This is a genomic window from Stenotrophomonas sp. TWI1183, from assembly GCF_039673115.1.
Classification (GTDB): Bacteria; Pseudomonadota; Gammaproteobacteria; order Xanthomonadales; family Xanthomonadaceae; genus Stenotrophomonas; species Stenotrophomonas maltophilia_AA.
Genome location: NZ_JBDJKZ010000005.1, coordinates 168,309 through 225,213, shown reverse-complemented (window position 1 = coordinate 225,213; position 56,905 = coordinate 168,309). Strand labels below are relative to the sequence as shown.

Sequence of the window (56,905 nt, the reverse complement as noted above, 5' to 3'; positions counted from 1 at the left end):
TCGCGGGTCGGGGTCAGCACCAGTGCACGCGGACGGCGCGGGCCATCGACGGCCTGCGGGTTGGTGCCCAGGTGCTGCAGCAGCGGCAGGCCGAACGCGGCGGTCTTGCCGGTACCGGTCTGTGCGCCGGCCAGCAGGTCGCGGCCTTCCAGGGCGAGCGGGATCGCCTGCTCCTGGATCGGGGTGGGGGTTTCGTAGCCCTGCTCGGCCAACGCGCGCAGCAGGAACGGGGCAAGGCCCAAGGATTCAAAAGACATCGGGTGGAAGCTCCAAAGACAAAGTAACGCCAGGCCGAATGGCCGGACGCGAGGCAGATCAATGTGATCGGCTGACTCGGAGCGTTCCCGTAAACCGCGCTGCGAGAATTGGGTGCAGTCGACGCGGTGCGCAGACTGGAATGCATGACGAATGGCGTCGGAGTGGGGGCGGGCGACGGATCGTTTGATCCATATCGCCGGCGATCCCGAAGGGAAACGGACGGCCGCTGCAGACCCGGATAGTCTAACGGATGTTTGAGACCCATACCAAATGCCCCTGTTCAGCTTGGGAGCAGGGGGACGGAACAGTAGAGCCACGCCATGCGTGGCTGCTCCTGCGCGTCGGCAATGCATTACGGTAAAGCGATGCGGCGGTGCAGCTGGTCGGCCCACCAACCATTTGATTACACTTGAAACCTATTTTCGCGATCCCGGATACCCACCCATGAAGCTTGGTTCTTTGAAGGAAGGCGGCCGCGACGGCACCCTGATCGTGGTCGCGCGCGATCTGCGCCAGGGCGTGCGCGCCACCGGCATCGCGGCGACCCTGCAGCAGGCCCTGGAAGACTGGAGCCACCTTGCGCCGCGCCTGAACGCTCTGTACGAGTCGCTGAACGACGGCGATGCCGACGGCGTGTTCGACATCGACCTGCAGGCGCTGGCCGCACCGCTGCCGCGCGCCTATGAGTTCGTCGACGGCAGCGCCTACCTGCCGCACGTGGCCCGCGTGCGCCGCGCCCGTGGCGCCGAGGTGCCGGAGAGCTTCTACACCGATCCGCTGATGTACCAGGCCACCAGCGCCGGCTTCTACGGCCCGCGCGATGCGGTCAAGGTGGTCAGCGAGGAGTACGGCATCGACCTGGAGGCCGAGCTGGTGGTGATCACCGACGACGTGCCGATGGCGGTGACGCCCGAGCAGGCCGCCGGCCATATCCAGCTGATCGGCCTGGTCAACGATGTCTCGCTGCGCAACCTGATCCCGGGCGAACTGGCCAAGGGCTTCGGCTTCCTGCAGTCCAAGCCGCGTTCGGCGCTGTCGCCGGTGTTCGTTACCCCGGATGAGCTGGGCGAGGCCTGGCAGGACAGCAAGGTCCACCTGCCGCTGGTCACGCATGTCAACGGCACCTGGTTCGGCGCGCCGGAAGCAGGCGTGGACATGCAGTTCAATTTCGCCCAGCTGGTCGCGCATGCGGCCAAGACCCGCCCGCTGGGCGCCGGTGCGATCGTCGGCTCGGGCACCATCGCCAACGAAGACACCAGCAAGGGCGCCTCCTGCTTCGCCGAACAGCGCACGGTGGAAACCCTGCGCGACGGCAAGCCGAGCACGCCCTTCATGTCCTTCGGCGACGTGGTGCGGATCGAAATGTTCGATGGCGCCGGCGAGAGCATCTTCGGTGCGATCGAGCAGCGCATCGAGCAGGCCTCCAGGCCCTGAGCGCCGCTGCGGAGACCGTCATGGACCCGATCGAACTGTTCAGTTACTGGCGGTCCAGCGCGGCGTACCGCGTGCGGATCGGGCTGAACCTCAAGGGCCTGCCGCACCGGATCACCCCGGTGCACCTGGTCCGCGAGGGCGGTGAACAGCACAGCGCGGCGTATGCCGCGCTCAACCCGCAGGAACTGGTGCCGACCCTGCGCCATGGCGAGCGCGTGCTGCAGCAGTCAATGGCGATCCTGGCGTACCTCGACGAGGTGTTTCCGGCCACGCCGTTGCTGCCCGGCGATGCCGGGGGCCGGGCGCGCGTGCGGGCACTGGCCCAGCTGGTGGCCTGTGACATCCACCCGCTCAACAACCTGCGGGTGATGCAGTACCTGGAGCGCACCCTGCAGGCCAGCGCCGAGACGCGCACGCAATGGACGCTGCACTGGATGGCGGAGGGGCTGGCGGCGATGGAAACCCTGTTGGCCGGCCATGCCGCGACGGGCACGTTCTGCCATGGCGACCAGCCCGGCCTGGCCGATGCCTGCCTGGTGCCGCAGCTGTACAACGCGCACCGGTTCGGCCTGGATCTGGCGCCGTACCCGACCCTGAAGCGAATCGAGGCGAAGTGCCTGGCGCTGCCGGCCTTCGACGCGGCGCGGCCCGAGCGTCAGATCGACGCAGGGTGACGGTGGGCATGGACCGATCGACGCAGGCAGACGGGTAGGCATCGACCGTTGGTCGATGCGCCGTGTCAATTGCCCCCACCAACGGTGAGACCTGTTAGAACCCGTGCGTGATCGCCGGTGCCGAGCTGGCCGAATAATCCGCGTACGGATCATGCTCGCCGCTGCCGCCTTCGGACAGCCGGAACTTCAACGCCAGGCCATCGCGCGAGTCGGCCGCGCGCAGCGCTTCCTCCTGCTCGATGATGCCGTTCTTGGCCATCCGGAACAGGCACTGGTCGAAGCTCTCCATGCCTTCCTCCAGCGACGCTTCCATTGCCGCCTTGATCTCGTGCACCTGACCGCGGCGCAGCAGGTCGCGGATCATCGGCGTGTTGATCAACACCTCGGTGGCCGGCAGGCGGCGCCCGTCCTTGCCCTTGACCAGGCGCTGGGACACCACTGCGCGCAGGTTCAGCGAAAGGTTCATCAGCACGTTGCGGTGCGCGCTCTCGGGGAAGAAGTTGAGGATGCGCTCGATGGTCTGGTCGGCGTTGTTGGAGTGCAGGGTGGCCAGGCACAGGTGCCCGGTTTCGGCGAACGCGATCGCCGCCTCCATCGTCTCCGCATCCAGGATCTCGCCGATCAGGATCACGTCGGGTGCTTCGCGCATCGCGTTCTTCAGCGCGTCGTGGAAGGTGTGCGTGTCCAGCCCGACCTCGCGCTGGTTCACGATCGACATCTTGTGCTTGTGCAGGTATTCGATCGGGTCCTCGATGGTGAGGATGTGCCCGGTCGTGGTGGTGTTGCGGTGGTCGATCATCGAGGCCAGCGAGGTCGACTTGCCCGAGCCGGTCGAGCCGACCACCAGCACCAGCCCGCGCGGGGTCATGATGACGTCCTTCAGGACCTGGGGCAGGTTGAGCTCTTCGATGCTGGGGATCTTGCTGCGGATCGCACGGATCACCATGCCGACCTCACCGCGCTGCTTGAACACGTTGACGCGGAAGCGCCCCGCATCGGGCAGGGCAATGGCCATGTTGAGCTCGAGCTCGCGCTCGAACTGCGGGGCCTGGCCTTCATCCATCAACGAGTAGGCGATCTTCTTGACCATCCCGGGCGGCAGCCCGGTATTGCCCAGCGGATAGAGTTTCCCCTCGATCTTGATGTATACCGGTGCTCCGGTCGTCAAGAACATGTCCGACGCGTTCTTTTCGGTCATCAGCTTCAGGAAATAGCCGATATCCATGCGAAATGTTTCCCCAACAATCAGCGGCTTGCCATTGCAAGCGCACCGCAGGCTTCCGACAATGGCCGCGCACACAACTCTGGCGACGGCACCCCCAATGAAACCTAGCTTCGCACAAATACGACGGGCCCTGTATGTGACGGTGTGCGCATTCGCGCTCTCTGGTGCTGCACAGGCGCAGGATGGCGCCCTGGAACTGATGCAGGCCCGGCAGGCGGTCGACAAGGCCACCCAGGCCGATGCCGACCAGTACGCCCCGGACCTGATCGCCGTGGCCCGCCAGGGCCTGGAGCAGGCCCAGCGCGCGGCCGGCGACCGCCGCGAGCGCAAGAACGCGCCGATGCTGGCCGTTCGCGCCACGGTCGATGCGGACCTGGCCCGCGCCCGCAGCGAGGAAGCCACCGCCACCGCCCAGCTGCAGCTGCGTCGCAATGAAGTCAGCCAGCTGCAGCGCCAGCTCGCCACCGGGGAAGACCGCTGATGATGTCCACCAAGATGCGCATGCCCTGTCTGCTGCTGGCCGTCAGCCTCAGCCTGCCGCTGCTGGTCGAGGCCGCCGATGACCCCGCCGTGGCCCAGCTGACCCAGCGCCTGATGGCAATCCAGGCCAACCCGGATGCGGCCCAGCTGGCCGCCTTCGAGCGCCTGCAGGCCCAGCAGGCCGTGGCCGATCTGGCCAAGGCCAAGCGCCGGGATCTGGACCAGGCCCGTTACCTGGCCGAGCGCCGGGTCGAGATCGCCGAGACCAGCGTCCGCGCCGCCCTGGCCCAGCGTGAGGTCGACCAGCTCGAACGCACCCGCAGCGAGCTGCTGATCGAAGCCAGCCGCCGCGATGCCCAGCGGGCCCGCCAGGAAGCCGAGCGCCTGCGCGTCCAGGCCCAGATCCAGGCCGAGGAAAGCGAACGCCTGCGCCAGGCGGCCGAACAGGAAGCCCTGGCCCGCCAGGACGCCGAAACCGCGCTCACCAGCGTGGCCGGCAAGCAGACCGCCCGCCTGAGCGCGGCCCAGCAGAACGCGGCCAAGCTGGCCCGTGAAGAAGCCGAGCTGGTGGCGGGCAGCAAGCTGCCGGGCTCCAGATTCGACAGCCGTGGCGAAGTGTTCACCTTCAACGGCGACGCCTTCGCGGCCGGCAAGGGCAGCCTGTCCGGCGGGGCCAAGGGCCAGGCCAAGGCGCTGGCCGAGTACCTGAACATCGGCAAGAAGGGCCGGGTCCGGATCGAGGCCTACGACGCCGCGGCCGGTGTCGGCCAGCAGCGCGCCGAGGCGCTGCGCGACGCGCTCGTGGCCGCCGGCGTGAGCGCCAGCCGGCTGCAGGTCAGCGGCAAGAAGGCGGCGGCGACCAAGGCGCGTTCGGCCGAGGTCATCATCGCGCCGTGATGCCCGGCCGGCAGCGCGTCATGCCCGTCGGGCATGACGCAACTGGTTGTTTTTGTTTAATTTCCGTTGTTCTGCGTGTTCAGCCTGAACCCCGCCTAGGCAGGCTCGACGATATCGTCTGAAAGGGTTGAACCGGCTTCGAAGCAAGCGTAGGGTCAGTTGTCCGGGTCGCCTTCCGCGGCCTGGACGATTGGAGGGCCGGCAATGCACCAGCGCCACGAATCACAGCAGTCCGAGGTCCAGGTTGAACTGGACGCCGCTGCGGGTTCGCAGGTCAGGGTTGCCGTGCACTCCGCCCCAAGCAGCGCCCCGTGCCGTCAGGCCGGGGCGTTCTTGTTTCTGCAGAAGCGATAGGAGGTTCATCATGTTTGAAGGTCAGCCCCAGAGCGACATCGACGCACGGCGCAAGCAGGATCCGGAATTCAAGGCGCTCTACGAACGGCACCAGAAGTTGAACAAGAAGTGCATGGATGCCGAGCTGGGCGTACTTCCGATAGACCGCCTCACCCTGGGACAGATGAAGCGTGAGAAGCTGCTGGCCAAGCAGAAGCTGGAACGGATGTACGCCTCCCCCGTGCACTGACGCCTTTACCCCCTACGTCTGTCAGCCCCTACGTCGCGGGCGGTTCCGGTCACCTCGTCGACCGGTGCCGTCCGCGCCGCTCCAGATCTCCCGCCGAAGCGGGAAAGCGGCCGCAAGGTCGATGAACGCGGCAACCTGACTTTCGCCGCCAACCGTCGGATAATCACCGGTCCGGCCGCATTGCGGCGCGAATCGATGTGAACCGATGGCAATCCACTCCTCCGTACTCGAACTCATTGGCCAGACCCCGATCGTCAAGGCCCAGCGCCTGGATACCGGCGTCTGCGAGCTTTACCTGAAGCTCGAGAGTGCCAATCCCGGAGGATCGATCAAGGACCGCATCGGCCTGTCGATGATCGAAGCCGCCGAGCAGCGGGGCGACCTCAAGCCGGGCGCGACCCTGGTCGAGGGCACCGCCGGCAACACCGGCCTGGGCCTGGCGCTGGTCGCCCAGCAGAAGGGCTACAAGCTGATCCTGGTCGTGCCGGACAAGATGAGCCGCGAGAAGATCTTCAATCTCAAGGCGATGGGTGCCGAAGTGCGCCTGACCCGGTCGGACGTGGCCAAGGGCCATCCCGAGTACTACCAGGACATGGCCAAGCGCGTGGCTGAGGAAACGCCGGGCGCGTACTTCATCAACCAGTTCGGCAACCCGGACAACCCGGCGGCGCACGAGTTCGGCACCGGCCCGGAAATCCTGGCGCAGATGGACGGCGACCTGGACGCGATCGTGTTTGGCTGCGGCAGCTCGGGCACCATGACTGGCCTCTCGCGCGCCTTCTCCACCCTCTCGCCGAAGACCGAGCTGGTCCTGGCCGATCCGGTCGGCTCGATCCTGGCCGAATACATCAATGACGGCGTGCTCAACGACAAGTCGGGCAGCTGGCTGGTGGAAGGCATCGGCGAGGACTTCCTGCCCTCGATCGCCGATTTCAGCCGCGTCACCAAGGCCTACGCGATCAGCGATGCCGAGAGCTTCCACACCGCGCGCGAGCTGCTGGGCAAGGAAGGCATCCTCGGCGGCTCCTCGACCGGCACCCTGCTGGCCGCGGCGCTGAAGTACTGCAAAGAGCAGACCACCCCGAAGAAGGTGCTGGTGCTGGTCTGCGATACCGGCAACAAATACCTCTCCAAGATGTACAACGACTACTGGATGCTGGACAACGGCTTCCTGGAGCGACCGCAGTCGGGTGACCTGCGCGATCTGATCCTGCGCCCGTACGGCCAGCGCGACACGGTGGTGATCGGCCCGAACGACCTGCTGACCACCGCCTACCAGCGCATGAAGCTGTATGACGTCTCGCAGCTGCCGGTGATGGACGGCGACCAGCTGGTCGGCATCGTGGATGAGAGCGACGTGCTGCTGCACGTCTACGGCGACGAAGCCCGTTTCCGCGACCCGGTCGCCACCGCGATGGTCAGCAAGCTGGACCGCCTGGACGTGAAATCCCCGATCGAGGCCCTGCTGCCGGTGTTCGACCGTGGCCAGGTCGCCATCGTCATGGATGGCGCCAACTTCCTCGGCCTGATCACCCGGATCGACCTGCTGAACTACCTGCGCCGGCGCGTACAGTAAGCCGTAATGTCGCAATGAACCCATGTTTATCCGCGTCAACGGCCGATTAAGCCGCCGCTGATAGACTTCCGCTCCTTTTGCGGGGGCCCCTGTCGGGGCTCCCCTTGCCGGGAAACAACATGTCCGATCACGCTTCCTCCGGGCACGGCGACCGCTCGCTCGCCCTGGCCACGCTGGCCATCCACGGCGGCCAATCGCCGGATCCGAGCACCGGCGCGGTGATGCCGCCGATCTACGCGACCTCCACCTACGCCCAGTCCAGCCCCGGCGAACACCAGGGCTTCGAGTACTCGCGCACCCACAATCCCACCCGCTTCGCCTACGAGCGCTGCGTGGCCTCCCTGGAAGGCGGCAGCCGCGGCTACGCGTTCGCCTCGGGCATGGCCGCCAGCTCCACGGTGATGGAACTGCTGGATGCCGGCAGCCACGTGGTGGCGATGGACGACATCTACGGCGGCACCTTCCGCCTGTTCGAGCGCGTGCGTAAGCGCACCGCCGGCCTGCAGTTCAGCTTCGTCGACCTGACCGACCTGGCCGCGTTCGAGGCCTCGATCACCCCGCAGACCAAGATGGTCTGGATCGAGACCCCGACCAACCCGATGCTGAAGATCGTGGACATCGCCGCGGTGGCCGCCATCGCCAAGCGCCACGGCCTGCTGGTGGTGGTCGACAACACCTTCGCCTCGCCGATGCTGCAGCGTCCGCTGGAGCAGGGCGCGGACCTGGTCCTGCACTCGGCCACCAAGTACCTCAACGGGCACTCGGACATGGTCGGTGGCATGGTCGTGGTCGGCGACAATGCCGAGCTGGCCGAACAGATGGCCTTCCTGCAGAACTCGATCGGTGCCGTCCAGGGCCCGTTCGACAGCTTCCTGGCCCTGCGCGGCCTGAAGACCCTGCCGCTGCGCATGAAGGCGCACTGCGCCAACGCGCTGGCCCTGGCCCAGTGGCTGGAAAAGCACCCGGCCGTCGAGAAGGTCATTTACCCCGGCCTGACCTCGCACCCGCAGCATGAGCTGGCGACGCGCCAGATGAACGGCTACGGCGGCATCGTCTCGATCGTCCTCAAGGGCGGTTTCGACGCGGCCAAGCGTTTCTGCGAAAAGACCGAACTGTTCACCCTGGCCGAATCGCTCGGCGGCGTGGAAAGCCTGGTCAACCATCCTGCGGTGATGACGCATGCCTCGATCCCGGTGGAGCGCCGCGAAACGCTGGGCATCAGCGACGCGCTGGTGCGGTTGAGTGTCGGGGTGGAGGAGCTGGGGGATCTGCAGGTGGATCTGGAAAGGGCACTGGGTACCGAGGCCGCTTGAGATGGGAATCCTGTCGGTATTCGGAAAGAACCGCTCGCTTGCCTACGAACTGACCCAGCGTGAAGTGCTGGGCCGGTACCGGGGGGCCAGCTTCGGCCTGTTGTGGTCGCTGATCAGCCCGTTCCTGATGTTGCTGGTGTACACGCTGGCGTTCGGCTTCGTGATGAAGGGCCGCTGGCCGGGGTCGAGTGGTTCGACCACGGATTTCGCCCTGATCCTGTTTGCCGGCCTGACCGTGCATGGCTTTTTCGCCGAGTGCTTCATCCGCGCCCCGCAGCTGATCGTGGGCAATACCGGCTACGTGAAACGCGTGGTGTTCCCGCTCGACATCCTGGTGTGGAGCATGACGTTCTCGGCGTTGTTCCACCTCGCCATGAACATGGTGGTCCTGCTGATCCTGTATCTCTGCCTGAAGGGCAACATCCACGCGACCGCGCTGCTGCTGCCGCTCGTCCTGGCGCCGCTGGTGATCCTGACCGTGGGCGTGGGCTGGGCCGTATCGGCGCTCGGTGTGTATCTGCGCGACATCGGGCAGATCGCCGGCGTCGTCGCCACCGCCATGCTGTTCCTGTCCTCGGCCATCATCCCGGTGGAATCGGTGCCGGAGAGCTATCGGATCGTGTTCGAGCTCAATCCGCTGACCTTCATCATCAACCAGGTGCGTGAAGTGGTGATCTGGGGTCGCCTGCCGGATTGGACGGGACTGGCGATCTACACCGTCATTGCCTGCGTGGTCGCGTTCATCGGCCATCGCATCTTCAGCAAGCTGCGCGTGGGGTTCGCCGATGTCCTCTGAAATCACTCCGGCGGAAACCGTCATCGAGGTCCAGGGCGTCGGCAAGGCGTACCACATGTACGAGCGGCCCTCGCATCGCCTGTGGCAGGCGCTGGCGGGCAAGCGCAAGTCGTTCTACAAGGATTTCTGGGCACTGCGCGGCGTCAGCTTCTCGATCCGTCGTGGCCAGACCGTGGGGATCGTCGGCCGCAATGGCTCGGGCAAGTCGACCCTGTTGCAGATGATCGCCGGTACCTTGAACCCCACCGAAGGCCATATCTCGGTGAAAGGGCGGGTTGCCGCGCTGCTGGAACTGGGCAGTGGCTTCAATCCGGAATTCACCGGGCGCGAGAACGTCCTGCTCAATGCCACCATCCTCGGGTTGCGGCGCGATCAGATCGAACAGCGGATGGACAGCATCCTGGCCTTCGCCGATATCGGTGAGTTCATCGATCAGCCCGTGCGCAGCTATTCCAGCGGCATGTCGGTGCGCCTGGCGTTCGCAGTGATCGCGCACGTCGATGCCGACATCCTGATCATCGATGAAGCACTTGCCGTCGGTGATGCGTTCTTCTCGCAGAAGTGCATGCGCTTCCTGCGTGAATTCCAGAAGCACGGCACGCTGCTGTTCGTCAGTCATGACGCCGCGGCCGTCACCAACCTCTGCGAGAACGCGGTGTGGCTGGAGAACGGCAAGATGCGCCTGGCCGGCACCTCGCAGGAGGTGGTCGAGGCGTACATGACCGAACAGCACGTGGTCGGCCGTCGCGAAGCGGCTGCCGAAGACATCGTCGTGGCCGCCAAGAAGAAGACGCGGGTGTCGCTGGCTGACAGCCCCGACTTCCGCCACGATGCACTGCATGAGGCCGGCGTACAGAATCGCATCGCGCTGTTCGAATTCGATCCGGACAATGTGGGCCAGGAGTTTGGTGCACAGGGCGCGCGTATCGTCGACGTCCGGCTTACCGACACAGAAGGCAACCGGCTGTCGATGCTTGAAGGCGGGGAGTTGGTCCGGCTGGAACTGCGCGTGGCACTGCAGGAGCCGCTGGAGAACCTGATCGTCGGCTTCTACGTCAAGGATCGGTTGGGCCAGCGTCTGTTTGGTGACAACAGCCACTTCGCCTGCAAGGATCAGCCGGTGTCAGGCGTGGCCGGTGAAACGGTGGTGGGAACCTTCCTGTTCCGCATGCCGATCATGCCGTCCGGGTCATACATGATCGATGCGGCGGTGGCGTCGGGCGATCAGCATGATCACACCCAGCAGCATTGGATTCACGACGCGCTCGAGTTCCGCGCGACAGATGAGACCATGCGGTTCGGCCTGGTTGGCCTGCCGATGCTCTCCATTACTTTGGAAAGTGAGGGCGTCGACTAGCGCTACTGCTACTGCTACTGCTACTGCACGGCGCGCTTCAGCGCACGATTCGATATACCTGCTACAGACGCGATTGAAATCCTCCTTGAGACCCCGGGTTGGATGATCAGATCAATCAGTGCGCGGCGTGAAAATACTAGAGGGAATGAATTGATGGTTTCGGTGAGCGACGAAAATACGGCCGTGGGGATCGATCCCACCATCCCGGTATTCCGGCATGGGGCGATGTTCATGGTGCCGGAGTTCCTGGAGACTTCCGGCTGGCTGGAACATGTACCGTTCGCCTTCTGGCTGATCGAGGCTCACCAGCCGCGTTCCGTCGTCGAGCTGGGGTCGCACCGCGGTATCTCTTACTTCGCCTTCTGCCAGGCAGTCAAAGCGCTCAAGCGACAGACACGTTGCTATGCCGTGGACACGTGGGAGGGGGATTCCCAAGCCGGTTTCTATGACGATTCCATCTACCAGAGTGTGGTGGAACGCAACGAACGCAGTTATGGAGACTTCTCCACGTTGCTGCGAATGACCTTCGACCAGGCGTTGGATGAAGTTCCCGACGGGTCGGTCGACCTGCTTCACATCGATGGTCTGCATACGTTCGAGGCGGTGAAGCACGATTTCACCACTTGGCTCCCGAAGATGTCGCGCCGAGGCGTGGTGATCTTCCACGATACCAATGTACACACGGAAGGTTTCGGTGTGCAGGCGTTCTTCGCACCGCTGCGCGAGCGCTACCCGAGCTTCGAGTTCCTCCATGGCAACGGACTGGGCGTGATCGCTGTGGGTGAGGACATCGGTGACTCCATGTCGGCGTTGTTCGCGTGCGCCCGCATGTCCGACGCTGAAGAGCGGGTGCAAGGAGCTTTCTCACGGTTGGGAGCGTGTTGCACGGCAACGGTCGTGGCCGACGAAGCTCTGGCAGCAGAACGTGAGCTGACCACCGCGAAGCAGGATATGTATCGTTGGGCGTTGTCGCTGGAGGAAGACCTGACGCGGGCCAGGGCCGATTACGCGAGATTGGAGAGTGAGTTCAACGAGCGGACGCGCTGGGCTCTCGAACTGGATGAGATCGTTCGCAGCGCGGCAGATTCGACTGCGCTGGCGGCGGAACAAGAGTACCAGGGTCAGCAGCAGCATCTGCAGCGCACTCGAGAGCTTGACGAGGAGGTCTCAAAGGTCCGAGCTGCTTTGACTACAGAGCATGCGCGCGCCCGTCGTCTCGAGGCCGCGATTGCCATGCTCTGGGAGACCAAGCTGCAGCTCGAGGCGGAGCTGTCCGAGCTGCTGGGCCACGCCCAGAATGACCTGCAGCAGCGCCATCTGGACATCGAACAACTGATGGCGAGAGCCGGGGGGAGCGCGCTTGTCGCCCACGTGCCCGACGGCACACCGAAGCGGCGTGAGCAGGAACTGGCCGATGTCGTTCAACGCTATCGCGGCGAACTCTCGTCGCTGCAGGCCTTCACCAACAGCCTGCTGCAGTCCAAATCCTGGAAGATGACCCGGCCACTGCGTTTCTTCTCGCGGGTGGTCCGGGGGGACACCGCTGCCGTCTTCAGTTCGCTGCGTGCCAGCGGCCTTGCCAGGCATCGCCTGCTCGCTCCCCTGGTCCCGACGGTCAAGCGGTTCCTGATGCGCCGCCGTGATGCGGTGGTCGTGCCGGTGGAAGGCCTGGCGCTTGAGCAGGTGCGCAACGACCCCGATACGATTCTTTCGCAGCTCCGCTTCGCGGCGGTGGACAACCCGGTGGTCAGCATCGTCATTCCCACCTATGGGAATTACGAACAGAGCCTGGCCTGCGTGGCATCCATCGCCCGCGCCGGCGCACGTGTTTCCTTCGAAGTGCTGGTGCTGGAGGATACCTCCGGTGACCCCGACATCAAGAAGCTGGCCGGGATTCCGGGCCTGCGGTTCCACGACAACCCGAAGAATCTTGGTTTCCTGCTGTCGTGCAATCAGTCCTTGACGCTGGCCAAGGGCGAGTTCATCTATCTTCTCAACAACGATACCGAAGTCACCCCGGGCTGGCTGGATGCATTGGTGCAGGTCTTCAGGACGCATCCGGACGCTGGCATGGTCGGCTCGAAGCTCGTCTATCCGGACGGGCGGCTGCAGGAGGCCGGTGGCATCGTGTGGGCGGATGGCAGCGCCTGGAACTTCGGTCGTCTGGATGTTCCCGGCAAGTCGGCGTACTCCTATCTGAAGGAAGTCGACTACATCTCGGGTGCATCGATCATGGTGCCGGCGACGTTGTTCCGGACCATGGGCGGCTTCGATGAGCGCTACGTTCCGGCCTATTACGAAGACACCGATCTGGCCTTCCGTATCCGCGAGCAGGGCTTGAAGGTGTATCTCCAGCCTGCATCCGTGGTCGTTCATTACGAAGGCTTGTCCAGCGGTACCGATGAGACGACCGGTGTAAAGGCGTTCCAGGCGATCAACCGCGAGAAGTTCCTTGCGCGCTGGGAAAGTACGTTGCGCGCGGAACAGTTCCCCAACGCCCAGGACGTGTTCCTCGCTCGCGATCGCTCACGCGACCGGCGCCACGTGCTGGTGGTGGACCACTATGTGCCGCAGCCCGACCGGGATGCAGGCTCGCGGGCGACCTGGCAGGTGATCGAGACCCTCGTCCGCCAGGGGTGCCAGGTGTCGTTCTGGCCAGCCAATGCGTACGAAGATCCGATCTATACCCCGCCGCTGCAGCAGCTCGGCGTGGAGGTGCTGTGCGGCTCGGAGTATGTCGGACGCTTCGACGCATGGCTGACCGAGCACGGCAACTACCTCGATGCGGTGGTGCTGAACCGGCCGCATATCTCGGCCGAACTGGTTGGCAGTGTCCGTCGGCACAGCCGCGCCACGCTGGTCTATTACGGACATGACATCCACCACCTGCGCATGCAGCAGCAGCTCGCGCTGCACCCGGACGATGAACTCGAGAAGGAAACCCAGCGCTATCAGGATTTCGAGCATTCGCTGTGGAAGCAGGCCGACGTGATCCTCTATCCCTCGGCGGATGAAACCGCTCATGTACGCCATTGGCTGGACACGCACGTGCGTGGCGTCGACATCCGCGCGGAGACCATCCCGCTGTATGCCTACGAACCCGTCCCCGACGCCGCCATGCTCGGGCCTGAGCAGCGGCAGGACATCATTTTCGTGGCAGGTTTCGCGCATGCTCCGAATGTCGATGCTGCCCTCTGGTTCGTCCGCGAGGTGTTTCCGCTCGTTCGCAGTGAAGCGCCGGGCGTGCGGCTGAGTCTGGTCGGTTCCAATCCACGTCCGGAAGTGCTGGCATTGGCGTCGGAGGACATCGAGGTCACCGGCTACGTCAACGATGCGGCCCTGGAGGAACGGTACCGACGCGCGCGGGTCGCCGTGGCACCCCTGCGATTCGGTGGCGGTGTGAAGGGGAAGGTGCTGGAAAGCCTGCAGTATGGCCTGCCGTGCGTGACCACTTCCGTGGGCATGCAGGGACTTGCCGACGCGTCCTCGTTCATGCAGGTGGCCGATGCGCCGGAGCAGATGGCGGCACGGATCCTGGCGTTGCTGCGCGACGACGCTCATTGGTCGCAGGTGTCTTCCGCCGAGAGGGCATTCATTCGGCGGTACTATTCGCACGATGCGTTGTGGCGTGTACTTTCCGCAGCCATCGGCACGCGCCCGCTCTCATCCTGAGCATCGTCGCGTGTAGCGGGTGCGCATGGGCCACGGGTTGGGCATGCCATTGCGGCGTTCGTGCTGCCGGGTGTGCGTTCCGGTGGGCACGCGCCGGCGTTTGAAACGGCGGGCCACCCATTACGGACCGGTGGCCTTGCTGCGTTCCGTCACCTTTGGAGTTCATTGCTTGCAGCCTTCTCTTCGCCAACGTGTCTCACTGCAGTTGCAGCGCCTGCCGGTCCAGATTTCGCTGGGCCTCTGCGCCGTTCTGCTGCTCGGCGTGGTGCATCAGGTATTCATCACGCGCGCCCACCCTGACGCGTTGTACATGGACTCGCTGCGACTGCTGTTCCAGCTGGACCAATGGCAGGCGGGACACATGTCCACCCTCGACTTCTGGGGTCAGGGGTCATCGCATCGCGGTTTCGTCAACCAGCTGTTCCTTCTGGCCAATGTCACTCTGTTCGATCTGGATGTTCTGCTTGCCAACAGGCTGACCGGCATCGTCATCGGGCTCGTGGCAGCGGTCCTGGTGGTCGCGTGGTGCCGGGACGCAGTCCGGCAGGAAGGCAGGACCAACGCCCTGCTGCAGCTGACGGTCTCCATCGCCTTTGCGGTCCTGTGCTTCAGCTGGGCAGGTTTCGAGCTTTTGACGCTGGACCTTGGGCTGCCCCTGTGGACGAAGAACCTCAGCTTCGTGCTCTACATCTGTGCCCATGCCGGTCTCCTGGGAGGTCGTTCACGGCACCCGCTGGCCTTGACCATCGGGTTGTCGCTGGCTGGGCCGGTAATCGTGCTGCTGGTGGGCATGGGCTGGAACTACGCGTTCGTCGCCGCTGTGCTGGCCATGCAGGCGCTCGCGTTCCTGCCGCCCTGGCGAGCGAGCGGCGTGCGCCGCGGTGTTCTTCCCTCCCTGCTGCTTGTCGTCTCGATGATCGTCTATGTCAACGCGGGCAGCCTCACCGATGGTGCGGTGAAGGGCGGAGGTCTCAACATCGATGCGGACGCGCCGCTGTTGGCGCTGTATGCGCTGGGCTCGACCGTCGGATATCCAGAGGCCGTGCTTGTCGGTCGCTTCCCATTGCTCCTCATCGCCGGGGCTGGGCTGGTGATGCTGCTGGTGGGCCTTGCGGCCACGGCAAGCTGGTTGCGTCGAGGCGCACCAGGCTCCCGCGTTCCTCTCTACCTTGTGCTGTACGGCGCGCTGGTTGCCGTCTCGGTGACGCTGGCGCGTGGTGCCGATGGTCCGCTGGCGGTGATGGCGTCGCGCTATTACATGGATATCGTGCTTGGCTTGATCGGGGTGCTTTGGCTTGCCGCGCGTGAGGTTCGTCTGCGGGCACCGGTGTCGGTCGCGGCGTTGGCCGTCTGGTTGCTGGTGCTGGGCGTCATGGCCACCCATGCGCAGACCTATCGACACGAATGGATGATCAGTCCCTATCGCGCCCTGCTATTCGCCGAGATGAACCGTGTCACGCTGCGGGCGGTGCCGGATGACTCGGCCGCGGCGCTGCTGCAGTCCCCACTGATCCATGCCAGGCAAGGCTCGGAGATAATGCGGACGCGAAGCCTGGCGGTGTTCAACGCCTCCCCGGCGGATGCGTGTTCCACGACGGCGATAGCCTATGGTCCTGGTTGGAACCAGGCAGAAGGCGCGGTACGTTGGTCGACGGACGATGCTGTACTGGAGTTGCCGCCGTGTGGGTGTGATTACAGCGCTGACCTGTATCTGCCCGCAGGCATGGCCCCACGACAGGTCACGGTAGGCGGCACTGATGGGGTGATGCAGCAGCTGTCGGTGAGCCCGGGAGAGTCGGTGCGCGCGCTTCTTGGCCAGGGCAGGGTGAAGCTGACCGCCGATCCGATCACGGTGCCCAGCAGGGACCTGCCGGGTGCGACCGACAGCCGTGAGCTCGGCGTGCTGGTTACCGGCTTCTCGGTCAGTTGCGGAGCGCATTGAGGATGGGCAGCGAAATGCAGGGCGGGACGCCTCTTTTTGAAGGAAAACCGGGTCCACTCCAGCGACTGATCCGTGATCAGCGCGTTCTTTTCCTGCTCGTGGGTGGCGCCAATACCGCATTCAGTACCGCGCTGTTCGCGTTGCTGAGCTGGAAGCTGGGCCCCTCGGTGCCCTCGGCGGTCAGCCTGTCCATCGCATGGCTGGTTTCGTTGGTCCTCGTGTTCAACGTTTACCGCCATCTGGTCTTCAGGGTGACGGGACACGCACTCAGGGACTTCGCCCGCTTCACCGGCGTCAACCTGCTCTCTTTCCTGCTCAACGCGGGGGCGCTGACGCTGCTGGTGGAGGTTGCTGGTTTCCCCGCGATCCCGACGCAGATCGCGATCACGTTCGCGGTGGTTGTCTTCAACTACTTCGGCCACAAGTACTTTTCGTTTCGAAGGAAAAAAGAGTGATGAGCACGCCTCTTCCGGCCTCGCCACGCGTTTCCGTTGTCATACCTGCCTACAACAATGCGCGTGACATCGAGGCTACGCTGCACTCGGTGCTCCGGCAGGACTACGACGATTTCGAGGTCGTCATCGCCGACCATTCCTCCACCGACGGTACCGCTGACGTCATTGCCCGGTTCTCGCAGGATCCGCGTGTCCGGATCCTGACCCCGACGCCGGTAGGCGGTGGTGCCAAAGCGAACTGGACGCGGGTGTCAGAGAATGCGCGTGGCGAGTTTCTCAAGCTTCTCTGTGGCGACGATCTGATCACACCCGATGCCCTGCGGCTGCAGGTGGCAGCGTTCGATGCCCATCCGCAGGCCGTGCTGGTGGCGTGTCGGCGCAATCTTGTGGATGCCGCAGGCAAGCAGCTCATGGCGGCCCGTGGCCTGGCCGGACTGCGCGGCTATGTGCCCGGTCCGCAGGCGGTGCGCGCTTCGATCCTGTCGGGCACCAACATTTTTGGTGAGCCCGGCTGCGTGATGATGCGCCGTGATGTGTTCGAACAGGTCGGTGGGTGGGATGAGCGTTTCCCGTACCTGATCGATCAGGCCAGTTACAGCCGGGTGATGATGCAGGGCGGGATGGTTGCGATCGACGCCGTACAGGCGAGCTTCCGCATCAGCGCCACGCAGTGGAGTGTGCGCCTGGTCCAGCAGCAGTCCAGCCAGGCGATCGCGTTCCACGAAGATTTCTTCGCCGCGCATCCGGGCCTGCTCTCGGCAGCCGAGTTGCGCCGTGGCAACCGCCGTGCGAAATGGATGGCCTACGCCCGGCGCCTGGCGTACATGTGGCTGCGACGCCGGATGTAAACCTGTCAACCGTCCGTGGGCGCGTCGGCCTTCAAATTGACGGTGGCGCCGACCACATACTGCGGGCGGTTGTTGACGTTGAGCAGGATCCGACCGACGTATTCACCAATGGCGCCGAGGGCCAGCAGCTGAAGGCCCCCCATGAACAGGATCGCCACGATCAATGAGGGCCAGCCCACCGCCATGTCCGGCACGGCGAATTTCCGGATGATCACGCCGAGCGCGAACAGGAAGGCGAAGGCCGAGGCGATCAGTCCCGCCAGCGACACCAGGCGAAGCGGAACGATCGAGAAGCTGGTGGCCATCTGCAGCCACAGCGAAATGGACTTGCGCAGGCTGTAGCCGGACTGACCATCCTGGCGGTCATGATGACGCGCGGTGATCATCGTGTAGTTCGAGGTACTCTGCAGCAGCAGGCCATCAACGTAGACGAAGGGCCCCTGGTAAGTCAGCGCGGCTTCGCAGATTTCCCGCCGCATTCCGCGGAAGGGGGAGAGGTAAAGGTCGCGGGGCTTGTTCAACAGGATGCTGGCGACCATGTCGTTGAACGCACTGCCGGCACGCTTCCACAGCGCATGTCGGCGCGACTCGAACTGCACGTAGCACAGGTCCGCGCCGTTGCGCAGGGTCTCGATGATGCGTGGAATATCATCCGGATCATGCTGGAGGTCATCGTCCATCGTGATCACGAATTCACCCTTGGCGTGCGCGAACCCTGCCATCACTGCGTTGTGCTGGCCGGCGTTGCGGCGAAGGTTCACGCCCTTCAGCCATGGGCGCGTACGTGCCAGCTCCTGGATCACCTGCCAGGCATCGTCCGGGCCATGGTCATGCACCAGCACCACCTCGAAACCACCCGCGCGCGTTGTTGCCGACAGCGCTGCCTGGAGCCGGTCCGCCAGGGCGGGCAGGATGCGGGCGCTGCCATAGACAGGTATGACGACGGAGATTTCAGGATTCATGGGGCTGGCCGTAGTACTTGTGGATCACGCGGAGAGGGTAGTCTGGACCAAAATCCAGCCCGATGTCGCGCGCCGTGCGCTCGGCCAGCGCGGTATCAATCAGCATCTCCTCGCCCCTGTCCACCGCGATGATCTGCGCGCGGCGTCCAAGCACGGATTCGAACAGGCCGACGATCTCCGTCATCGGCAGCGACCAGGGGGAAGCGATCGAGGCAACCTTGGGCACCGGCCCGGTGCCGGAGAGCAGCTGCGCGGCGATGCGGACGACGTCGTCGATATCGATCAGATTGCGGCAGGCGCGCGTCCAGACGGTCAACGGATCGCCGGCCAGGATGCGGTCACGCAGGAAGTTGGTGAGCGTATTCGGATTGCGGGTATGTCCGACCACCTGCGGAAGCCGCAGCACGGTACCCGCCGGGTGCGCGGCGACCAGTGCCTCCATTGCCCGCTTGTGCTGGAAGTAGGGCGAGTCCTGCAGCGGGTTGACCACATTGCAGCTGCCGAAATAGACCAGCCGGTCGATGTCGCCGGCCAGGTACTGCTCCAGCATCACGCGCTCGCGCGCGAATGCGGCCGGGTCTGTTTCGCTGGAGTTGGACACCCCGGAGGCGAAAATGACGGTCCTGGCGTCGTCTGCGAACAGGGGCGTGAACGCTCGGGCCACCAGTCCCGAACCGACGATCATCGCAGGTCCCCGGTCTGTGGGCAGTGGCGGAAAGGTACGGGCATATCGAATCACGTCCATGCTGGGCGGCCGGTGGCAGCGCTGCGACCACCCGGGGGGCTTACCTTACGCGGCCTGGACGGCTCGCGGAAAGAGGCAGGGCGTGACAGCCGAGGCCACCACGCCCTGCGGGGCGGGCTCAGCCCAGCGCCGCTTCCAGCTCCGGCAGCAGGGTGAACAGATCCCCCACCAGCCCGATATCGGCGATCTCGAAGATCGGGGAGTCCGGATCCTTGTTGATTGCGACGATGGTCCCGGCGTCCTTGATCCCGGTCAGGTGCTGGATCGCGCCGCTGATGCCCACGGCCACGTACAGCTCCGGCGAGATGATCTTGCCGGTCTGGCCGACCTGCAGGTCACTCGGCACATAGCCGGCGTCCACGGCGGCGCGCGAGGCACCGACGGCGGCGCCGAGCTTGTCGGCAAGCTGGAAGATCACCTTGAAGTTCTCCTCCGAGCCCACGCCACGGCCGCCGGAGACGACACGCTTGGCGCTCTGCAGGTCCGGGCGGTCGGTGGCACCGGCCGCCAGGCCGACGAAGCGGGTGTGGGTCGGCAGGGCCGCATCGACGCTGGCCGCTTCCACGCTGGCGCTGCCGCCCCTGGCCGCTTCCGGCCAGGACGCCGCACGCACGGTGGCGACCACGATCTGGTCGGCCGGCACCTCGACGGTGATGATGGCGTTGCCCGCGTAGATCGGGCGCTTGAAGCTGTGGCTGCCTTCCACGGTCATCAGGTCGGAGACCTGGTTGACACCGAGCAGGGCGGCCACGCACGGCATCAGGTCCTTGCCGAAGGTGGTCGAGGGGCCGAACACGTGGGTGTAACCGGTGGCCAGCTGCGCGATCTGCGGGGCCAGCACCTGGGCCAGCGCCTGCGCGTTGGCGGCGTGGGTCACGGTCAGCACCCTGGCCACGCCGGCCAGCTGCGCGGCATCGGCGGCCACGGCGGCCGGATCGGCGGCCAGCACCAGCACGTCGATGCTGGCGCCGCTGATCGCGGCGGCCGCACTGACGGTCTTGGCGGTGGCGGCGTTGAGCTTGCCGTCGTGGTGTTCAGCGACAACGAGGATCTTGGTCATTACAGCAACCCCTTCTGCTTGAGTGCGGCGACCAGTTCGGCCGCGTCCTTGACCATCACGCCCTTGCTGCGCTTGACCGGCGCGGCGTACTGGGTGGTCTTGAAGGTATCGGCGGCGTCCACGCCGAGGTCGGCCAGCTGCAGGGTCTCCAGCGGCTTGGCCTTGGCCTTCATGATGTCCGGCAGCTTGATGAAGCGCGGCTCGTTCAGGCGCAGGTCGGTGGTGACCACGGCCGGCAGATCCACTTCCAGCGTTTCCAGGCCGGCGTCGACTTCACGGGTGACCGTGGCCTTGCCGTCGGCAATCTCCAGCTTGCTGGCGAAGGTCGCCTGCGGGCGGCCCCACAGCGTGGCCAGCATCTGGCCGGTCTGGTTGGCATCGTCGTCGATGGCCTGCTTGCCGAGGATGACCAGGTCCGGCTGTTCCTTCTCGATCAGCTTGAGCAGGGTGCGCGCGGCGGTCAGCGGCTGGATGGCCTGGTCGGTCACCACATGGATCGCGCGGTTGGCGCCCATGGCCAGGCCGTTGCGCAGGTGCGCCTGGGCATCGGCCGGTGCGATCGTGGCGACCACGACCTCGGTGGCGATGCCCTTGTCGCGCAGGCGCAGCGCTTCTTCGAGGGCGATTTCATCGAATGGGTTGGGGGACAGTTTGACGCCGTCGGTGACCACGCCGGAGCCGTCCGGCTTGACCTGAATGCGGACGTTGTAGTCCACCACGCGCTTGTACGCGACGAGGATTTTCATCTGGTGCTCGATCCTTCAATAACGGGGGGAACGTCCGGTTCTGTACACAGCAACCGGTTCTCGGGTGGGACAGCGATTCTAACTGGCGCAGGGGCACCATGCGAATGCGTATGGTTGTGCTGCAGTGCCGCATGAAACTGAGGTAAAACCCCCGCCGTTCACGCTGGGCGGGCAGTCGTGAAGACGGCCGCCATGTATCCTGTTGCGCTGAGTCGGGGCGCCACCAGGCCCCCTGCACGCACATCGAACAGGAGAACGGGTAGTGCCCACATGGCTTGTCACCGGCGGAGCCGGATTCATTGGCGGTAACTTTGTCCTCGAAGCGGTCGCCAAAGGCGTGCGCGTCATCAATCTCGATGCGCTGACCTACGCGGGCAACCTCACGACGCTGGCCTCACTGGACGGCAATCCGGACCACGTGTTCGTCGAAGGTGACATCGGCGACCCGGCGCTCGTCGCCCGCCTGTTGGCCGAACACCAGCCGGATGCCGTGCTGAACTTCGCCGCGGAAAGCCACGTGGACCGCTCCATCGACGGCCCCGGCGCGTTCATCCAGACCAACGTGGTCGGCACCCTGGCGCTGCTCGAGGCCGTGCGCGATTACTGGAAGGCACTGCCGGCCGACAAGGGCCAGGCGTTCCGCTTCCTGCACGTCTCCACCGATGAGGTCTATGGCACCCTCGGCGAGACCGGCAAGTTCAGCGAGACCACCCCGTATGCGCCCAACTCGCCGTACTCGGCGTCCAAGGCCGCTTCGGACCATCTGGTGCGCGCGTTCCACCACACCTACGGGTTGCCGGTGCTGACCACCAACTGCTCCAACAACTACGGCCCGTATCACTTCCCCGAGAAGCTGATCCCGCTGGTGATCGCCAAGGCCCTGGCCGGCGAACCGCTGCCGGTCTATGGCGACGGCAAGCAGGTGCGCGACTGGCTGTTCGTGAGCGACCACTGCGAAGCGATCCGCACCGTGCTGGCCAAGGGCCAGGTCGGCGAGACGTACAACGTGGGCGGCAATTCGGAGAAGCAGAACATCGAGGTGGTGCAGGCGATCTGCGCCCTGCTCGATGCCCGTCGCCCGCGTGAGGATGGCCAGCCGCGCGCCAGCCAGATCACCTACGTGACCGATCGCCCGGGCCATGACCGTCGCTACGCGATCGATGCCTCCAAGCTCAAGGACCAGCTGGGCTGGGAGCCGAAGTACACCTTCGAACAGGGCATCGGCTTCACCGTGGACTGGTACCTGGACAACCAGGACTGGGTCAACGGCGTGCTCGACGGCAGCTACCGCCTGCAGCGCATCGGCACCACCGCCTGAGCGCGGTGATCACCAGACAGAGGACAACCGCATGACTCAACGCAAGGGCATCATCCTCGCAGGTGGCTCGGGTACCCGCCTGTATCCGATCACCAAGGGCGTCAGCAAGCAGCTGCTGCCCGTGTACGACAAGCCGATGATCTATTACCCGCTCAGCGTGTTGATGCTGGCCGGCATCCGCGACGTGCTGATCATCAACACGCCGCACGAGCAGGCGCTGTTCCAGAGCCTGCTGGGCGACGGCTCGCAGTGGGGCATGAACATCGAGTACGCGGTGCAGCCGAGTCCGGACGGGCTGGCGCAGGCCTACCTGATCGGCAAGGATTTCATCGGCGGCAAGCCGAGCTGCCTGGTGCTGGGCGACAACATCTTCCACGGCCACGGCCTGCGCGAAGTGCTGCGCAACGCCGACCAGCGCGACACCGGCGCGACCGTCTTCGGCTACTGGGTCAATGATCCGGAGCGCTACGGCGTGGCCGAGTTCGACAAGGCCGGCAAGGTCATCGACCTGGTCGAGAAGCCCGAGAAGCCGCGTTCGAACTATGCCGTCACGGGCCTGTACTTCTACGATGGCAACGCCAGCGATTACGCCGCGGAGCTGAAGCCGTCGCCGCGCGGCGAGCTGGAGATCACCGATCTCAACCAGCGTTACCTGCGCGAGGGCAACCTGCATCTGGAAGCGCTGGGCCGTGGCTATGCGTGGCTGGATACGGGCACGCACCAGTCGCTGCTGGAAGCCTCCAACTTCATCGAGACCATCCAGACCCGCCAGGGCCTGCAGGTCTGCTGCCCCGAAGAGATCGCCTTCGGCCAGGGCTGGATCAACGCCGAGCAGCTGGAGGCGTTGGCGGCGCCGTTGATCAAGAACGGCTACGGCCAGTATCTGCACACGCTGGCTGTGCGAGGAGTGGTGCCGTGAAAATTGTCGAGACCAAGCTGCCCGGTTGCGTCGTGATCGAGCCGGCCGTGTTCGGTGACGAGCGCGGGTTCTTCTTTGAGACCTGGAACGCCGAGCGTTTCGGTCAGCATGGCCTGCCCACGAAGTTCGTTCAGAGCAACGTCTCCAGTTCGGCCAAGGGCGTGCTGCGCGGCCTGCATTACCAGTGGCCGCGGCCGCAGGGCAAGCTGGTCAGCGTGCTCGAGGGCGAGGTCTACGACGTGGCGGTGGATATCCGTCGTGGCTCGCCGACCTTCGGCCAGTGGGCTGCCGTGGTGCTGAGCGCCGAGAACAAGAAGCAGTTCTGGATTCCGGAAGGGTTCGCGCATGGTTTTGCCGTGCTGTCCGAACGGGCGATTTTCAGCTACCTCTGCACCGAGGTGTACCTGAAGGACTTCGATGCCGGCATCCGCTGGAACGACGCCGACATCGCCGTCGACTGGCCGATCAGCGCCCCGACGCTCTCGGGCAAGGATGACGCCGCGCCGTTCCTGAAGGACATCGCCGAGGACCGCCTGCCGGTCTATCAGCCGTGACGATCCTGCTGCTGGGTGCCAACGGCCAGCTCGGTCAGGAGCTGCAACGCGCGCTGGCCCCGCTGGGCGCGATCGTGGCGACCACGCGCAGCGGCGTGCTGCCCGATGGCAGCGCGTGCGAGGTGGCCGACTTCGATCAGCCCGGCTCGCTGACCGCACTGCTGGACCGCCTCCGTCCGAGCGTGGTGGTCAACGCAGCGGCCTATACCGCCGTGGACCGCGCCGAGGAAGACCGCGATGCCGCCTTCCGTGCGAACGCCGAGGCACCGGGTGTGCTGGCGCGCTGGTGCGCACAGGCCGGCGTCCCGCTGGTGCATTACTCCACCGATTACGTCTTCGATGGGCAGGGCACGCGCCCGTATCGCGAGGACGACGCGACGGCACCGCTCGGCGTGTATGGCGCCAGCAAGCTGGCCGGTGAGGACGCCATCCGTGCGGCCGGTGGGCGCCACCTGATCTTCCGTACGGCATGGGTATATGCCCCGCACAGCGCCAACTTCCTGCGCACCATGCTGCGGGTGGGCGCCGATCGTGATGTGCTGCGCGTGGTCGCCGACCAGGTGGGCACGCCTACGCCGGCAGCGTTGATCGCCGACGTGACCGCACAGGCGCTGCAGCACGATGGCGCTCTGTCGGGGACCTGGCATCTGACGGCTACCGGCGAGACAAGCTGGCACGGCTTTGCCGAGGCCATCTTCACCGAGGCCGTCGCTGCCGGCGTGCTGCCCCGCGCGCCGACCGTCGAGGCGATCACCACCGCCGAGTACCCGACGCCGGCCAGGCGTCCTGCGTATTCGCACCTGGATGTGGCGAAGCTGGAGCAGGATTTCGGCGTGACCCTGCCACGCTGGCAGGACGGGCTGAAGCAGGTCATCGCGGAATGCTGACCGAGGCGTAGAGCCACGCCATGCGTGGCTGACGCGGTGCAGGATCACAGGCAGGTCAGCCACGCATGGCGTGGCTCTACCGGCAACAAAAAACCCGGCCTTGGCCGGGTTTTTTCATGGTTCATCCGCGCGCTCAGGTACGTCCGTACGTATCCTCGAACCGCACGATATCGTCCTCGCCCAGATAGCTGCCGGACTGCACTTCGATCAGCTCCAGCGGCAGCTTGCCCGGATTCTTCAACCGATGGGTCACGCCCAGCGGGATGTAGGTGCTCTGATTCTCGGTGAGCAGCAGCACTTCTTCGCCGCGGGTCACTTCAGCGGTACCGCTGACCACGATCCAGTGCTCTGCGCGGTGGTGGTGCATCTGCAGGCTCAGCGTCGCGCCCGGCTTGACCGTGATGCGCTTGACCTGGAAGCGGGCGCCGTTGTCGATCGAGTCGTAGGCGCCCCACGGCCGGTACACCTTGCGGTGCCACGTCGCTTCGGGACGACCCTCGGCCTTGATCCGCGCGACGACCTGCTTGATCTCCTGCATGCGGTCGCTCTTGCCGACCATGACCGCGTCATCGGTTTCGACCACGATCACATCGTCCAGGCCGACCAGTGCGATCAGGCGCTGGCCGTAGGCGAAGGTGTTGCGGCAGTCGATCGCGATTACGTCGCCGTGGTGCGCGTTGCCGTCCCCATCCTGTTCGGACACATCACGCAGCGCCGTCCACGAGCCCACGTCGTTCCAGCCGGCATCCAGCGGCACGACCACGGCGTCGGCGGTTTTTTCCATCACCGCGTAATCGATCGAGTCCGATGGCACGGCGGCGAAGGCGTCCTTGTCCAGGCGGGTGAAATCACTGTCGCGGCGCGCCTGCTGCCAGGCAGTGCGGCTGCCGGCCAGCATGGCGGGATTGAACCTCTCCAGCTCGGCCAGGAAGCGCGACGCCTTGAACAGGAACATGCCGCTGTTCCAGAAGTACTCGCCCGACTGCACGTAGGCGCTCGCGGTGTCTGCATCCGGCTTCTCGACGAAACGATCGACGGCACGGACGTCACCGCCGGAGGCTGCCTTGATATAGCCGTAACCCGTTTCCGGGCCGGTCGGCACGATACCGAACGTCACCAGCTTGCCCGACTCCGCGGCCGGCACCGCCCGCAGCACCGCAGCGCGGAAGGCATCTTCATCGGCGATCACATGGTCCGAGGGCAGCACCAGCAGCAGGGCGTCATCGCCATCGCGGGTCGCTTCCAGCGCGGCCACCGCGATCGCCGGGGCGGTGTTGCGGCCGATCGGCTCCAGCAGGATCGCCTGCGGCTCCACACCGAGCTGCTGCAGCTGCTCGGCGGCGACGAAGCGGTGCTCCTCGTTGGCGACGATCAGCGGCGCGCGGCCGGCGATCGGTGCCACGCGCTGCCAGGTGGCCTGCAGCATGGTCTGCTCACCGGCCAGGGCCAGGAACTGCTTGGGATAGGACTCGCGCGACAGCGGCCACAGGCGGGTGCCGGAGCCACCGGACAGGATGACGGGAAGAAGGTTCTGCATGGTGGGGGCCTCGCCTCAGGCGTCCTTGAGCAACTGGGAAATTTCGTCGGTGCGCGCGCGCAGCAGCGCCGCGTCACCCCGGGTTTCAACATTCAGGCGCAGCAGCGGCTCGGTGTTGGAGCTGCGCAGGTTGAAGCGCCAGTCGCCGAAATCAGCACTGATGCCATCGGTGTGGTCCAGCGCGGGCGCCTGCGCGGCGTAGTGCTCCATTACGCGGGCGACGGAACGCTTGGCATCGGCGACCTTGAAGTTGATCTCGCCACTGCACGGGAACTTCTGCATGCGGGCTTCGACCAGATCGGCCAGCGAGCGGCCGGATTCGGACACCAGCGCAGCGATCAGCAGCCACGGGATCATCCCGGAATCGGCGTAGGCGAACTCGCGGAAATAATGGTGCGCACTCATCTCGCCGCCGTAGACGGCATTTTCCGAGCGCATCTTTTCCTTGATGAAGGCGTGGCCGCTCTTGCACAGCACCGGCAGGCCACCGGCGTCCTCGACCATTTCCACCGTGTTCCAGGTCAGGCGCGGGTCGTGCACGATCTTGCCGCCCGGCTGGCGGGCCAGGATCGCCTGGGCGAGCAGGCCGACCAGGTAATAGCCCTCGATGAAGCGGCCGTTGTGGTCGAAGAAGAAGCAGCGGTCGAAATCGCCATCCCAGGCGATGCCGAAGTCCGCGCCATGCTCGCGCACGGCCTGCGCGGTGAGCTCGCGGTTTTCGGGCAACAGCGGATTGGGGATGCCGTTGGGGAAGCTGCCATCGGGCTCATGGCAGATGCGGATGAACTCCAGCGGCAGGTGCGGGGCGAGCAGATCCACGATCGTGCCGGCGCCGCCGTTGCCGGCATTGACCACCAGTTTCAGCGGCTTCAGCGCCTTCGGTTCGATGTAGCTCAGCAGATGCGCGATGTAGGCGCTCTTGTCCGGATGCGACTGCAGGCCGGCGGTCGGCGCGGCGGCGGGTGCCTGGTCGGCTTCGACCGCATCGGAGATCGCGAACAGGCCGGTATCGGAGCTGATCGGACGCGCCTGCTCCTTGACCAGCTTCATGCCGTTGTAATCCATCGGATTATGGCTGGCGGTGACCATCACGCCACCGGCGGCCTTCAGGTGATCCACCTGGAAATAGACTTCCTCGGTCCCGCACAGGCCGATATCGAGCACTTCACGGCCGGCGCCGCGCAGGCCGGCGGCCAGGGCGTCCTGGAGGGCACCGCTGGTCAGGCGGACATCGTGGCCGACCACCACCGTGCCGGGCGACAGCTGCGCGGCGAGTGCCACGCCGATACGGCGGGCCAGATCTTCGTTCAGTTCATCCGGAACCCGGCCGCGGATGTCGTACGCCTTGAATGCGGGGAGCGTCATCTATTCAGTCCTTCTGACAGTCAGCGCAGTAGTCTAGCCGCTGCCGTGTATGGGAATCGTTTTCAGCCGGATCCCGGCCTGAACCGTCTGCCTTAAACCGGGGAAACCCCCGTGCAATGGCTACAATGCCCGCTTCCATCAACGAGGTGAGGGCGTAGATGAGCAAGTCCCCAGACAACGCCGGGCGACGTGGCAAGCAGTACGCCAGTGCGGCCGAGGCGCTGCAAGGTGCCATCGCCGATGGCCAGACCCTGGCGGTTGGCGGGTTCGGCCTGTGCGGTATTCCCGAGGCCCTGATCGCCGCGCTGCGCGATACCGGTGCCAAGGATCTGACCGTGATTTCCAACAATGCCGGCGTGGATGGCTTCGGTCTAGGCCAGCTGCTGGCGACCCGGCAGATCCGGAAAATGATCTCGTCCTACGTGGGCGAGAACAAGGAATTCGAACGCCAGTACCTGGCCGGCGAGCTGGAGCTGGAATTCAACCCGCAGGGCACCCTGGCCGAGCGCCTGCGTGCCGGTGGTGCGGGCATTCCAGCCTTCTTCACCGCGACCGGCTACGGTACGGTGGTGGCCGACGGCAAGGAAACCCGCGAATTCGATGGCAAGCACTACGTGATGGAGACCGCGCTGCGCGCCGACGTAGCGCTGGTCAAGGCGTGGAAGGCCGACGAGGCCGGCAACCTGGTGTTCCGCAAGACCGCGCGCAACTTCAACCCGGCCTGCGCGATGGCCGGCAAACTGTCCATCGTGGAAGTGGAAGAGGTGGTGCCGGTGGGCAGTATCGATCCGGACCAGGTCCACCTGCCGGGCATCTACGTGCACCGCATCGTGCACAACCCGCATCCCGAGAAGCGTATCGAACAGCGTACCGTGCGCCAGGAGGCGAACTGAGATGGCCTGGACCCGCGATGAAATGGCACAGCGCGCCGCGCGCGAACTGACCGACGGCGCCTACGTGAACCTGGGCATCGGCCTGCCGACCCTGGTCGCCAACCACATTCCCGACGGCGTGGATGTGTGGCTGCAGTCCGAGAATGGCCTGCTCGGCATCGGCCCGTTCCCGACCGAGGCCGAAGTGGATGCCGACCTGATCAATGCCGGCAAGCAGACGGTGACCGCACGCGCGGGCGCCAGCTACTTCGGCAGTCACGACAGCTTCGCGATGATCCGCGGCGGCCACATCAACCTGGCCATCCTCGGCGCGATGCAGGTCACCGACAAGGGCGATCTCGCGAACTGGATGGTGCCGGGCAAGATGGTCAAGGGCATGGGCGGGGCGATGGACCTGGTCGCCGGCGTGCAGCGCGTGGTGGTGCTGATGGAGCACACCGCCAAGAGCGGTGAGCACAAGATCCTGCCCGAGTGCACGCTGCCGCTGACCGGGGTGGGCGTGGTCGATCGGATCATCACCGAGCTGGCCGTGTTCGATGTCACCGACAAGGGGCTGGTGCTGGTCGAGGCGGCCCCGGGCGTGGGCATCGATGAGCTGAAGGAAAAAACCGGCGTGGCCTTCGGCCAGGCCTGATCGCTGGTGCCACCGTGGTGTCCGTCGGACGGGCACCACGCGGGCTGCCGAGGATTCCATGGACCTGCACCTGCGCGACGCTGAAGTACGTTGGCACCGCCACTGGCTGCCCCGCGACGCTGCGGACAGCCTCCAGCGCACGCTCCGCGACGACGTCCCGTGGGAGGTGCACAGGATCCGGATGTTCGGCCGCCAGGTCGACTCCCCGCGCCTGAGCTGCTGGATGGGCGACCCGGCCGCGCGCTACCGCTATTCCGGTACCGAGTTCGTGCCGCAGCCCTGGCATCCGGCGCTGCTGCCGCTGCGCGATCAGTTGACCGCTTTCTGCGGCCATGCGTTCAACAGCGTGCTGCTCAACCGCTACCGCGATGGCGATGACGGCATGGGCTGGCACAGCGACAACGAACCCGAGCTGGGACCGGCGCCGGTGATCGCGTCAGTGAGCCTGGGCGCGCCGCGGCGGTTCCTGCTGCGCCGTCGGGACGACCATGCGAAGAAGGCCGAGGTGCTGCTCGACCACGGCGATCTGCTGGTGATGGGCGGGCAGACCCAGCGCCATTATCAGCATTCCCTGCCGAAGAGCGCGCGGCTGCTGGCCGAGCGCCTGAATCTCACGTTCCGCTGGATTACCGCACCCGGGCAGGGATGACCGCGCTGCGGGCGTGATCCTGCTCGCCGGTCACCAGCGTCCAGCCCACCACGTTCGTGGTCAGCGTCTGCAGCCCCTGTTCCAGCGCGGCGGTCACCTGGGCGACGTCGGTGCTGCCGACCGGGTTTTCCTGGCGGAACGTACGATCGGCGACGACGCGCTGGTCGATCACGTGGATCAGCTTCGCGTTGACTTCGATCAGCGCGGTCGGCGTGGCCTGGCCACGGTAATCGGCTTCGAAGCGGCGCACGTCCATGGCCAGCTTGTAGTCGGCGCGGATGCCGGTGGTGACCCGGGCCACGCCGTTGATGCGGCCGGAATCCTCGAAGCCGCGCACCAGCGCGTCGTCGAGCATGTCGGTGGCCGGCTGGGCCCAGCTGACGCCCTTGTAGACCTCCAGTTCAGAGGGGGTCGGGCGCACGTTGATACGCGGGCTGTCGACCACGCGCGCGGCGCTGGGCTTGACCAGCACCAGCTGCCACTCGACGGTCGGCCAGCCCGGATCAGCCTGGATGCGGACCACGGGCGAATAGATCGTCACCGCGCTGCGTTCATTGCTGCCCAGCAGCGAGCAGCCGCCAAGCGCGGCGATCAGGGCGATCGGCAGCAGGGGCCGGAAGAAGGTCGGGCGGCTCATTTGGGTTCGAACTCCTTGGGTGCGTCGCGGCCGAGCAGGTAACGTGCCGGGTTGTTGTCCAGGCGGTCACTGACCCGGCGCAGGTCGCGGATCAGGCCGCGCAGTTCGGTCAGGGTCGGGCCGAGCTGGGCCAGGCCATCGTTGGCGAAGCTGTTGATCGCGGCGCGGTTCTCGCCAAGGATCGAGTCGGCATTGCCGGCGGCCGAATCCAGCTTGCTCAGCGTGGTCTCCAGCTTGTCCAGGATCGGCGGCAGCTGCTGCACGAGGTTCTTGTCCAGGCGCTGGATGGTGCCGTTGGTGCTCTTGAGGGTGACATCCAGGCTGCGCGCGGCGTCGCGCGCGCTGAGCAGCAGCGCCTGGGTGCCCTGGTCACGGTCGGCGAGGCCGCCGCTGATCGTTTCCAGGTTGGCCAGGGTCGCATTGATGCTGGCCACGTTGCGGTCGCTGAGCACCTGGTCCATGCGCTCGACGATGCGGTTGGCCACGTCGGTGATGTTCTGCAGCGCCGACGGCGTGGTCGGGATGATCGGGGCCGGGTCCTTGTTGACCGCGGTCAGCGCGGCGGACTGCGGCGTGCCGCCACTGAGCTGGATGATCGACGGGCCGGTCAGGCTGGTGATCGCCAGCTTGGCGCGGGTGTCGGTCTTGACCGGCGTATTGGAGTTCAGCCGGATCCGCGCGACCACCTGGCGCGGATCATCCGGGACTAGGTTCAACTCGGTGATCGAGCCGACCGCGATGCCGTTGTACTGCACCGGGCTGCCGACCGACAGGCCGGTGACGGCCTCGCGGAACACCACGCGGTATTCCGTCCAGGTGCGGTCGGAGGAGTACTTGGCGGCCCACAGCCCGAAGGCCAGCAGCGCCAGGCCCACTATCAGGGTGAAGGCGCCGATCAGGACGTAATTGGCTTTGGTTTCCATGGCTTACTCGCTCTCGTGCTTTGCATCGCGCGCAGCACGCGCGCGCGGTCCGTGGAAGTACTCCTGGATCCACGGGTGGTCCAGTTGTTCGATCTCGTGCAGCGGGGCGTTGGCGATGACCTTCTTGTCGGCCAGCACCGCCACCCGGTCACAGATCGCATACAGGGTGTCCAGATCGTGTGTGATCAGGAAGACAGTGAGGCCCAGCGCTTCCTGCAGGGTCTTGATGAGGCGGTCGAACGCGGCCGCGCCGATCGGGTCCAGCCCGGCCGTGGGCTCGTCCAGGAACAGCAGGGGCGGGTCCAGCGCCAGCGCCCGGGCCAGGCCGGCGCGTTTGCGCATGCCGCCGGACAGCTGCGAGGGCAGCTTGTTGATCGCATCGGCGGGCAGGCCGGCCAGCTTCACCTTGAGCAGGGCCAGCTCGTAATGCCAGCGCTCGGGCAGTTCGCCGTGATGTTCCTTCAGCGGCACCTGCACGTTCTCGCCCACGGTCAGCGAGGAGAACAGCGCGCCATCCTGGAACAGGACGCCCGTGTTGCGTTCGATATGCAGCCGGTTGGCCGGATCACTGGAGCGGGCGTCGACGCCGAGCACCTCGATCTGGCCATCGTCCGGCGTGCGCAGGCCGAGGATGCTGCGCATCAGCACCGACTTGCCGGTGCCCGAGCCGCCCACCACGCCGAGGATCTCGCCGCGGCGCACGTCCAGGTCCAGACCGTCGTGCACGACCTGCGTGCCGAAACGGTTGGTCAGTCCGCGCACGCGGATCAGCAGCTCGCCGTCGTCGGTGGCGGCGTCGCGGTCAGGGGCCGGGGCGGTATCGGTGTTCATCGGTTACCAGCCCATCTTCATGAACCACAGCGCGGCGAACGCGTCGAGGATGATCACCAGCGAAATGGCCTGCACCACGCTGGAGGTCGTGCGCTCGCCGACCGACTGCGCGGTACCTTCGACCTTGAGGCCTTCCAGGCAGCCGATCAGGCCGATCACCAGCGCGAACACCGGCGCCTTGGACAGACCGACCAGCATGTTGCGCACTTCCATGGTGTCGTGCATCCGCGCGATGTACATCTGCGGCGGGATATCCAGATCGAACGCGCCCACGGTGATGCCACCGGCCAGGCCGGCGACCATCGCGATGAAGGTCAGCAGCGGCAGGGTGATCAGCAGGGCGATCAAGCGTGGCAACACCAGCAGGTCGACCGGATCCAGACCCAGTGTCTTCATCGCGTCGATTTCTTCGCGGGCCTTCATCGCACCGATCTGCGCGGTGAACGCACTGGCGGTACGGCCGGCGAGCACGATCGCGGTCAGCAGCACCGCGAACTCACGCAGGAAGGCGATGCTGACCAGTTCGACCACGTAGATCTCCGCGCCGAAGTCGCGCAGGATCGTCGAGCCGAGGAACGCGATCACCGCACCCACCAGATACGACAGCAGCGCCACCAGCGGTACCGCATCCAGGCCGACCTGCTCCATCTGCGCGACCGTGGCGGTCAGGCGGAAGCGGCGCGGCTCCTTGATCAGGCGCGCGCCCTTGACCAGGTTCTCGCCAAGGAAACTGGCCAGCGCCACGATGTTGTGGCCCATGCCGTGCACGCTGACACCGAGCCGCTCCAATGCGGCCAGCACGCCGAAGTCGCGCTTGGCCTTGGGCCGGTCATCGGCGACTTCCTCGATGGTCGAGACCAGCGCGCGATGCTCCTCGCGGAACGTCACGGCGTCTTCGCCCAGGTCGGCGCGGTGCGCGACACGCAGCAGCTGCAGTACGCCGGCCGAGTCGAGCAGGGTGATCCCGCTGGCATCCAGACCGGTCACTTTTTCCGGAAGGCCGCGCAGCACTTCGGCCGCGTCCAGCGCGGTGCGCAATGTCCAATGGCCAGACAACCGGATCAGGCCGGGTTCCTGGGCATCCTGCTCGAGATGGGGGGCTTGGTCTGAGGTCATGTAGGCGTCCTGCGCGCAGCATAACCTGTCCGGGTGCATGGCTCGCGTATGCGCCGACCGGGCTGAACGCGTCGGTCGGCAAGGCCGGGGCCTGCACGCCGCGGCACGATGACACCGGGATTCTTCAGGCCGGGGCGTGTTCGGGTAATACTACGGCGCATGTCTGCCGACGCCCCCACCATCGTTGCACCACCCGCCACCTACGCACAGCGCGTGGCGTTCGTTTCGGAAATGGCCGGGCGCCTGCACAGCTATGGCACCACCGCGCAGCGGCTGGAAGCGGCGGTGGTCGCGCTGGCGCAACGCCTGGACCTGGATTGCGAGCCGTGGTCGAACCCGACCGGGCTGATCCTGAGTTTCAGTGACCCGACCAAGGCGATCGGTTCCTCCGATATCACCCGCGTGATCCGGCTGGCACCGGGCGAGAATGATCTGCACAAACTCAGCATCGCCGACCAGATCACCGACGCGGTCGCCAACGGCACCATGAGCATCGCGCAGGGCCATACCGCGCTGCGCCAGCTGGACAAGGATCCAGGCCGCTGGGGCAAGATCCGCACCATTCTTTCCTACAGCCTGGGCGCGGCGGGCGTGGCCGGCCTGTGGAAACTGCCGTGGCTGGATATCGCCACCGCCGGGGTGATCGGCCTGCTGATCGGCGTCATGGGCATGTACACCGACCGCCGCCCGGCCACGCGCGAAGCCAATGAGGCCTTGGCGGCGCTGCTGGCCGGCTCGGTGGCGACGCTGGTGGCCTCGTTCATCGGGGCGCTCAATCTCAATACGGTGATCATCGCTTCGCTGGTGGTGCTGCTGCCCGGGATGTCGCTGACCAATGCGGTCAACGAGCTGGCCAGCCAGCACTGGGTCTCGGGCACGGCGCGGTTTGCCGGTGCGGTGACCACGATCCTGAAACTGACGGTGGGCGCGGTGATCGCGGTGACGCTGTCGGGCATCGTCGGGCTGGAACCGCTGGTCCGGGCCTCGCGGCCGCAGGCCGACTGGGTCGAATGGGGCGCGCTGCTGCTGGCCGCGTTCGCCTTCGCGATGTTGTTCAAGGCCAACCGTCGCGATTTCCCGTGGGTGATGGCCGCCGCGGTCGCCGGCTATGCAATCTCCAAATTCGCGGGCCAGGCCTGGGGCATACCGGCCGGCATTTTCATGTCGGCGATGCTGCTGACCGCGGCCGGCAATCTGTTCGGTCGTCTGGCGCAGCGCCCCGGCGCGATCATCCGGCTGCCCGGCATCATCATGCTGGTGCCCGGCAGCACCAGCCTGCGCGGCGTGCTGACCCTGGTCCAGCAGCAGGACATGAGTGCCGGCCAGACCGTGCTGATGACAGTGCTCAACGTGGTGATGGCGCTGGTGGCCGGCCTGCTGTTCGGCAATCTGCTGATTCCGGCGCGCAAGAATCTCTGACCGTCCCGGTCGGCGCACGCCCGGACGGCGGAGACGAAAACGCCGGCGCGAGGCCGGCGTTCCCATCTGCAGCAGTGACTGACCGGCTTACTTCTTGATCAGGAACTCTTCGACCTTCTTGCCCTTGGCGGTATGCGCGGCCAGCCAACGCGGCTGCTTGCCGCGGCCGGTCCAGGTTTCCTTCGGGTTGGCCGGGTTGCGGTACTTCGGGGCAACCTTGCCGAGCTTGCGCACGGCCTTGGCCGGGGCCTTGGTGGCCTTGCCCGCGGCGCGGCCACGTGCGGCCGGTGCGGCGCCGCCGAACAGTTCTTCCACCGAATAGCCCTGGGCCTTGGCCAGCTTGGTCAGCTGTGCGCGGACCTTGCTGATCGCCGGACGCTTGGCGACGATGGTCTGCTGCTTCTTGGCGTTCTTGATCAGCGCGCCCAGCTCTTTGGCGGACAGGCCGCTCAGGTCAATGCTCATCTACTACTCCGCAATATATTAAGGACAGGGTGAGCCGGTCCTTGGCATCGGAAACAGCATACATTCTCTTTTGCGAAATACACAAACAAACCGGAGATATTGAAACCGGGTCCTCCATTGAAAAAGGCCGGGTTACTCACCCGGCCTTTTGTCATTACTTCGTCAATTTCGCCAGCAGTGCGTCCTTGTCGAGGACCTCCGCTTCGGCCGCGCTGCGCGCGCGGTACTCGAAGGTGCCGGCGGCGACGCCGCGTTCGGAGACCACGATCCGGTGCGGCACGCCGATCAGTTCCATGTCGGCGAACATCGCGCCCGGGCGCAGGCCACGGTCATCCAGCGCCACGTCCAGGCCGGCGGCCTGCAGCTGCGCCAGCAGTTCGGCGGCGGTGGCCGACACGGTCTCGTCCTGCTTGGGGTTGATCATGCAGACCACGACCTGCCACGGCGCCATCGCGTCCGGCCAGATAATGCCGGCGTCGTCATGATTCTGCTCGATCGCCGCCGCGACGATGCGCGAAATGCCGATGCCGTAGCAGCCCATCGCCAATACCGCGGCCTTGCCGTTTTCGTCGAGCACGGTTGCATTCAACGCCTGCGCATACTGGCGGCCGAGCTGGAACACGTGGCCGACTTCGATGCCGCGCGCGATCTTCAATTCACCGCCATCGGCGGCGCGATCGCCGGCCTTGGCGTTGCGGATGTCCGCCACTTCCGGTTCGGACAGGTCACGGCCCCAGTTGACGCCGGCGATATGGAAACCGGCTTCATTGGCACCGACGACGAAATCGGCCAGTGCGGCGACCTCGCGGTCGGCCACGATGCGGATCGGCTGGGCCGGGTTGAGCGGGCCGAGGAAGCCGGGCTGGCTGCCCAGGTGCGTGGCGATTTCCGCCTCGCTGGCCATGCGGTAGCCCTGCAGGCCTTCGACCTTGCCCAGTTTGATTTCATTGACGTCGTGATCGCCGCGCACCAGCGCCAGCACGAAACCGGCCTCGCTCATGATCGCGATCGATTTGACCGTGCGTTCCAGGCCCAGCCCGAGCAGGGCGGCCACGGCCTCGCAGGTCTTCTGCGTGGGCGTCTCGACCTTGCGCAGCGTTTCGCTGGCGGCCGGACGCTCGCCGGGCGTGGCGGCGATGGCCGCTTCCATGTTGGCCGCATACTCCGAGCCGGTGGAAAACACCAGCGCGTCTTCGCCCGACTCGGCGATCACGTGGAATTCCTGCGAGGCATCGCCACCGATCGCGCCGGAGTCGGCCTGCACCATGCGGAAGTCCAGGCCCAGGCGGGTGAAGATGCGGCTGTAGGCCGCCTTCATGTTTTCGTATTCGCGCACCAGGCACTCATCGTGCAGGTGGAAGGAATACGCATCCTTCATCAGGAATTCGCGCGAGCGCATCACGCCGAAGCGCGGGCGGATCTCATCGCGGAACTTGGTCTGGATCTGGAAGAAATTGACCGGCAGCTGCTTGTAGCTGGACAGCTCCTGGCGCGCGAAATCGGCGGCGGCCTCTTCGGCGGTCGGGCTGTAGCAGAACACCTGCTCCTTGCGATCCTTGATCTTCAGCAGCTGCGGCCCGAACTTTTCCCAGCGGCCGGTGGCTTCCCAGAGTTCCTTCGGCTGGATGGTCGGAATCTGGAATTCCACCGCACCGGCACGCTCCATTTCCTCACGCACGATACGCTCGACCTTGCGCAGCACGCGCAGGCCCAGCGGCGACCAGGTGTACAGCCCCGAGGCCAGCTTGCGGATCATGCCCGCGCGCAGCATCAAGCGGTGGCTGGTCAGCTCCGCGTCGCTGGGGGTTTCCTTGGTGGTGTGCAGGTGGAACTGGGAGAGGCGCATCGTCGGCTTCGCTGAACGGCAGAAGCCGATATTCTGCCAGTCCGGCCGCCACGATGGGGGTTGCCGGTGGTTTTTGGCCCCGCGCGGCGGGGCCGGCGGCTCAGGCCTTGGGCGTGCAGTAGGCCTGGATGGCGGTCTCGGCCAGGGTCTTCTGGGCGCTGCGCTGCGCGTCGGTCAGCGCGGTATCGGCCTTGCCGTCGCCATCGGTGTCCTGCAGGACCTTGCCCGGCCCGTCGAGCAGGGCGAGGTTGCCGCGGGCGTCGGTGCAGGCTTTGTTCTCGGCCGGGGCGGCGGCGGTCGCGCGCGGGGGCGGGTCCCGGCTCTCGACCTGGCGGGCCTCGTATTTCTGCCCGGTTGGCGGCTTCTCCGAATACTGGGTGACGCCGTTGGCGTCTTTCCACTTATAGACGTTGCCGGCGCCGGCCGTGGCGCTGGCGAGCAGCAGCAGGGCGCTCAGACGGGACAGGGCACGCATGGCAACTCCGGGAACGGGACAGAGCCGCGATTGCAGCACCCCGGGCCGGTGCTGGCAAGCTAAACTGGCCCCATGGATCAACTGAAACCCCCGCCGCGCTCGCGCAGCATTTACCTGCTGCCCAACCTGTTCACCACCGCAGGCCTGTTCGCCGGCTTCTACGCGATCATCGCCGCGGCCAACGGCGATTTCGTCAATGCCGCCATCGCGGTGTTCGTCGCCGCGGTCATGGACGGCCTGGACGGCCGCGTGGCCCGGCTGACCGGCACCAGCAGCGAATTCGGCGTGCAGTACGACTCGCTGGCCGACCTGGTCAGCTTCGGCATGGCCCCGGCCCTGGTGATGTACCACTGGTCGCTGTCGTGGCTGAAGTTCGACGACCCGGTCCTCGGCCGTGTCGGCTGGGCGGTCGCCTTCCTGTACGCCGCCTGCGCCGCACTGCGCCTGGCCCGCTTCAACACCCAGGTCACCGTGGTCGACAAGCGCTGGTTCATCGGCCTGGCCAGCCCGGCCGCCGCCGGGCTGATGATGTCCTTCGTCTGGGCCTTCGCCGATGGGAACCTCGGCTGGGACGGCAACCAGCTGCGCTATGTCGCCCTCGGCGTGACCCTGGTGTCGGCCCTGCTGATGGTCAGCCGGATCCGCTTCTGGAGCTTCAAGGGCAGTGGCGAAAAGGGACCGCGCGCGGATCGTGTGCCGTTCCTGGCGCTGGCCCTGGTACCGATCGCCATCGCGATCATGGTCATCGATATGCCGCGCGTGCTGTTCGCGGTGGGCGTGGTGTATGCCTTGTCCGGCCCGTGTTACTGGGTGTGGCAGCGCACCCGCAAGACGGTCGAGCCGAACGCGTGAGCGGGCAGGCGCTGCCGCCATTGTGGTCGCCGGCGCAGCAGTCCTGGCTGCAGGCGATGGGCTATACGGTGTTCGTCGACGGCAGCGTCGAGCCGGAAGCCCTGGTTGTGCCGGAGATCGAGTTGCGTGCGGCCCCGGTTGCCGAGCCGCCGGCGCCGGTGCGTTCGCCGCGCCCGGCGCCGCCGGCGGACGCGCCGCCACCGGTGCGGTGCAATGCCCCGCGTACGGTAGAAGAACAGGCCCCGACCGGTGCGTCGGCCGCCGCTCCAGCGCGCGCCGGCAGCGGCCGCCGTGCCGCGGTGCGGATGCCCGATCGCCTGCAGATCGCCCTGCTGCGCGCCTCCGGCTGCAACCCGGCCGAGCCGGATACCCAGGCCCTGATGGCCAGCTGGAACCTGGACGAACTGCGCCGCAATGCCGCCGCCAAGCGTGCGTTGTGGCCGCAGCTGCGTGCGCTGCGCAAGCGGGGCCGGCCGTGAGCGCGGTGAGCTCGCCGCGGCCGTTGTCGCTGCGCGCGCTGCGCGAAAGCGACCTCAATGCGGTGATGGCCATCGAGGTACGTGGTTACCCGTACCCGTGGACCCGCGGCATCTTCCAGGATTGCCTGCGTGCCGGCTATCCGGGCCTGGCGATGGAAGAGGATGGCCTGCTGATGGGCTACGGCCTGCTCAGCATCGCCGCCGATGAAGCGCATATCCTCAACATCTGCGTGGACCCGCTGTGCCAGTCGCGCGGTCATGGCCGTCACCTGTTGCGCGCGCTGGTGAAACTGGCACGCGACCACGGTGCGCACCGCGTGTTCCTGGAAGTGCGGCCGTCGAATACCTCGGCGGTGGCGCTGTACCACAGCGAGGGGTTCAACGAGATCGGCCGCCGGCCGCGTTATTACCCGGCCCGCGAGGGTCGCGAGGATGCGCTGGTGATGGCCATCGAGCTGGTCGACGACGACATCCAGGTGATGCCCCCGCTCTGACAGCGTGGTGTAGAGCCACCCCATGGGTGGCTGCGCCTGTCTCCGACAGCCACACCCGGTATGGGCCGGATCGAACAGCAGCCACCCATGGGTGGCTCTACGTGATCCGCAGCACCACTGCGCCGAGCACGATCAGGCCGGCGGCGATCCAGCGCTGGCGGGTGACCCGTTCGTGCAGGATCCAGGCCGAGATCAGGATGCCGAACAGGATCGAGGTTTCGCGCAGCGCGGAGATCATCGCAACCGGCGCGACGGTCATGGCCCACAGCGCCAGGCCGTAGGAGATCAATGTCCCGAACCCGCCCACGATGCCGTAGCCCCAGTTGCGGCGCGCATAGTCGCGCAGCGCGCCGGCGCGGGTGCACAGCGCCCACAGGGGCAGGGGCAGGCCGGAGAGCAGGAACAGCCACAGGGTGTAACTCACCGCGGCGCCCGAGTGGCGCGCGCCCCAGGCATCGACCAGCGTATAGGTGGCGATGACCCCGGCATTGAGCAGTGGCAGCCACGCGTGCTGCCGCGGGAGGCCGCGCGTCATGCACAGGATGCCCAGGCAGATCAGCGCGATGCCGGCCCAAGCGATCCACGCCAGGCGCTCGCCAAGGAACAGCGTGCTGACCAGGGCGACCAGGATCGGCGCGCAGCCGCGCATCAGCGGGTACGACGCGCTCATGTCGGTGAGCTGGTAGGTGCGTGCCACCAGCACGTAATACCCCACCTGGAGCAGGGTCGAGGCGGCCAGCCAGGGCCAGCTCTGCGCCGCAGGCGCGGGCAGGAAGGGCAGGCCGATCGCGGCGATCACCGCCGCCGAACCGGTGACCAGGATCGTGGTCAGCAGCGTGTCGGTGCCGCGTTTGACGATCGCGTTCCAGCTGGCATGCAGCAGGGCGGCGAACAGCACGATGCAGAAGAGGGGCAGCGACATCGTGTCGGCGGTCATTCAATCCGTGGACGAACCCGCATCATGCCGCAGATGGGCAGGCATTTTGAAAGGCGGCCGACCGACAGGTCGGCCGCCCATGCGCTTACAGCTTCGCGCGCTGCGAACGCAGACCCGCCAGCTGGGCGGTCCACTCGACCAGGCGCACGCGCTCCTGTTCGACCACCGCCGCCGGCACCTTGTCGGTGAACTTGGACAGCTTGGTCTCGCTCTTGTCCTTTTCCGATTCCACCCGGGTGATTTCCTTGTCCAGGCGTGCGCGTTCGGCGCCCAGATCGACCAGGCCCTCCAGCGGCACCAGCAGGGTGAGATCGCCCACGATCGCGGCGGCGGCCGGCGGCGTGTCGCTGCCGTTGGCCAGCCACTCGATGCGCTCCAGCTTGAGCAGGAACGACAGCGAGGAGGTGAAGCGGGTCATGCGCGCGCGGTCATCGTCGTTGCCACCCTGCAGCAGCAGCGGCACCAGCTTGGACGGCGGCACGTTCAACTCGCTGCGCACGCGGCGCAGGGCGTTGACCATCGACTTCAGCCATTCCACATCGGCTTCGGCGCGGGCGAAATCACCGGCGAACTCCTCGGCGGTCGGGTACGGCCGCAGCGAAATGGTGTCATCGGTGATGCCCAGGCGCGGAGCGACCTGGCGCCACAGCTGCTCGGTGACGAACGGGGTCAGCGGGTGCAGCAGGCGCAGCAGCGCTTCCAGCACGTACAGCAGGGTGTGGCGGGTGCTGTCGGCATCGTCCGCGTCGGCACCGTTGAGGGCCGGCTTGGTCAGTTCCAGGAACCAGTCGCAGAACTCGTTCCAGGCGAATTCGTACAGGCACTGCGCCAGCAGGTCGAAGCGGTAGTTGGCGTAATGCGTCTGCGCTTCGGCCGAGACCGCGGCCAGGCGCGCGAGGATCCAGCGCTCGGCATCGGTGCGCGGCTGCGGCACCCCGGTGAAGCTGCTGCCCTCGGTGTTCATCAGGGTGAAGCGGCTGGCGTTCCACAGCTTGTTGCAGAAGTTCTTGTAACCCTCGGCGCGGTTCATGTCGAACTTGATGTCGCGGCCGTGGGTGGCCAGCGCGGCGATGGTGAAGCGCAGCGCGTCGGCACCGTGGGCGATGATGCCCTCGGGGAATTCGCGGCGCGTCGCCTTCTCGATCTTCGGCGCGTCCTTGGGCTTCATCAGGCCGGTGGTGCGCTTGGCAACCAGGTCCTCGATGGAGATGCCGTCGATGATGTCCAGCGGATCCAGCACGTTGCCCTTGGACTTGGACATCTTCTGGCCCTGCGCATCGCGGATCAGGCCGGTGATGTAGACGTCCTTGAACGGGATCTTCCCGGTGAAGCTGTCGGTGGCCATGATCATGCGGGCCACCCAGAAGAAGATGATGTCGAACCCGGTGATCAGCACCGACGACGGCAGGTAGCGCTCGAAACCGCGCGCGTCCATCGCCTGCTCGTTCGGCCAGCCCAGGGTGGAGAACGGCCACAGCTGCGAGGAGAACCAGGTCTCCAGCACGTCGCTGTCCTGGTGCAGGGCGACATCGGCGGCAAGGTCGTTCTTCGCGCGTGCCTCGGCTTCGTCGCGGCCGACGTAGCAGTTGCCCGCGTCGTCGAACCACGCCGGGATACGGTGGCCCCACCACAGCTGGCGGCTGATGCACCAGTCCTGGATGTTCTCCATCCAGTGGCGGTAGGTGTTGATCCAGTTGGCCGGCACGAACTGGATGCTGCCGTTCTCGACCAGCTCCAGGCCACGCTTGGCCAGCACGTCCATCTTCACGAACCACTGGTCGGTGAGGTACGGCTCGATCACCTGCTGGGTGCGATCACCACGCGGTACCTGCAGCTTGTGCGCCTTGGTCTCGACCAGGATGCCGAGGTCTTCCAGCTCGGCCAGGATCACCTTGCGCGCTTCGTAACGGTCCAGCCCGCGGTACTTCTCCGGGGCGTTGTCGTTGATCGCCGCTTCCGGGGTGAACAGGTTGATCATCGGCAGGTCGTGGCGCAGGCCGACCTGGTAATCGTTGAAATCGTGCGCGGGGGTGACCTTGACCACGCCGGTACCGAACTCGCGGTCGACGTAATCATCGGCGATCACCGGGATCTCGCGGTCGGTCAGCGGCAGCTTGACCATTTTGCCGATCAGGTGCGCGTAACGCTCATCCTCCGGGTGGACCATCACCGCGGTGTCGCCCAGCATGGTTTCCGGGCGGGTGGTAGCCACGGTCAGGGTGCCGCTGCCGTCGGCCAGCGGGTAGCTGATCGACCACAGGAAGCCGTCTTCCTCCACGCTCTCCACTTCCAGATCGGAGATGGCGGTCTTCAGCACCGGATCCCAGTTGACCAGGCGCTGGCCACGGTAGATCAGGCCCTGCTCGTGCCAGCGCACGAAGGCCTCGACCACCGCTTCGGACGGCTGCGGGTCCATGGTGAAGGTGCTGCGCGACCAGTCGCTGGAGGTGCCCAGGCGGCGCATCTGGCGCTCGATGGTGTCACCGGACTGCGCCTTCCACTCCCACACCTTCTCGATGAAGCCGTCGCGGCCCAGCGAATCGCGGGTCTCGCCGGTGTTGGCCAGGGCCAGGTTGCGCGACACCACCATCTCGGTGGCGATGCCGGCGTGGTCGGTACCCACCTGCCACAACGTGTCGTAGCCGCGCATGCGGTGGTAGCGCACCAGCGCATCCATCAGGGTCTGCTGGAAGGCATGGCCCATGTGCAGCGTGCCGGTCACGTTCGGCGGCGGCAGCAGGATGGTGTACGGCTCGCCCTTGCCGGACGGCTTGAAATGGCCGGCCTTCTCCCACGCGTCGTACAACGCGGTTTCAAAGGTTTTCGGGTCGTAGCTGGAGGCGAGTTGGGTCATGCGGGAACCAGGATCGAATACGGAAGGTGGGGGTGCCGGAAGCTCAGCGCCCTAAGGCGCGACGGATCTTCTGGTCGGTAGGGAACTGTGAGACCGCGTAGGCGGCCCAGATCGCGGCGGGCGGCCAACCAGACAAGGACAGCCGACTGACAGTCGGCTCTACCTTCGAGACGTTGAGGATGCCTGTGATCGGGCGGCCGAGGGTGAAGAAGGCGAACCAGGGAAAGATCAGGGCGATCAACACGCGCATCAAGGGTCTCCGGGGTCGGCGGCGACCGGACGGGCGCCGCGCGGGTTACATGTCGTACTTGTTCAGGTCAAAGCCCAGCGCCTTGTACTGGCGCCAGCGCTCGCGCAGCGGTTCGCGCGCTTCCGGATCGGCCGGGACCACTTCCAGCACGCGGTCGCAGGCGGCCAGGTAGGGGTCGTCGCGCAGGTTGATCACCAGCGGCCGGGCCGGGGCCTCGGTGCCGGGAACGGCGATCAGCACCAGCGCCTCTTCCTCGTCCATGTCTTCGCCGGCGATCTGGTGCGGGATATAGGCATCGTTGTCGAATGCCCACAGCAGCTCGTCGAGCTCCTCGGCCTGGGCCTGGTCGCGCGCCAGCACGAGGGTGAACAGCCCGGCGTCGTTGGCCTTGCGGGCCAGTTCGCAGACCAGGCGCAACGGCTCGGTCAGGAAGCGGGGCTTGGCGATCAGGTAGAAATCAGCACGGGACATGGCAGGGCCTGGAGCGGAGGGGGAACCCGGCGCCAGGCCGGGCGGGATCGCGGCCACCGCAGGGCGGCCGCGATCGGGCAGGGCATCAGGCGCGGGCGACCTGGTCCAGCAGCCACTGGCTCAGCAGGCCGACCGGGCGACCGGTGGCCATGCCGCGCTTGCCTTCGTCGCTGGCCACGCCGGCGATGTCCAGATGGGCCCAGCGCTGGCCTTCGGCGAAGCGCGACAGGAAGCAGCCCGCGGTGATCGCACCGGCCCAGCGGCCGCCGATGTTGTAGATGTCGGCGAAGCTGGAGTCCAGCATCGGCTGGTACTCGTCCCACAGCGGCAGGCGCCAGGCGCGGTCGAACACGTGCTCGCCGGCGGCCAGCAGCTCGTGGGCCAGGTCGTCGTGCTTGGTCATCAGGCCGGCGGTCTGGTGGCCCAGGGCGACCAGGCAGGCACCGGTCAGGGTGGCCACATCGATCAGCGCGGCCGGCTCGAAGCGCTGCGCGTAGGTCAGGGCGTCGCACAGGATCAGGCGGCCTTCGGCGTCGGTGTTGCCCACTTCGATGGTCTTGCCCGACATCGAGGTGATCACGTCCGACGGGCGGTAGGCGTTGCCGTCGATCGCGTTCTCGACCGCCGGCACCACCACCACCAGGTTGAGCGGCAGCTTGGCCGTCACGGCCGCGACGAAGGTGCCGATGACGTTGGCGCCACCGCACATGTCGTACTTCATCTCTTCGATGCCGCCCTGGGTCTTCAGGTTGACGCCACCGGTATCGAAGGTGATGCCCTTGCCGACCAGCACGTAGGGCTTGGCGTCGCCGCCGTTGCTCCACTTCAGCACGACCAGGCGCGGGCGGTTGGCCGAACCACGGGCCACGGCCAGCAGCGAGCCCATGCCCAGCGCTTCCATCTGCTGCTCGTCCAGGATCTCCGCCTCGGCGCCGTCATGGGCCTGGGCGAACGCGACCGAGGACTCGGCCAGGTAGGCCGGGGTGCAGACGTTCGGCGGCAGGTTGCCCAGCTCGCGGGCGTACTGCACGCCGGCGGCGATGGCCTGGCCCTGGGCCAGCGCCTGGGTGTCGGTGCCGGCGATGGCCAGCGTGGTCAGGCCGGGCTCGTCGGCCTTCTTCTTGCCCAGCGTGGCGCTGTAGCGGTAGGCGGCATGGTCGGCGGTGATGATGGCCTGGCGGATGTTCCAGGCGGCATCGCGGCCCTTGACCTCGATCTCGGTCAGGGTCAACAGCGCGTGGTGGTTGACCCCGCTCTTCAGGGCGCGGCTGGCATCGCCGACCGCCTTGAGGTACTGCGGCACGCCGAATTTGGCCGGCTCGCCCAGCCCGACCACCAGCACGCGCGCTGCGGTGACGCCGGGCAGATCGTGCAGCAGGGTCGTGTTGCCGGTCTTGCCGCCCACGTCGCCGCGGGCGATCAGGGCCGACAGGCGGCCACCGGACGCGGTGTCCAGGGCCTGTGCCGCCGGGCTCAGGGTCTGGTCGGCATAGGCGCCGACGATGACGCAATCGCACTCGGCCGAGGCCGGCGCTGCGTGGTTCAGGGTGAATTCCAGGGCCATTGATCAGATTCCGTTGGCAAATCCGTACAATCGCGAGCTGTTTACGTCCCGTCAGTAGACTGGGCAGCACCGCGAACGAATCCGAGAGTTTAAACCACCGCCCCATGTCGAAGCTCGATCGCTATCTCCTGCGTGATTTCGTCCAGAGTTTCCTGGCCACCCTGATCGTGTTGCTGGTGGTGAGCGTCGGTGGTGTCCTGGTGGACATCCTCGGCAACATCGCCGACGGCCGCCTGCCTGCCCGCCTGCTGTTCTCACAGCTGGGCCTGCAGTTCATCGTCTATATGCCGCTGATCCTGCCGCTGGCGCTGATGCTGGGCCTGCTGCTGGCCACGGCCCGGCTCTACCGGGACTCGGAAATGGCGGTCATCACCGCCATCGGCGTCGGCCCCAGGCGCCTGCTGCGCCCGCTGCTGATGCTGGTGGTGCCGGTGGTCGGGCTGATCGCCCTGTGCTCGCTGTGGCTGGGCCCCTGGGCCGACCGCACCGGCGAGACCATGATCGACGAGGCCAACCGCAGCGTGGTCATGGCCGGGCTGGAGGCGGGCAAGTTCACCTCCCTGCCCAATGGCGGCGTGGTCTACCTGTCTTCGGTCTCCCCGGACGGCACCCAGCTGGGCAAGGTCTTCATGCAGCGCCAGAAGGAGGACAGCCTGGAAGTGATCTCGGCCGACCGTGGGCGGATGTACTTTGAAGGGGCCAAGCAGCGCTACCTCGAACTCGATGACGGTCATCAGGTCCAGGGCCCGGTCCATGGCGCCCTGGACTACAAGCTGATGACCTTCGCCCGCAACGACGTGGCCATGCCCGACGGTGCCGAAACGCGCAAAGACGACGATCCGGAGCTGCTGCCCACCACGCAGCTGTTCGGCGATGAGCGCCCCGAGGCGCAGGCCCAGCTGCACTCGCGCATCGCCCCGCCGCTGATCGCCCTGGCCTTCGCCCTGATGACCCTGCCGCTGGCCCGCAGTTCGCCGCGCCAGCAGCGCTACGGCCGGATGATGCTGGCCTTCCTGGCCTACATGGTGGGCATGAACATGATGTTCATCGGCACCCGCTGGATCGCCGATGGCAAGATTCCCGGCATTGCGGGCCTGTGGTGGCTGACCCTGCCATTGCTGGCACTCGCACTGTGGATGTATTTCCGCGACGGCAAACTGTCGCGTCCCCGGAGGACCGCATGAACGTGTTGCGCCCCATGCGGTTCGATCTGTATCTGGGCCGTGCCGTGTTCGGCACCGTCCTCTTGACCTGGGCCGTCCTGGTCGGCCTGGACGTGGTGATGGCCTTCTCCGGCGAGTTCAAGGACGTCGGCAAGGGCAGCTACACGCTCGGCCACGCCGCTGCCTGGGTGCTCTACACCGTGCCGCGCCGCGCCTACACCTTCTTCCCGACCGCCGCCGTGATCGGCGCGCTGATGGGCCTGGGCCAGCTGGCCGCCACCTCCGAGCTCACCGCACTGCGCGCGCTGGGCCTGTCGCGCAAGCGCCTGAGCGTCTCTGTGGCGATCGCGCTGTCGCTGATGACCGCGGTGATGGTGTTCAGCGGCGAAACGCTGGGCCCCTGGGGTCAGAGCAAGGCGGACGAGATCAAGGCCAGCGCGAAGTGGGGCAGCAGCCTCAGCGCGGCCCGCTATTCGGGCGTGTGGGCGCGCGAAGGCGACACGTTCCTCAATGCCCAGAGCGGCGACGAGCAGTTGCAGGCCGGCGGCGGTACGCGCCTGATCCTGCACGATGTGCGTCTGTACAAGATCGCCGAGGACGGTCGCCTGGCCTCGTTGACGTATGCGACCACCGCCGAGCATGGTGCCGACGGCTGGGTGTTGAACAAGGTGCGCCGCGATACGTTCGGTGAGCGTTCCGCCACCCGCCAGACGGTCGAGTCCGAGCCGTGGAATTCACGCTTGGACGCGGCGGCATTGGCGAGCGGCATTTCCAAGCCGCGCAACCTGACGGCGATGGATCTGCGCACCAGTATCGAGTACCGCAAGCGCAATGGGCTGGATGCGCGCGATTACGAGGATGTTTACTGGAGCCGCTGGTTCTATCCGATCAATGTGCTGGCGCTGTGCCTGGCGGCGGTGCCGTTCGCGTTCGGTTCGCTGCGCAGCGGTGGGATGGGCAAGCGCTTGTTCCTGGGCATTCTGTTCGCGCTGGGCTTCTGGTTGCTGCAGTTGTTCTTCGGCCGCATGGCCGGTGCGCTGAAGTTCGATTACCGGATTGCGTATGCGTTGCCGCCGATCGTGATGATGGTGGTATCCGGGTTGTTGTTCCGGCGGAAGTCGGGCTGATTCCTCTGCTCGAGCGCCAGGCATCACCAGGCATCAACCGCCAACCGCCAAACGCCAAACGCCAAACGCTGAAACAGCCAAAGGCCAAAGGCCGAAGCCAGAGCGGCCACCATGTTCTCTCCGGCTCGGCGCGACGGGCTTGCCTTCCCGGCACCCGCCGCAAGTACGTCCATGTAGGCTGGTGTGCCGCCAGCCCTGGCCGCACACGGTCCCGGCCTGGCAATCCCGCCGCACCTCCGACAGTGTGCTGGTGGGGGAGGGAGAGCAGCCGGACATGGCCCGGCTCTACCATTCTGATGGGTTGGCGAAGTGCCGCTGTTCGCATTGAATCTTGGCGACTGAGCGACTGAGCGACTGAGCGACTGAGCGAAGGTTCGACTTCGCGATGAAGATTGCGCTTCTTAAGGCGTCTCGATCGCGAGAGCTGGTATTCAGTGCAAAACGTCAGCCACGCAAAAAAAAACCGCTTTCACCAACCGCACTTCGCGATCTATCAATGCGGAGAGGCGCAGCCCATTTCAGGGCCGTAGTGCGCCATGGATGGCGCACTACGAGCCTACATGGACGTACTTGCGGCGGGCCCAGAAATGGGTTGCGCCTCTCCGCAAACGCACGGAAAGTGGAAACGCTGCTATTCGCGTTGTTCTGTAAGGCATCAGAGCTTCAAAGCTTCAAAGCTTCAGCGCTTGGACAACCGGACAACCCGCGTCCCGCTGGCCCGGTCATGCCAGGTCAGGCGCTGTCGATCCACCAGCGCCCACCAGAACCCCAGGCCGGCCGCCAACACCGACAGCGAGCCCACCGCATACCGCAGCCACAACTGCCTGCGCGTCGGCACCGTGCCGTCCAGCGACACCACCTGCAATCGCCACGGCCGCATCCCCAGTGTCTGCCCACCGCGACGCCAACTCATCGTCGCGTATACCCCCGTCACGCCCCAGCAGCACGCCCACAGCGCCCACTGCCACGCACTGAATGGCGCGATGTTCTCGCGCTCCGCATGGCCGCTCAACGTATAGACCGCCACGAACAGCGCGCCCAGCAGCATCCACAGGGCCAGCGCCGGGAAGACGTCGTACAGCAGCGACAGCAGGCGCCACAGCAGCAACGACGCAGGACGATCAGCAGCAGTGGACGACAGCGGGGCATCGGTCATGTCCCGGAGCATACCCGGCCCGCCGCCCACGTTCGATGGCCCCCGATCATTCGCCTCCGTATGCTGTCCGCATGTCCGACGCCACCACCCCCGCACTGCGCCGCCAGCTCGTGCAGCACCTGCCGGAGCTGCGCGACGACGACAACGTCCGCATCCAGCGCTTCCTCGACACCGCCTGGGCCGAACACGGCCTTGCGCGTGCCAGCCTGGACAGCTATCGCCGCGATCTCGAAGGCCTCGCGCGCTGGCGTGATGGCGCCGCAGGGGGCCTGGCCGGCCTCGACCGTGCCGGGCTGTTCGACTACCTCGCCTGGCGCTCCCGTCATGGCTGGTCGCCGCGCAGCAATGCCCGCCTGCTCTCCGCCCTGCGGGCGTTCTTCGCCGATGCCGTCCGCCGCGGCGAACGCAGCGACGACCCCAGCGCGCTGCTCGATCCGCCCAAGCTGCCCCGCCTGCTGCCCAAGGCGCTCGCCGAAAGCCAGATCGACGCGCTGTTGGACAGCCCCGACATCGACACGCCGCTCGGCCTGCGCGACCGCGCCATGCTCGAGCTCATGTATGCCGCCGGCCTGCGCGTCAGTGAGCTGGTCAACCTGCCGGCCAATGCGGTCAACCTGCGCCAGGGTGTGCTGCGCGTCACCGGCAAGGGCAGCAAGGAACGCCTGGTCCCGCTCGGCGAAGAATCCCAGCACTGGCTCGAGCGCTACCTGGCCGAATCGCGCCCCCGGCTCACCGGCAAACGCAACGTGCCCACCCCGCAGGACGGCGCCGTGCCGATGTTCCTCGAGCCCTCCCTGCATCCGGTCAGCCGCCAGCAGTTCTGGGGCCTGGTGAAGAAATATGCGGTGCTGGCCGGGATCGACCCGGCGCGGATCAGCCCGCACGGTCTGCGCCACAGCTTCGCCACGCACCTGCTCAATCGGGGCGCCGATCTGCGGGCCCTGCAGATGCTGCTGGGCCACAGCTCCCTGTCCACCACCCAGATCTACACGCTGGTCGCGCGCGAGCACCTGCAGAAACTGCACGCCAAGCACCACCCGCGCGGCTGATGCCGCGCCGGACCGGGGCGCGCGCCGCCGTTCCACTGCGGTCCAGCTGCGGGGGCGGGCAGCTGTGCGAGAATCCAGTCTGACTCCCTACACCGGAATGCTCGATGCTCCGTGTTGCCATTGCGGCGCTCTTCGGCGCGCTCAGCCTGACTGCCTGCGCGCAGCAACCGTCCGCTCCGGCGGCCAAGACCACGGCCGCTGCTCCGGCCGCTGCCGGCGATGCCGACCAGCGCGTGCGCACCGCGCTCCAGCAGCTGGACCCGACCTTCAAGCCCGATTTCATCGGTGCGGCGCCATTTGCCGGGTTCCGCGAAGTGCTGGTCGGCGGCCAGGTGCTGTACGTCTCCGATGACGGCCGCTATCTGATGCAGTCCCAGCCGTACGACATCCAGAACAAGGGGCCGGTCAGCAGCCAGGGCCTGCTCACCTACCGGCGCAAGCTGCTCGACGGCGTGCCCACCAACGAGCGCATCGTGTTCGCCGCGCCGAACGCCAAGTACACCGTCAGCGTCTTCACCGACATCGAGTGCGGGTACTGCCGCAAGCTGCACCAGGACATCGCCGAGCTCAACCGCAACGGCATCACCGTGGAATACCTGGCGTTCCCGCGCATGGGCCTGGGCAGCCAGGACTACACCGACATGATCTCGGTCTGGTGCGCGGCCGACCGCAAGCAGGCCCTGACCGCGGCCAAGACCGGCAAGGCCGTCACCCCGAAGAACTGCACCAACCCGGTGGCGATGCAGTACAAGCTCGGCCAGCAGATGGGCGTCAACGGTACCCCGGCGATCTTTGCCGCCGACGGCACCCAGCTCGGTGGCTACCTGCCGCCGGCCCAGCTCAAGGCGGCGCTGGAGCGCGTCTCGGCAGGCGGCAGCCGCTGAAAACAACACGCCCCGGCCAGGCCGGGGCGTGTTCTTCACTGAGCGGGGTGATGCTTCGCTCGATCAGCCGGGCCGCGCCCTGCTCGATCAGTCAGGCGCCGTCCCGCGCTACGGTGTTACTTCAAGCCATCACTGATCGCCTTGGTCAGCGTGCCCTGCGCATCATCGCCGCTGAACTCCCAGAAGAACGCACCGCCGAGGCCCTGCGTTTTCACGTAGCCCATCTTCTCGGTGACCATGGCCGGCGTGTCCACGCTCCAGAAGGTGGTGCCGTTGGATATCCACGTGGCCTTGGCGACGCTGTCGGTGTAGACCGGCCAGTTGAGGGTCTTGAGCACCTTCCAGTCTTCGATGCCGGCCTCGTACGTGCCCGGTGCCGCGCCGCTGGCGCTCTTGTAGAGCCCGTTGTTGCCGGCGGCCACACCGGTCCAGCCACGGCCGTAGTAGCCGATGCCCAGGTTCAACTTGCTGGCCGGCACCCCGCGGCTGAGGAAGGCCTCCATCGCATCATTGCTGTTGTAGAACTTCTGGTCGCCGGTGGAGGGATCGGCCGGTGAATCGAACAGGGCCGAGTGGTGATTGGTCTGCGGATCCCACGCGCCGTGGAAGTCGTAGGTCATCACGTTGATGAAATCCAGGTACGGGTGGTAGCTGGCCGGATCGGTCACGCGGATCTTGTCCACGCCTGCGCCCACGGCCACCGTCAGCAGCAGACCGGGCCGCACCGCATCAAGCTGGCGGCGGAACTCGGCCAGCAGCGCGGTGAAGTTGGCGTTGTCGGCCGGCGTGCCACAGCTGAGCCCGCAGGCCACCGGGTACTCCCAGTCGATGTCGATGCCATCGAATACCCCAAGCGCCGCGCCCGCGCCGCCCGCACCATCGGCGAGCGGCAGGTTGCCCTTGATGTAGGCATCGATGCACGAGGCCACGAACGCCTGCCGGTTGGCCGGCTGCGCCGCGCTGGAGAAGCCGCGCGACCAGGTCCAGCCGCCGAGCGAGATCAGCACCTTGATGTTCGGGTGCTTGGCCTTGAGCTGCTTGAGCTGGTTCCAGTTGCCGCGCAGCGGCTGGTCCCAGGTATCGCCGACCCCGCTCACGCTGGTGCCGGCGGCGAACGACTTGCCGTAGTCGGCATACGCATCGCCGCCCACGCCGGTGTTCGGGTCGGAGGCCTGGGTCACGCCCACTTCGCAGCGGTTGTTGCGCACGTTGCCGAAGGCGTAGTTGATGTGGGTCAGTTTCGCCGCCGATCCACTGGTGTCGATGTTCTTCACCTGGTAGTTGCGGCCGTAGATGCCCCACTGGGTGAAGTAGCCGATCACCCGTTTGGTGCCGCCACCACCACCGCTGGCGGCCGTGGTCACGCTGATCGAACCGCTCTGCGCCGAGGCGTTGCCCGCGTTGTCGCGTGCCCGCACGGTGTAGGTATAGGCCGTGCTCGCGCTGAGTCCGCCATCGGTGTACTGGGTCGCACCGGGCGAGCCGACCAGGCTGCCGTTGCGGTACACGTCGTAGCCGGCCACGCCGCTGCCGCCGCTGTTGTCGGTGGCCGCGTTCCAGGCCAGGTTCACCGTCGTCGCGGTCTTGGACGGAGAAGCCAGCCCGCCCGGGACGCTGGGTGGCGTGGTGTCGTTGCTGGCGGCGGTGACGGTCACGTTGACCGTGGCCGAGGACGTCACCGCGTTGTTGTTGTCGGTGGCCACCGCCTTGAGCGTGTGGCTGCCGGCCGCGGCGTTGCTCCAGACCACGCTGTAGGGCGCGCTGGTGTCGATGCCCAGCGAGCTGCCGCCGCGGAAGAACTCGACCTTGCTGACGCTGCCGTCGGCGTCGCTGGCATTGGCGCTGACCGTGATGCTGCTGCCGGCGCTGAAGCTGGCCCCGGCGGCCGGGGAGGTCAGCGCGACGCTCGGCGGCTGGTTGCTGCCGCTGCCATCGCAGGCGCCGAGGTTGGTGTAGTAGGGCGCACCGGCCGGGTGATCCGGCGGGGCGTTCCAGATGTCCTGGTTGGCGCGGTACAGCACGCCCCCCTTCTGCAGGGTCTGGCCGGCCAGATAGATGGCCGCGCCGTTCCATTCGGGGGCCCCGGTACAGTTCGCCGCCTGGACCAGCGTGGGCGAGCCGACGGCCGCGGCCAGGGCCAGGGCGAGCAGCCAACGGGGTCGGCGGAGGGTGGCGGCGGGGGAGGAAAACGATGTCACTGCACGGCGCGCAATCGGGTCTGGCATGGTCGGTCTCCGATCAGGTGGGCGCATGCCGCCGGGATGGCGGCATGCGTGCAGCAGTTCCGGACGCCGGTGAGAGAGGCCGGCAACGACATGGGGGACGGACGGCACCTGGCCGCAGGCCAGGTCGTGATAACGTTGTCATGTAATCCGGGTGCAATCCGTGAACCAGTGCATGGTTCTGGTGTGAACGAGCTTGGCCCCGGCTCTGGCCGGTCGATCCCCCGGGCCGGGCCGCGGCGGCCGACTTGGGTACAATAGTGGGCCCCGTTCCCAACCACGGTTCCCCGGACATGATGGTCCTCGAGGGCGCATCCGCCCTTTCGCCGTTCCGCCGCGAACGTCTTGAATCCCGCCTGCAGTCCCTGGCCGCCGATCTGCGCATCACCGGTGCCTGGCATGTCTACTTCATCCAGACCGAGGGCGATGCGGCCCCGGACCCGGCGATCCTGAGCCGGATCCTGGAGGCCCAGCCGGCGCTGGCCGAGCGTGAGGACGGGGCGGTATCGTGCTTCGTGGTGCCGCGGTTGGGCACCCTGTCGCCCTGGTCGAGCAAGGCCACCGAGCTGGTCCGTGGCGCCGGGCAGCCGATCCGCCGGGTCGAACGTGGCCTGCGCATCGACCTGGCCGGCTGGCCGGCCGATGCGGCCGCGCAGGAAGCGGTGATCCGCGCGCTGCACGACCCGATGACCCAATCCGTGCTGGCCGAGACCGCGCAGGCCCAGGCGCTGTTCAGCGCCCCGGCGCGCGGCGAGCTGGAGCGGATCGCACTGGATGACCTGGAAGCGGCCAACAGCCGCCTCGGCCTGGCCATGGCCCAGGACGAGATCGACTACCTGCGCCAGCGCTTCGGCGACCTGGGCCGCAAGCCGTCGGACGTGGAACTGATGATGTTCGCGCAGGCCAACTCCGAGCACTGCCGCCACAAGATCTTCAACGCCAGCTGGACCATCGACGGCGCCGACCAGTCGCACTCGCTGTTCCGGATGATCAAGAACACCCACCAGCAGACCCCGCAGCACACGTTGAGCGCCTACAGCGACAACGCCGCGGTGGTCGCCGGTTTCCCGGCCGCGCGCTATCGCCCGGATCCGGCCACCGGCCAGTACCGCAGCGAGGCCGTGGTTGATTCGGCGTTCTGCATCAAGGTGGAAACGCATAACCACCCGACTGCGATCGCCCCGTTCCCGGGCGCGGCCACCGGCGCGGGCGGTGAGATCCGCGACGAAGGCGCGACCGGCCGCGGCGGCAAGCCCAAGGCCGGCCTGACCGGGTTCTCGGTCTCGCACCTGCGCATCCCGACCCTGCCGCAGCCGTGGGAAGCGCCGCGCGCGCTCAACCCGCGCATGGCACCGGCGCTGGACATCATGCTGGACGGCCCGCTCGGCGGCGCCGCCTTCAACAACGAGTTCGGCCGCCCGAACCTGCTCGGTTACTTCCGCAGCTTCGAGCTGGCCGAGGGCGAGGGCCTGACCCGCGCCTACGACAAGCCGATCATGCTGGCCGGTGGGCTGGGCGCGATCGACCAGAACCAGGTCGAGAAGCTGCGCCTGCAGCCCGGCGATGCGGTGATCGTGCTCGGCGGTCCGGCGATGCTGATCGGTCTCGGCGGTGGTGCGGCCAGTTCGGTGGCCTCCGGTGAAAGCGCCGAAGACCTCGATTTCGCCAGCGTCCAGCGCGACAACCCGGAAATGGAGCGTCGCTGCCAGGAAGTGATCGACCGCTGCGTCGCGCTCGGCCTGGACAACCCGATCCGCTGGTTCCATGACGTCGGCGCCGGTGGCCTGTCCAACGCGATTCCCGAGTTGCTGCACGACTCCGGCGTGGGTGGCGTGATCGATCTGGGCAAGGTGCCGGCCGATGACCCGTCGCTGTCGCCGATGCAGCTGTGGTGCAACGAATCGCAGGAACGTTACGTGCTCGGGGTGCCGCAGGCGCGCCTGGCCGAGTTCGCTGCGCTGTGCGCGCGCGAGCGGTGCCCGTTCGCCGCGGTCGGTGTCGCCACCGCCGAGGAGCGTCTGGTCGTGGCCTATGGCGCGACCGTGGGCAACACCCCGGCCGATGCCCCGATCGATCTGCCGATGGACGTGCTGTTCGGCAAGGCGCCGAAGATGCACCGCGACACCGTGCACCCGGCTGCACCGCGCTGGCCGGCGCTGAAGACCGCCGGGCTGGACCTGCACGAGGCCGGTCTGCGCGTGCTGGCGCATCCGTCGGTGGCCTCGAAGAACTTCCTGGTCACCATCGGTGACCGCAGCGTCGGCGGCCTGACCGCACGTGAGCAGATGATCGGCCCGTGGCAGCTGCCGCTGGCCAACGTCGCCATCACCCTGGCTGGTTTCGATACCGTCGCCGGTGAAGCGATGGCGATCGGTGAGCGCACCCCGCTGGCCCTGCTGGATGCGGCCGCCTCGGCGCGCATGGCGGTCGGTGAAGCGATCACCAACCTGTGCGCGGCCCCGGTCGACGCGCTGGAAACGGTGAAGCTGTCGGCTAACTGGATGGCCGCGGCCGGCCACCACGGCGAAGACGCGCTGCTGTATGACGCGGTGCGTGCGGTCGGCATGGAGCTGTGCCCGCAGCTGGACCTGAGCATTCCGGTCGGCAAGGACTCCCTGTCCATGCAGGCGCAGTGGCAGGCCGACGGCCAGGCGCACAAGTCGGTGTCGCCGGTGTCGCTGGTGATCTCCGCGTTCGCGCCCGTCGCCGATGCGACCGGCCAGCTGACCCCGCTGCTCGACCGCGATGCCGACAGCGAGCTGTGGCTGATCGGCCTGGGGGCTGGCAAACAGCGCCTGGGCGGTTCGATCCTGGCCCAGGTGCACGCCGACCATTCCGCACTGCCGGCCTTCGCCGGTGCCGTGCCTGACCTGGACGATGCGCAGCGCCTGCGTGCCTTCTTCGAGCTGATCCGCGACGCGCGCCAGGCCGGCCTGCTGCTGGCCTACCACGACCGCAGCGACGGCGGCGCGTTCGCCGCGCTGTGCGAGATGGCCTTCGCGTCGCGTCTCGGCCTGGACATCACCCTGGATGCCTGGGGTGATGATCCGTTCCGCAGCCTGTTCAATGAAGAGCTGGGTGCGGTGGTGCAGATCGCCAAGGAAGACCGCGCGGCGTTCGCCGATCTGGTCGAGCGTCATGCCCTGACCGAATGCGCGCAGCGCATCGCGCGCCCGACCACCGCCCCGGTGGTGCGCGTCTCGCTGCAGGGTGACAGCCTGGTCGAGTGGCGCTGGGAAGCGCTGTTCGATGCCTGGTGGTCGGTCACCCACGCCATGCAGAAGCTGCGCGACAACCCGGACAACGCCGACCAGGAGCGTGCGATCGCGCGCAACTTCAACGCGCCGGGCCTGAAGCCCAAGCTCAGCTTCGACATCAACGAAGACGTGGCGATGCCCTTCATCAACACCGGCGCGCGTCCGCGCGTGGCGGTGCTGCGCGAGCAGGGCGTCAATGGCCAGATCGAAATGGCGAACGTCTTCGAACGTGCCGGCTTCAGTTCGTTCGATGTGCACATGAGCGACCTGATCGAAGGCCGCGTCGCGCTGTCCGATTTCACCGGCCTGGTGGCCTGTGGCGGCTTCAGCTACGGCGATGTGCTCGGTGCCGGCCGCGGCTGGGCGACCTCGGTGCTGGAGCGCAGCGCGCTGCGCGATGCTTTCGCGGCGTTCTTCGCCCGCGAGGACAGCTTCGCCCTGGGCGTCTGCAACGGCTGCCAGATGATGAGCCAGCTCAAGGACATCATCCCCGGTGCCGAACACTGGCCCCAGTTCCACCGCAATCGCAGCGAGCAGTTCGAAGCACGCACCGCCTTGATCGAAGTGGTGGAGTCGCCGTCGATCCTGCTGCGCGGCATGGCCGGCTCGCGCCTGCCGGTCGTGGTAGCGCATGGCGAAGGCCAGGCCGTCTTCG

50 protein-coding genes and 1 pseudogene (2 of these 51 only partly in view) are annotated in these 56,905 nt (G+C 66.6%); 29 read left to right on the top strand and 22 right to left on the bottom strand.

The window, feature by feature from the left end:
• On the bottom strand, positions 1 to 257 hold the start of the coding sequence (locus tag ABE434_RS07415) for a DEAD/DEAH box helicase (protein WP_121042519.1). Its footprint begins 1,144 nt before the window's first position; 257 of the gene's 1,401 nt are visible here — the first part of the coding sequence; it begins with the start codon at positions 255 to 257; the stop codon falls past the left edge of the window.
• Between the two features lie 445 nt (positions 258 to 702).
• Here ABE434_RS07415 and ABE434_RS07410 point away from each other — a divergent pair, with 445 nt between their 5' ends.
• Positions 703 to 1,692, top strand: coding sequence for a fumarylacetoacetate hydrolase family protein (locus ABE434_RS07410; protein WP_346478370.1), 990 nt, complete (start codon positions 703 to 705; stop codon positions 1,690 to 1,692).
• Between the two features lie 20 nt (positions 1,693 to 1,712).
• Positions 1,713 to 2,366, top strand: coding sequence for a maleylacetoacetate isomerase (maiA, locus tag ABE434_RS07405; RefSeq protein WP_346478369.1), 654 nt, complete (start codon positions 1,713 to 1,715; stop codon positions 2,364 to 2,366).
• Between the two features lie 94 nt (positions 2,367 to 2,460).
• Here maiA and ABE434_RS07400 read toward each other — a convergent pair whose 3' ends face one another.
• Positions 2,461 to 3,591 carry a PilT/PilU family type 4a pilus ATPase gene (locus tag ABE434_RS07400; protein ID WP_346478368.1) on the bottom strand — a complete coding sequence of 377 codons (1,131 nt, stop codon included), beginning with the start codon at positions 3,589 to 3,591 and terminating at the stop codon, positions 2,461 to 2,463.
• Between the two features lie 97 nt (positions 3,592 to 3,688).
• Here ABE434_RS07400 and ABE434_RS07395 point away from each other — a divergent pair, with 97 nt between their 5' ends.
• The 11 genes from ABE434_RS07395 (at position 3,689) to ABE434_RS07345 (ending at position 17,510) form a co-directional block, all read left to right on the top strand.
• Positions 3,689 to 4,072 (top strand): DUF4398 domain-containing protein, encoded by a 384-nt coding sequence (locus ABE434_RS07395; RefSeq protein ID WP_183073797.1) that lies wholly within the window; start codon positions 3,689 to 3,691, stop codon positions 4,070 to 4,072.
• A gap of 2 nt (positions 4,073 to 4,074) precedes the next feature.
• Positions 4,075 to 4,968, top strand: a complete 894-nt coding sequence (locus tag ABE434_RS07390) for a hypothetical protein (protein ID WP_346478367.1) — start codon at positions 4,075 to 4,077, stop codon at positions 4,966 to 4,968.
• A 364-nt stretch (positions 4,969 to 5,332) separates the two neighbouring features.
• A complete protein-coding gene (locus ABE434_RS07385; protein WP_176990672.1) occupies positions 5,333 to 5,551 on the top strand; it encodes a YdcH family protein in 219 nt (72 codons plus the stop codon).
• Between the two features lie 205 nt (positions 5,552 to 5,756).
• Complete coding sequence (locus tag ABE434_RS07380) at positions 5,757 to 7,127, top strand: pyridoxal-phosphate dependent enzyme (protein ID WP_102788976.1); 1,371 nt, start codon at positions 5,757 to 5,759, stop codon at positions 7,125 to 7,127.
• A gap of 119 nt (positions 7,128 to 7,246) precedes the next feature.
• Positions 7,247 to 8,440, top strand: coding sequence for a cystathionine gamma-synthase (locus ABE434_RS07375; protein ID WP_346478366.1), 1,194 nt, complete (start codon positions 7,247 to 7,249; stop codon positions 8,438 to 8,440).
• 1 nt (position 8,441) lies between these two features.
• Complete coding sequence (locus ABE434_RS07370; protein ID WP_346478365.1) at positions 8,442 to 9,236, top strand: ABC transporter permease; 795 nt, start codon at positions 8,442 to 8,444, stop codon at positions 9,234 to 9,236.
• The gene (locus tag ABE434_RS07365) at positions 9,226 to 10,593 is read left to right on the top strand and encodes an ABC transporter ATP-binding protein (RefSeq protein WP_346478364.1); all 1,368 of its coding nucleotides are present in this window, start codon (positions 9,226 to 9,228) and stop codon (positions 10,591 to 10,593) included. The genes ABE434_RS07370 and ABE434_RS07365 overlap by 11 nt, the downstream gene beginning before the upstream one ends.
• A gap of 162 nt (positions 10,594 to 10,755) precedes the next feature.
• Positions 10,756 to 14,265: a class I SAM-dependent methyltransferase gene (locus tag ABE434_RS07360; RefSeq protein WP_346478363.1), complete on the top strand. Its 3,510-nt coding sequence runs from the start codon at positions 10,756 to 10,758 to the stop codon at positions 14,263 to 14,265.
• A gap of 136 nt (positions 14,266 to 14,401) precedes the next feature.
• A complete protein-coding gene (locus ABE434_RS07355) occupies positions 14,402 to 16,207 on the top strand; it encodes a hypothetical protein (protein WP_346478362.1) in 1,806 nt (601 codons plus the stop codon).
• Positions 16,208 to 16,209: 2 nt separating this feature from the next.
• Positions 16,210 to 16,662: a GtrA family protein gene (locus ABE434_RS07350; RefSeq protein WP_319206740.1), complete on the top strand. Its 453-nt coding sequence runs from the start codon at positions 16,210 to 16,212 to the stop codon at positions 16,660 to 16,662.
• On the top strand, positions 16,662 to 17,510 hold the full coding sequence (locus tag ABE434_RS07345; protein ID WP_319206743.1) for a glycosyltransferase family A protein: 849 nt from the start codon (positions 16,662 to 16,664) through the stop codon (positions 17,508 to 17,510). Before ABE434_RS07350 ends, ABE434_RS07345 begins: the two co-directional genes overlap by 1 nt.
• A 5-nt stretch (positions 17,511 to 17,515) precedes the next feature.
• On the opposite strand, the gene ABE434_RS07340 is transcribed toward ABE434_RS07345, so the two are convergent.
• From ABE434_RS07340 to ABE434_RS07325, 4 genes are all read right to left on the bottom strand, one after another.
• Positions 17,516 to 18,472: a glycosyltransferase gene (locus tag ABE434_RS07340; RefSeq protein WP_346478361.1), complete on the bottom strand. Its 957-nt coding sequence runs from the start codon at positions 18,470 to 18,472 to the stop codon at positions 17,516 to 17,518.
• Positions 18,462 to 19,157 (bottom strand): NAD-dependent epimerase/dehydratase family protein, encoded by a 696-nt coding sequence (locus tag ABE434_RS07335; RefSeq protein WP_319206747.1) that lies wholly within the window; start codon positions 19,155 to 19,157, stop codon positions 18,462 to 18,464. The genes ABE434_RS07340 and ABE434_RS07335 overlap by 11 nt, the downstream gene beginning before the upstream one ends.
• A gap of 178 nt (positions 19,158 to 19,335) precedes the next feature.
• The gene (locus ABE434_RS07330; protein ID WP_346478360.1) at positions 19,336 to 20,277 is read right to left on the bottom strand and encodes an electron transfer flavoprotein subunit alpha/FixB family protein; all 942 of its coding nucleotides are present in this window, start codon (positions 20,275 to 20,277) and stop codon (positions 19,336 to 19,338) included.
• Positions 20,277 to 21,023, bottom strand: a complete 747-nt coding sequence (locus ABE434_RS07325; protein WP_176990683.1) for an electron transfer flavoprotein subunit beta/FixA family protein — start codon at positions 21,021 to 21,023, stop codon at positions 20,277 to 20,279. The genes ABE434_RS07330 and ABE434_RS07325 overlap by 1 nt, the downstream gene beginning before the upstream one ends.
• 262 nt (positions 21,024 to 21,285) lie before the next feature.
• On the opposite strand from ABE434_RS07325, the gene rfbB reads away from it, so the two are divergent.
• Genes rfbB through rfbD form a run of 4 tightly spaced genes read left to right on the top strand, consistent with a single transcriptional unit; the run spans position 21,286 to position 24,701 of the window.
• Entirely contained in the window at positions 21,286 to 22,341 is a 1,056-nt protein-coding gene (rfbB, locus tag ABE434_RS07320) for a dTDP-glucose 4,6-dehydratase (RefSeq protein WP_346478359.1), read from the top strand.
• A gap of 31 nt (positions 22,342 to 22,372) precedes the next feature.
• Positions 22,373 to 23,260, top strand: coding sequence for a glucose-1-phosphate thymidylyltransferase RfbA (gene rfbA / locus ABE434_RS07315; protein ID WP_346478358.1), 888 nt, complete (start codon positions 22,373 to 22,375; stop codon positions 23,258 to 23,260).
• On the top strand, positions 23,257 to 23,814 hold the full coding sequence (gene rfbC / locus ABE434_RS07310) for a dTDP-4-dehydrorhamnose 3,5-epimerase (protein WP_346478357.1): 558 nt from the start codon (positions 23,257 to 23,259) through the stop codon (positions 23,812 to 23,814). Before rfbA ends, rfbC begins: the two co-directional genes overlap by 4 nt.
• Positions 23,811 to 24,701, top strand: a complete 891-nt coding sequence (gene rfbD, locus ABE434_RS07305) for a dTDP-4-dehydrorhamnose reductase (protein ID WP_346478356.1) — start codon at positions 23,811 to 23,813, stop codon at positions 24,699 to 24,701. The genes rfbC and rfbD overlap by 4 nt, the downstream gene beginning before the upstream one ends.
• Before the next feature lie 133 nt (positions 24,702 to 24,834).
• On the opposite strand, the gene ABE434_RS07300 is transcribed toward rfbD, so the two are convergent.
• Together ABE434_RS07300 and ABE434_RS07295 are read right to left on the bottom strand one after the other, a co-directional pair.
• The gene (locus ABE434_RS07300) at positions 24,835 to 26,238 is read right to left on the bottom strand and encodes a mannose-1-phosphate guanylyltransferase/mannose-6-phosphate isomerase (protein WP_346478355.1); all 1,404 of its coding nucleotides are present in this window, start codon (positions 26,236 to 26,238) and stop codon (positions 24,835 to 24,837) included.
• A 15-nt stretch (positions 26,239 to 26,253) separates the two neighbouring features.
• A complete protein-coding gene (locus tag ABE434_RS07295; RefSeq protein ID WP_176991040.1) occupies positions 26,254 to 27,603 on the bottom strand; it encodes a phosphomannomutase in 1,350 nt (449 codons plus the stop codon).
• 158 nt (positions 27,604 to 27,761) lie between these two features.
• Between ABE434_RS07295 and ABE434_RS07290 the strand changes: the two genes are divergently transcribed.
• From ABE434_RS07290 to ABE434_RS07280, 3 genes are read left to right on the top strand one after another with little or no spacing between them, the layout of a single operon-like run.
• Positions 27,762 to 28,496 carry a CoA transferase subunit A gene (locus ABE434_RS07290; protein WP_346478354.1) on the top strand — a complete coding sequence of 245 codons (735 nt, stop codon included), beginning with the start codon at positions 27,762 to 27,764 and terminating at the stop codon, positions 28,494 to 28,496.
• A gap of 1 nt (position 28,497) precedes the next feature.
• Positions 28,498 to 29,130: a CoA transferase subunit B gene (locus ABE434_RS07285; RefSeq protein WP_152152450.1), complete on the top strand. Its 633-nt coding sequence runs from the start codon at positions 28,498 to 28,500 to the stop codon at positions 29,128 to 29,130.
• Positions 29,131 to 29,188: 58 nt separating this feature from the next.
• The gene (locus ABE434_RS07280; RefSeq protein ID WP_346478353.1) at positions 29,189 to 29,779 is read left to right on the top strand and encodes an alpha-ketoglutarate-dependent dioxygenase AlkB; all 591 of its coding nucleotides are present in this window, start codon (positions 29,189 to 29,191) and stop codon (positions 29,777 to 29,779) included.
• Here the strand turns inward: ABE434_RS07280 and ABE434_RS07275 are convergent.
• The 4 genes from ABE434_RS07275 to ABE434_RS07260 are packed head-to-tail and all read right to left on the bottom strand — an operon-like array spanning position 29,757 to position 33,286.
• Entirely contained in the window at positions 29,757 to 30,416 is a 660-nt protein-coding gene (locus ABE434_RS07275; protein WP_346478352.1) for an ABC-type transport auxiliary lipoprotein family protein, read from the bottom strand. The genes ABE434_RS07280 and ABE434_RS07275 overlap by 23 nt on opposite strands.
• Positions 30,413 to 31,339: an MlaD family protein gene (locus ABE434_RS07270; RefSeq protein WP_176991044.1), complete on the bottom strand. Its 927-nt coding sequence runs from the start codon at positions 31,337 to 31,339 to the stop codon at positions 30,413 to 30,415. The genes ABE434_RS07275 and ABE434_RS07270 overlap by 4 nt, the downstream gene beginning before the upstream one ends.
• 3 nt (positions 31,340 to 31,342) lie before the next feature.
• Positions 31,343 to 32,170 carry an ABC transporter ATP-binding protein gene (locus ABE434_RS07265; protein ID WP_176991045.1) on the bottom strand — a complete coding sequence of 276 codons (828 nt, stop codon included), beginning with the start codon at positions 32,168 to 32,170 and terminating at the stop codon, positions 31,343 to 31,345.
• A 3-nt stretch (positions 32,171 to 32,173) separates the two neighbouring features.
• Entirely contained in the window at positions 32,174 to 33,286 is a 1,113-nt protein-coding gene (locus tag ABE434_RS07260) for an ABC transporter permease (protein ID WP_346478351.1), read from the bottom strand.
• A gap of 159 nt (positions 33,287 to 33,445) precedes the next feature.
• Between ABE434_RS07260 and ABE434_RS07255 the strand changes: the two genes are divergently transcribed.
• The gene (locus tag ABE434_RS07255; protein WP_088432072.1) at positions 33,446 to 34,705 is read left to right on the top strand and encodes a threonine/serine exporter family protein; all 1,260 of its coding nucleotides are present in this window, start codon (positions 33,446 to 33,448) and stop codon (positions 34,703 to 34,705) included.
• A gap of 90 nt (positions 34,706 to 34,795) precedes the next feature.
• Here the strand turns inward: ABE434_RS07255 and ABE434_RS07250 are convergent.
• The 3 genes and pseudogenes from ABE434_RS07250 to ABE434_RS07240 form a co-directional block, all read right to left on the bottom strand.
• A pseudogene (locus tag ABE434_RS07250) lies at positions 34,796 to 35,170 on the bottom strand (H-NS histone family protein); the annotation flags it as partial.
• A 154-nt stretch (positions 35,171 to 35,324) separates the two neighbouring features.
• On the bottom strand, positions 35,325 to 37,016 hold the full coding sequence (locus ABE434_RS07245) for a proline--tRNA ligase (protein WP_346478350.1): 1,692 nt from the start codon (positions 37,014 to 37,016) through the stop codon (positions 35,325 to 35,327).
• A 100-nt stretch (positions 37,017 to 37,116) separates the two neighbouring features.
• A complete protein-coding gene (locus tag ABE434_RS07240; protein ID WP_346478349.1) occupies positions 37,117 to 37,491 on the bottom strand; it encodes a DUF4124 domain-containing protein in 375 nt (124 codons plus the stop codon).
• 72 nt (positions 37,492 to 37,563) lie between these two features.
• Between ABE434_RS07240 and pssA the strand changes: the two genes are divergently transcribed.
• The 3 genes from pssA to rimI are packed head-to-tail and all read left to right on the top strand — an operon-like array spanning position 37,564 to position 39,316.
• Positions 37,564 to 38,343, top strand: coding sequence for a CDP-diacylglycerol--serine O-phosphatidyltransferase (gene pssA / locus ABE434_RS07235; protein ID WP_176991050.1), 780 nt, complete (start codon positions 37,564 to 37,566; stop codon positions 38,341 to 38,343).
• Positions 38,340 to 38,822 (top strand): hypothetical protein, encoded by a 483-nt coding sequence (locus tag ABE434_RS07230; RefSeq protein ID WP_346478348.1) that lies wholly within the window; start codon positions 38,340 to 38,342, stop codon positions 38,820 to 38,822. The genes pssA and ABE434_RS07230 overlap by 4 nt, the downstream gene beginning before the upstream one ends.
• Complete coding sequence (rimI, locus tag ABE434_RS07225) at positions 38,819 to 39,316, top strand: ribosomal protein S18-alanine N-acetyltransferase (RefSeq protein WP_176991052.1); 498 nt, start codon at positions 38,819 to 38,821, stop codon at positions 39,314 to 39,316. The genes ABE434_RS07230 and rimI overlap by 4 nt, the downstream gene beginning before the upstream one ends.
• Before the next feature lie 97 nt (positions 39,317 to 39,413).
• Here rimI and ABE434_RS07220 read toward each other — a convergent pair whose 3' ends face one another.
• From ABE434_RS07220 to ABE434_RS07200, 5 genes are all read right to left on the bottom strand, one after another.
• Positions 39,414 to 40,238: a DMT family transporter gene (locus ABE434_RS07220; RefSeq protein WP_346478347.1), complete on the bottom strand. Its 825-nt coding sequence runs from the start codon at positions 40,236 to 40,238 to the stop codon at positions 39,414 to 39,416.
• A 100-nt stretch (positions 40,239 to 40,338) separates the two neighbouring features.
• On the bottom strand, positions 40,339 to 43,107 hold the full coding sequence (locus tag ABE434_RS07215; protein WP_346478346.1) for a valine--tRNA ligase: 2,769 nt from the start codon (positions 43,105 to 43,107) through the stop codon (positions 40,339 to 40,341).
• Between the two features lie 43 nt (positions 43,108 to 43,150).
• Entirely contained in the window at positions 43,151 to 43,357 is a 207-nt protein-coding gene (locus tag ABE434_RS07210) for a YqaE/Pmp3 family membrane protein (protein WP_346478345.1), read from the bottom strand.
• 45 nt (positions 43,358 to 43,402) lie between these two features.
• A complete protein-coding gene (locus ABE434_RS07205) occupies positions 43,403 to 43,828 on the bottom strand; it encodes a DNA polymerase III subunit chi (RefSeq protein ID WP_019182556.1) in 426 nt (141 codons plus the stop codon).
• 85 nt (positions 43,829 to 43,913) lie between these two features.
• Positions 43,914 to 45,392 (bottom strand): leucyl aminopeptidase, encoded by a 1,479-nt coding sequence (locus tag ABE434_RS07200; protein WP_346478344.1) that lies wholly within the window; start codon positions 45,390 to 45,392, stop codon positions 43,914 to 43,916.
• A gap of 104 nt (positions 45,393 to 45,496) precedes the next feature.
• Between ABE434_RS07200 and lptF the strand changes: the two genes are divergently transcribed.
• Together lptF and lptG are read left to right on the top strand one after the other, a co-directional pair.
• A complete protein-coding gene (gene lptF / locus ABE434_RS07195) occupies positions 45,497 to 46,576 on the top strand; it encodes an LPS export ABC transporter permease LptF (protein WP_346478343.1) in 1,080 nt (359 codons plus the stop codon).
• Positions 46,573 to 47,682: an LPS export ABC transporter permease LptG gene (lptG, locus tag ABE434_RS07190; RefSeq protein WP_346478342.1), complete on the top strand. Its 1,110-nt coding sequence runs from the start codon at positions 46,573 to 46,575 to the stop codon at positions 47,680 to 47,682. Before lptF ends, lptG begins: the two co-directional genes overlap by 4 nt.
• 679 nt (positions 47,683 to 48,361) lie before the next feature.
• Here the strand turns inward: lptG and ABE434_RS07185 are convergent.
• Positions 48,362 to 48,850: an RDD family protein gene (locus ABE434_RS07185; protein ID WP_346478341.1), complete on the bottom strand. Its 489-nt coding sequence runs from the start codon at positions 48,848 to 48,850 to the stop codon at positions 48,362 to 48,364.
• Positions 48,851 to 48,909: 59 nt separating this feature from the next.
• On the opposite strand from ABE434_RS07185, the gene xerD reads away from it, so the two are divergent.
• The gene (gene xerD, locus ABE434_RS07180) at positions 48,910 to 49,887 is read left to right on the top strand and encodes a site-specific tyrosine recombinase XerD (protein WP_346478340.1); all 978 of its coding nucleotides are present in this window, start codon (positions 48,910 to 48,912) and stop codon (positions 49,885 to 49,887) included.
• A gap of 104 nt (positions 49,888 to 49,991) precedes the next feature.
• Positions 49,992 to 50,771 carry a thioredoxin fold domain-containing protein gene (locus ABE434_RS07175; RefSeq protein ID WP_179460719.1) on the top strand — a complete coding sequence of 260 codons (780 nt, stop codon included), beginning with the start codon at positions 49,992 to 49,994 and terminating at the stop codon, positions 50,769 to 50,771.
• A gap of 116 nt (positions 50,772 to 50,887) precedes the next feature.
• Here ABE434_RS07175 and ABE434_RS07170 read toward each other — a convergent pair whose 3' ends face one another.
• Positions 50,888 to 52,996, bottom strand: coding sequence for a glycosyl hydrolase family 18 protein (locus ABE434_RS07170; protein ID WP_346478339.1), 2,109 nt, complete (start codon positions 52,994 to 52,996; stop codon positions 50,888 to 50,890).
• Between the two features lie 290 nt (positions 52,997 to 53,286).
• Here ABE434_RS07170 and purL point away from each other — a divergent pair, with 290 nt between their 5' ends.
• Positions 53,287 to 56,905, top strand: the 5' portion of a protein-coding gene (gene purL, locus ABE434_RS07165; protein WP_346478338.1) for a phosphoribosylformylglycinamidine synthase. Its footprint extends 266 nt past the window's final position; 3,619 of the gene's 3,885 nt are visible here — the first part of the coding sequence; it begins with the start codon at positions 53,287 to 53,289; its stop codon lies beyond the right edge, outside the window.

Coding starts and splice junctions, on each gene's coding strand:
- ABE434_RS07380 (WP_102788976.1), top strand. CDS start 5,757: ATGGCAATCCACTCCTCCGTACTCGAACTCATTGGCCAGACCCCGATC.
- ABE434_RS07265 (WP_176991045.1), bottom strand. CDS start 32,170: ATGAACACCGATACCGCCCCGGCCCCTGACCGCGACGCCGCCACCGAC.
- ABE434_RS07375 (WP_346478366.1), top strand. CDS start 7,247: ATGTCCGATCACGCTTCCTCCGGGCACGGCGACCGCTCGCTCGCCCTG.
- ABE434_RS07185 (WP_346478341.1), bottom strand. CDS start 48,850: ATGCTCCGGGACATGACCGATGCCCCGCTGTCGTCCACTGCTGCTGAT.
- ABE434_RS07275 (WP_346478352.1), bottom strand. CDS start 30,416: ATGAGCCGCCCGACCTTCTTCCGGCCCCTGCTGCCGATCGCCCTGATC.
- ABE434_RS07385 (WP_176990672.1), top strand. CDS start 5,333: ATGTTTGAAGGTCAGCCCCAGAGCGACATCGACGCACGGCGCAAGCAG.
- ABE434_RS07325 (WP_176990683.1), bottom strand. CDS start 21,023: ATGAAAATCCTCGTCGCGTACAAGCGCGTGGTGGACTACAACGTCCGC.
- ABE434_RS07215 (WP_346478346.1), bottom strand. CDS start 43,107: ATGACCCAACTCGCCTCCAGCTACGACCCGAAAACCTTTGAAACCGCG.
- ABE434_RS07340 (WP_346478361.1), bottom strand. CDS start 18,472: ATGAATCCTGAAATCTCCGTCGTCATACCTGTCTATGGCAGCGCCCGC.
- xerD (WP_346478340.1), top strand. CDS start 48,910: ATGTCCGACGCCACCACCCCCGCACTGCGCCGCCAGCTCGTGCAGCAC.
- ABE434_RS07395 (WP_183073797.1), top strand. CDS start 3,689: ATGAAACCTAGCTTCGCACAAATACGACGGGCCCTGTATGTGACGGTG.
- lptG (WP_346478342.1), top strand. CDS start 46,573: ATGAACGTGTTGCGCCCCATGCGGTTCGATCTGTATCTGGGCCGTGCC.
- ABE434_RS07295 (WP_176991040.1), bottom strand. CDS start 27,603: ATGACGCTCCCCGCATTCAAGGCGTACGACATCCGCGGCCGGGTTCCG.
- ABE434_RS07240 (WP_346478349.1), bottom strand. CDS start 37,491: ATGCGTGCCCTGTCCCGTCTGAGCGCCCTGCTGCTGCTCGCCAGCGCC.
- maiA (WP_346478369.1), top strand. CDS start 1,713: ATGGACCCGATCGAACTGTTCAGTTACTGGCGGTCCAGCGCGGCGTAC.
- ABE434_RS07200 (WP_346478344.1), bottom strand. CDS start 45,392: ATGGCCCTGGAATTCACCCTGAACCACGCAGCGCCGGCCTCGGCCGAG.
- ABE434_RS07290 (WP_346478354.1), top strand. CDS start 27,762: ATGAGCAAGTCCCCAGACAACGCCGGGCGACGTGGCAAGCAGTACGCC.
- ABE434_RS07350 (WP_319206740.1), top strand. CDS start 16,210: ATGGGCAGCGAAATGCAGGGCGGGACGCCTCTTTTTGAAGGAAAACCG.
- ABE434_RS07335 (WP_319206747.1), bottom strand. CDS start 19,157: ATGATCGTCGGTTCGGGACTGGTGGCCCGAGCGTTCACGCCCCTGTTC.
- ABE434_RS07175 (WP_179460719.1), top strand. CDS start 49,992: ATGCTCCGTGTTGCCATTGCGGCGCTCTTCGGCGCGCTCAGCCTGACT.
- ABE434_RS07255 (WP_088432072.1), top strand. CDS start 33,446: ATGTCTGCCGACGCCCCCACCATCGTTGCACCACCCGCCACCTACGCA.
- ABE434_RS07330 (WP_346478360.1), bottom strand. CDS start 20,277: ATGACCAAGATCCTCGTTGTCGCTGAACACCACGACGGCAAGCTCAAC.
- ABE434_RS07210 (WP_346478345.1), bottom strand. CDS start 43,357: ATGCGCGTGTTGATCGCCCTGATCTTTCCCTGGTTCGCCTTCTTCACC.
- ABE434_RS07285 (WP_152152450.1), top strand. CDS start 28,498: ATGGCCTGGACCCGCGATGAAATGGCACAGCGCGCCGCGCGCGAACTG.
- ABE434_RS07205 (WP_019182556.1), bottom strand. CDS start 43,828: ATGTCCCGTGCTGATTTCTACCTGATCGCCAAGCCCCGCTTCCTGACC.
- ABE434_RS07365 (WP_346478364.1), top strand. CDS start 9,226: ATGTCCTCTGAAATCACTCCGGCGGAAACCGTCATCGAGGTCCAGGGC.
- pssA (WP_176991050.1), top strand. CDS start 37,564: ATGGATCAACTGAAACCCCCGCCGCGCTCGCGCAGCATTTACCTGCTG.
- ABE434_RS07170 (WP_346478339.1), bottom strand. CDS start 52,996: ATGCCAGACCCGATTGCGCGCCGTGCAGTGACATCGTTTTCCTCCCCC.
- ABE434_RS07400 (WP_346478368.1), bottom strand. CDS start 3,591: ATGGATATCGGCTATTTCCTGAAGCTGATGACCGAAAAGAACGCGTCG.
- ABE434_RS07300 (WP_346478355.1), bottom strand. CDS start 26,238: ATGCAGAACCTTCTTCCCGTCATCCTGTCCGGTGGCTCCGGCACCCGC.
- rfbA (WP_346478358.1), top strand. CDS start 22,373: ATGACTCAACGCAAGGGCATCATCCTCGCAGGTGGCTCGGGTACCCGC.
- ABE434_RS07260 (WP_346478351.1), bottom strand. CDS start 33,286: ATGACCTCAGACCAAGCCCCCCATCTCGAGCAGGATGCCCAGGAACCC.
- lptF (WP_346478343.1), top strand. CDS start 45,497: ATGTCGAAGCTCGATCGCTATCTCCTGCGTGATTTCGTCCAGAGTTTC.
- ABE434_RS07370 (WP_346478365.1), top strand. CDS start 8,442: ATGGGAATCCTGTCGGTATTCGGAAAGAACCGCTCGCTTGCCTACGAA.
- ABE434_RS07390 (WP_346478367.1), top strand. CDS start 4,075: ATGTCCACCAAGATGCGCATGCCCTGTCTGCTGCTGGCCGTCAGCCTC.
- ABE434_RS07245 (WP_346478350.1), bottom strand. CDS start 37,016: ATGCGCCTCTCCCAGTTCCACCTGCACACCACCAAGGAAACCCCCAGC.
- ABE434_RS07410 (WP_346478370.1), top strand. CDS start 703: ATGAAGCTTGGTTCTTTGAAGGAAGGCGGCCGCGACGGCACCCTGATC.
- ABE434_RS07220 (WP_346478347.1), bottom strand. CDS start 40,238: ATGTCGCTGCCCCTCTTCTGCATCGTGCTGTTCGCCGCCCTGCTGCAT.
- ABE434_RS07345 (WP_319206743.1), top strand. CDS start 16,662: ATGAGCACGCCTCTTCCGGCCTCGCCACGCGTTTCCGTTGTCATACCT.
- ABE434_RS07270 (WP_176991044.1), bottom strand. CDS start 31,339: ATGGAAACCAAAGCCAATTACGTCCTGATCGGCGCCTTCACCCTGATA.
- ABE434_RS07280 (WP_346478353.1), top strand. CDS start 29,189: ATGGACCTGCACCTGCGCGACGCTGAAGTACGTTGGCACCGCCACTGG.